57 protein-coding genes and 2 pseudogenes (2 of these 59 cut by a window edge) are annotated in these 55,929 nt (G+C 71.9%); 28 read left to right on the top strand and 31 right to left on the bottom strand.

The features are described 5' to 3' along the window. The 3 genes from OG494_RS31500 to sigE form a co-directional block, all read right to left on the bottom strand. Window positions 1–552: the beginning of a S1C family serine protease gene (locus OG494_RS31500; RefSeq protein ID WP_328444897.1), read on the bottom strand. The gene continues 966 nt to the left of window position 1, outside the view; only the first 552 of its 1,518 coding nucleotides appear in the window; its start codon is at window positions 550–552; its stop codon lies beyond the left edge, outside the window. Between the two features lie 238 nt (window positions 553–790). After that, window positions 791–1,459 (bottom strand): anti-sigma factor family protein, encoded by a 669-nt coding sequence (locus OG494_RS31505; RefSeq protein WP_328444899.1) that lies wholly within the window; start codon window positions 1,457–1,459, stop codon window positions 791–793. Continuing rightward, window positions 1,456–2,070 carry an RNA polymerase sigma factor SigE gene (gene sigE, locus OG494_RS31510; RefSeq protein ID WP_442874301.1) on the bottom strand — a complete coding sequence of 205 codons (615 nt, stop codon included), beginning with the start codon at window positions 2,068–2,070 and terminating at the stop codon, window positions 1,456–1,458. Before sigE ends, OG494_RS31505 begins: the two co-directional genes overlap by 4 nt. Before the next feature lie 190 nt (window positions 2,071–2,260). On the opposite strand from sigE, the gene OG494_RS31515 reads away from it, so the two are divergent. Further along, on the top strand, window positions 2,261–2,905 hold the full coding sequence (locus tag OG494_RS31515) for an O-methyltransferase (protein ID WP_328444901.1): 645 nt from the start codon (window positions 2,261–2,263) through the stop codon (window positions 2,903–2,905). Window positions 2,906–3,290: 385 nt separating this feature from the next. Here the strand turns inward: OG494_RS31515 and OG494_RS31520 are convergent, their stop codons facing one another. Beyond that, the gene (locus tag OG494_RS31520; protein WP_328444903.1) at window positions 3,291–4,472 is read right to left on the bottom strand and encodes an MFS transporter; all 1,182 of its coding nucleotides are present in this window, start codon (window positions 4,470–4,472) and stop codon (window positions 3,291–3,293) included. A gap of 62 nt (window positions 4,473–4,534) precedes the next feature. On the opposite strand from OG494_RS31520, the gene OG494_RS31525 reads away from it, so the two are divergent. Beyond that, window positions 4,535–5,440, top strand: a complete 906-nt coding sequence (locus OG494_RS31525; protein ID WP_328444905.1) for a LysR family transcriptional regulator — start codon at window positions 4,535–4,537, stop codon at window positions 5,438–5,440. 244 nt (window positions 5,441–5,684) lie between these two features. Here the strand turns inward: OG494_RS31525 and OG494_RS31530 are convergent, their stop codons facing one another. Both OG494_RS31530 and OG494_RS31535 read right to left on the bottom strand, forming a co-directional pair. Then, a complete protein-coding gene (locus tag OG494_RS31530) occupies window positions 5,685–7,148 on the bottom strand; it encodes a leucyl aminopeptidase family protein (protein WP_328444907.1) in 1,464 nt (487 codons plus the stop codon). 90 nt (window positions 7,149–7,238) lie between these two features. Beyond that, entirely contained in the window at window positions 7,239–7,406 is a 168-nt protein-coding gene (locus tag OG494_RS31535) for a DUF3117 domain-containing protein (protein ID WP_005155393.1), read from the bottom strand. 198 nt (window positions 7,407–7,604) lie between these two features. Between OG494_RS31535 and OG494_RS31540 the strand changes: the two genes are divergently transcribed. Continuing rightward, a complete protein-coding gene (locus tag OG494_RS31540) occupies window positions 7,605–8,399 on the top strand; it encodes an enoyl-CoA hydratase-related protein (RefSeq protein ID WP_328444909.1) in 795 nt (264 codons plus the stop codon). A gap of 87 nt (window positions 8,400–8,486) precedes the next feature. Here OG494_RS31540 and OG494_RS31545 read toward each other — a convergent pair whose 3' ends face one another. Genes OG494_RS31545 through OG494_RS31565 form a run of 5 tightly spaced genes read right to left on the bottom strand, consistent with a single transcriptional unit; the run spans window position 8,487 to window position 10,824 of the window. Then, window positions 8,487–9,050 carry a DNA-3-methyladenine glycosylase I gene (locus OG494_RS31545; protein WP_328444911.1) on the bottom strand — a complete coding sequence of 188 codons (564 nt, stop codon included), beginning with the start codon at window positions 9,048–9,050 and terminating at the stop codon, window positions 8,487–8,489. Continuing rightward, window positions 9,043–9,501: an SRPBCC family protein gene (locus OG494_RS31550; RefSeq protein WP_328444913.1), complete on the bottom strand. Its 459-nt coding sequence runs from the start codon at window positions 9,499–9,501 to the stop codon at window positions 9,043–9,045. Before OG494_RS31550 ends, OG494_RS31545 begins: the two co-directional genes overlap by 8 nt. Further along, window positions 9,498–9,845 carry a DivIVA domain-containing protein gene (locus OG494_RS31555; RefSeq protein WP_328444915.1) on the bottom strand — a complete coding sequence of 116 codons (348 nt, stop codon included), beginning with the start codon at window positions 9,843–9,845 and terminating at the stop codon, window positions 9,498–9,500. The genes OG494_RS31550 and OG494_RS31555 overlap by 4 nt, the downstream gene beginning before the upstream one ends. Continuing rightward, a complete protein-coding gene (locus tag OG494_RS31560; protein WP_328444917.1) occupies window positions 9,842–10,510 on the bottom strand; it encodes a permease prefix domain 1-containing protein in 669 nt (222 codons plus the stop codon). Before OG494_RS31560 ends, OG494_RS31555 begins: the two co-directional genes overlap by 4 nt. Then, complete coding sequence (locus OG494_RS31565) at window positions 10,507–10,824, bottom strand: helix-turn-helix transcriptional regulator (protein ID WP_328444918.1); 318 nt, start codon at window positions 10,822–10,824, stop codon at window positions 10,507–10,509. The genes OG494_RS31560 and OG494_RS31565 overlap by 4 nt, the downstream gene beginning before the upstream one ends. Window positions 10,825–10,884: 60 nt before the next feature. Here OG494_RS31565 and OG494_RS31570 point away from each other — a divergent pair, with 60 nt between their 5' ends. From OG494_RS31570 to cydC, 4 genes are all read left to right on the top strand, one after another. Beyond that, window positions 10,885–12,048, top strand: coding sequence for a cytochrome ubiquinol oxidase subunit I (locus tag OG494_RS31570; protein WP_328444920.1), 1,164 nt, complete (start codon window positions 10,885–10,887; stop codon window positions 12,046–12,048). Between the two features lie 3 nt (window positions 12,049–12,051). Further along, entirely contained in the window at window positions 12,052–13,041 is a 990-nt protein-coding gene (locus OG494_RS31575) for a cytochrome d ubiquinol oxidase subunit II (RefSeq protein ID WP_328444922.1), read from the top strand. A 9-nt stretch (window positions 13,042–13,050) separates the two neighbouring features. Beyond that, on the top strand, window positions 13,051–14,607 hold the full coding sequence (gene cydD, locus OG494_RS31580; RefSeq protein WP_328444924.1) for a thiol reductant ABC exporter subunit CydD: 1,557 nt from the start codon (window positions 13,051–13,053) through the stop codon (window positions 14,605–14,607). Between the two features lie 122 nt (window positions 14,608–14,729). Next, a complete protein-coding gene (cydC, locus tag OG494_RS31585; protein ID WP_328459081.1) occupies window positions 14,730–16,310 on the top strand; it encodes a thiol reductant ABC exporter subunit CydC in 1,581 nt (526 codons plus the stop codon). On the opposite strand, the gene OG494_RS31590 is transcribed toward cydC, so the two are convergent. Continuing rightward, complete coding sequence (locus OG494_RS31590; RefSeq protein ID WP_328444926.1) at window positions 16,246–17,148, bottom strand: glucosyl-3-phosphoglycerate synthase; 903 nt, start codon at window positions 17,146–17,148, stop codon at window positions 16,246–16,248. The two genes, cydC and OG494_RS31590, sit on opposite strands and share 65 nt — an antisense overlap. Window positions 17,149–17,199: 51 nt before the next feature. Between OG494_RS31590 and OG494_RS31595 the strand changes: the two genes are divergently transcribed. Further along, window positions 17,200–17,874: a lysophospholipid acyltransferase family protein gene (locus OG494_RS31595; protein WP_328444928.1), complete on the top strand. Its 675-nt coding sequence runs from the start codon at window positions 17,200–17,202 to the stop codon at window positions 17,872–17,874. A gap of 1 nt (window position 17,875) precedes the next feature. Here OG494_RS31595 and OG494_RS31600 read toward each other — a convergent pair whose 3' ends face one another. Then, window positions 17,876–18,592 (bottom strand): SDR family NAD(P)-dependent oxidoreductase, encoded by a 717-nt coding sequence (locus OG494_RS31600; protein ID WP_328444930.1) that lies wholly within the window; start codon window positions 18,590–18,592, stop codon window positions 17,876–17,878. 70 nt (window positions 18,593–18,662) lie between these two features. On the opposite strand from OG494_RS31600, the gene OG494_RS31605 reads away from it, so the two are divergent. Beyond that, the gene (locus tag OG494_RS31605; protein ID WP_328444932.1) at window positions 18,663–19,508 is read left to right on the top strand and encodes a LysR family transcriptional regulator; all 846 of its coding nucleotides are present in this window, start codon (window positions 18,663–18,665) and stop codon (window positions 19,506–19,508) included. On the opposite strand, the gene OG494_RS31610 is transcribed toward OG494_RS31605, so the two are convergent. The 5 genes and pseudogenes from OG494_RS31610 to OG494_RS31630 all read right to left on the bottom strand — a co-directional run bounded on the left by OG494_RS31610 (window position 19,505) and on the right by OG494_RS31630 (window position 22,287). After that, window positions 19,505–20,089, bottom strand: a complete 585-nt coding sequence (locus tag OG494_RS31610) for a TIGR00730 family Rossman fold protein (RefSeq protein ID WP_328444934.1) — start codon at window positions 20,087–20,089, stop codon at window positions 19,505–19,507. The two genes, OG494_RS31605 and OG494_RS31610, sit on opposite strands and share 4 nt — an antisense overlap. Beyond that, window positions 20,089–20,874, bottom strand: coding sequence for a TIGR00730 family Rossman fold protein (locus OG494_RS31615; RefSeq protein WP_328444936.1), 786 nt, complete (start codon window positions 20,872–20,874; stop codon window positions 20,089–20,091). Before OG494_RS31615 ends, OG494_RS31610 begins: the two co-directional genes overlap by 1 nt. 9 nt (window positions 20,875–20,883) lie before the next feature. Continuing rightward, a complete protein-coding gene (locus tag OG494_RS31620) occupies window positions 20,884–21,870 on the bottom strand; it encodes a glycoside hydrolase family 9 protein (protein ID WP_328459082.1) in 987 nt (328 codons plus the stop codon). After that, window positions 21,834–22,022 (bottom strand): annotated as a pseudogene (locus OG494_RS31625) (glycoside hydrolase family 9 protein); the annotation flags it as partial. The gene OG494_RS31620 and the pseudogene OG494_RS31625, both read right to left, overlap by 37 nt. Beyond that, a complete protein-coding gene (locus OG494_RS31630) occupies window positions 21,934–22,287 on the bottom strand; it encodes a cellulase N-terminal Ig-like domain-containing protein (RefSeq protein WP_328444938.1) in 354 nt (117 codons plus the stop codon). The pseudogene OG494_RS31625 and the gene OG494_RS31630, both read right to left, overlap by 89 nt. 45 nt (window positions 22,288–22,332) lie before the next feature. Here OG494_RS31630 and OG494_RS31635 point away from each other — a divergent pair, with 45 nt between their 5' ends. The 6 genes from OG494_RS31635 (at window position 22,333) to OG494_RS31660 (ending at window position 32,966) form a co-directional block, all read left to right on the top strand. Next, window positions 22,333–23,619 (top strand): helix-turn-helix domain-containing protein, encoded by a 1,287-nt coding sequence (locus tag OG494_RS31635; protein WP_328444940.1) that lies wholly within the window; start codon window positions 22,333–22,335, stop codon window positions 23,617–23,619. Between the two features lie 446 nt (window positions 23,620–24,065). Then, the gene (locus OG494_RS31640) at window positions 24,066–26,138 is read left to right on the top strand and encodes a M4 family metallopeptidase (protein WP_328444942.1); all 2,073 of its coding nucleotides are present in this window, start codon (window positions 24,066–24,068) and stop codon (window positions 26,136–26,138) included. Window positions 26,139–26,220: 82 nt separating this feature from the next. Next, entirely contained in the window at window positions 26,221–27,498 is a 1,278-nt protein-coding gene (locus OG494_RS31645; protein ID WP_328444944.1) for a helix-turn-helix domain-containing protein, read from the top strand. Between the two features lie 298 nt (window positions 27,499–27,796). After that, window positions 27,797–30,061, top strand: a complete 2,265-nt coding sequence (locus OG494_RS31650) for a M4 family metallopeptidase (protein ID WP_328444946.1) — start codon at window positions 27,797–27,799, stop codon at window positions 30,059–30,061. A gap of 93 nt (window positions 30,062–30,154) precedes the next feature. Further along, entirely contained in the window at window positions 30,155–31,762 is a 1,608-nt protein-coding gene (locus tag OG494_RS31655) for a M28 family peptidase (protein ID WP_328444948.1), read from the top strand. Window positions 31,763–31,913: 151 nt separating this feature from the next. Continuing rightward, complete coding sequence (locus OG494_RS31660) at window positions 31,914–32,966, top strand: chitinase (protein WP_328444950.1); 1,053 nt, start codon at window positions 31,914–31,916, stop codon at window positions 32,964–32,966. 60 nt (window positions 32,967–33,026) lie between these two features. Here the strand turns inward: OG494_RS31660 and OG494_RS31665 are convergent, their stop codons facing one another. Both OG494_RS31665 and dapE read right to left on the bottom strand, forming a co-directional pair. Continuing rightward, a complete protein-coding gene (locus OG494_RS31665; RefSeq protein WP_328444952.1) occupies window positions 33,027–33,839 on the bottom strand; it encodes a DUF3152 domain-containing protein in 813 nt (270 codons plus the stop codon). A 120-nt stretch (window positions 33,840–33,959) separates the two neighbouring features. Continuing rightward, a complete protein-coding gene (gene dapE / locus OG494_RS31670; protein WP_328444954.1) occupies window positions 33,960–35,030 on the bottom strand; it encodes a succinyl-diaminopimelate desuccinylase in 1,071 nt (356 codons plus the stop codon). A gap of 56 nt (window positions 35,031–35,086) precedes the next feature. Here dapE and OG494_RS31675 point away from each other — a divergent pair, with 56 nt between their 5' ends. From OG494_RS31675 to OG494_RS31685, 3 genes are all read left to right on the top strand, one after another. After that, window positions 35,087–35,494, top strand: coding sequence for a hypothetical protein (locus OG494_RS31675; RefSeq protein WP_328459083.1), 408 nt, complete (start codon window positions 35,087–35,089; stop codon window positions 35,492–35,494). Between the two features lie 28 nt (window positions 35,495–35,522). Continuing rightward, the gene (gene dapD, locus OG494_RS31680) at window positions 35,523–36,503 is read left to right on the top strand and encodes a 2,3,4,5-tetrahydropyridine-2,6-dicarboxylate N-succinyltransferase (RefSeq protein ID WP_328444956.1); all 981 of its coding nucleotides are present in this window, start codon (window positions 35,523–35,525) and stop codon (window positions 36,501–36,503) included. Between the two features lie 101 nt (window positions 36,504–36,604). Beyond that, window positions 36,605–37,537, top strand: a complete 933-nt coding sequence (locus OG494_RS31685; RefSeq protein WP_328444957.1) for a CHAD domain-containing protein — start codon at window positions 36,605–36,607, stop codon at window positions 37,535–37,537. Window positions 37,538–37,645: 108 nt separating this feature from the next. On the opposite strand, the gene OG494_RS31690 is transcribed toward OG494_RS31685, so the two are convergent. Beyond that, complete coding sequence (locus tag OG494_RS31690; protein ID WP_328444959.1) at window positions 37,646–39,052, bottom strand: FAD-dependent monooxygenase; 1,407 nt, start codon at window positions 39,050–39,052, stop codon at window positions 37,646–37,648. Between the two features lie 81 nt (window positions 39,053–39,133). Between OG494_RS31690 and OG494_RS31695 the strand changes: the two genes are divergently transcribed. After that, window positions 39,134–39,745, top strand: a complete 612-nt coding sequence (locus OG494_RS31695; protein ID WP_328444961.1) for a TetR/AcrR family transcriptional regulator — start codon at window positions 39,134–39,136, stop codon at window positions 39,743–39,745. Here the strand turns inward: OG494_RS31695 and OG494_RS31700 are convergent. The 4 genes and pseudogenes from OG494_RS31700 to OG494_RS31715 all read right to left on the bottom strand — a co-directional run bounded on the left by OG494_RS31700 (window position 39,742) and on the right by OG494_RS31715 (window position 43,539). Continuing rightward, window positions 39,742–40,651, bottom strand: a pseudogene (locus OG494_RS31700) (IS5 family transposase). The gene OG494_RS31695 and the pseudogene OG494_RS31700 overlap by 4 nt on opposite strands. Before the next feature lie 1,184 nt (window positions 40,652–41,835). Then, window positions 41,836–42,927 carry a succinyldiaminopimelate transaminase gene (gene dapC, locus OG494_RS31705; protein ID WP_328444963.1) on the bottom strand — a complete coding sequence of 364 codons (1,092 nt, stop codon included), beginning with the start codon at window positions 42,925–42,927 and terminating at the stop codon, window positions 41,836–41,838. Then, complete coding sequence (gene fdxA / locus OG494_RS31710) at window positions 42,924–43,250, bottom strand: ferredoxin (protein WP_328444964.1); 327 nt, start codon at window positions 43,248–43,250, stop codon at window positions 42,924–42,926. Before fdxA ends, dapC begins: the two co-directional genes overlap by 4 nt. A gap of 112 nt (window positions 43,251–43,362) precedes the next feature. Beyond that, window positions 43,363–43,539: a hypothetical protein gene (locus tag OG494_RS31715; RefSeq protein WP_328444965.1), complete on the bottom strand. Its 177-nt coding sequence runs from the start codon at window positions 43,537–43,539 to the stop codon at window positions 43,363–43,365. A 52-nt stretch (window positions 43,540–43,591) separates the two neighbouring features. Here OG494_RS31715 and OG494_RS31720 point away from each other — a divergent pair, with 52 nt between their 5' ends. Genes OG494_RS31720 through OG494_RS31750 form a run of 7 tightly spaced genes read left to right on the top strand, consistent with a single transcriptional unit; the run spans window position 43,592 to window position 48,464 of the window. Beyond that, window positions 43,592–44,386, top strand: a complete 795-nt coding sequence (locus OG494_RS31720) for a GNAT family N-acetyltransferase (protein WP_328444967.1) — start codon at window positions 43,592–43,594, stop codon at window positions 44,384–44,386. Next, window positions 44,383–45,372: a 2-phospho-L-lactate transferase gene (gene cofD, locus OG494_RS31725; protein ID WP_328444969.1), complete on the top strand. Its 990-nt coding sequence runs from the start codon at window positions 44,383–44,385 to the stop codon at window positions 45,370–45,372. Before OG494_RS31720 ends, cofD begins: the two co-directional genes overlap by 4 nt. Next, window positions 45,365–46,711, top strand: coding sequence for a coenzyme F420-0:L-glutamate ligase (locus tag OG494_RS31730; protein ID WP_328444971.1), 1,347 nt, complete (start codon window positions 45,365–45,367; stop codon window positions 46,709–46,711). The genes cofD and OG494_RS31730 overlap by 8 nt, the downstream gene beginning before the upstream one ends. Continuing rightward, window positions 46,708–47,253, top strand: a complete 546-nt coding sequence (locus tag OG494_RS31735) for an NUDIX hydrolase (RefSeq protein WP_328444973.1) — start codon at window positions 46,708–46,710, stop codon at window positions 47,251–47,253. Before OG494_RS31730 ends, OG494_RS31735 begins: the two co-directional genes overlap by 4 nt. 27 nt (window positions 47,254–47,280) lie before the next feature. After that, window positions 47,281–47,787 (top strand): hypothetical protein, encoded by a 507-nt coding sequence (locus OG494_RS31740; protein WP_328444975.1) that lies wholly within the window; start codon window positions 47,281–47,283, stop codon window positions 47,785–47,787. Continuing rightward, the gene (locus OG494_RS31745; RefSeq protein ID WP_328444977.1) at window positions 47,784–48,155 is read left to right on the top strand and encodes a GntR family transcriptional regulator; all 372 of its coding nucleotides are present in this window, start codon (window positions 47,784–47,786) and stop codon (window positions 48,153–48,155) included. Before OG494_RS31740 ends, OG494_RS31745 begins: the two co-directional genes overlap by 4 nt. Before the next feature lie 3 nt (window positions 48,156–48,158). Continuing rightward, window positions 48,159–48,464: a hypothetical protein gene (locus OG494_RS31750; protein ID WP_328444979.1), complete on the top strand. Its 306-nt coding sequence runs from the start codon at window positions 48,159–48,161 to the stop codon at window positions 48,462–48,464. 72 nt (window positions 48,465–48,536) lie between these two features. Here the strand turns inward: OG494_RS31750 and OG494_RS31755 are convergent, their stop codons facing one another. Both OG494_RS31755 and OG494_RS31760 read right to left on the bottom strand, forming a co-directional pair. Beyond that, window positions 48,537–49,433, bottom strand: a complete 897-nt coding sequence (locus tag OG494_RS31755) for a DNA-3-methyladenine glycosylase family protein (RefSeq protein WP_328444980.1) — start codon at window positions 49,431–49,433, stop codon at window positions 48,537–48,539. A gap of 3 nt (window positions 49,434–49,436) precedes the next feature. Then, complete coding sequence (locus OG494_RS31760; protein ID WP_328444982.1) at window positions 49,437–50,525, bottom strand: NDP-sugar synthase; 1,089 nt, start codon at window positions 50,523–50,525, stop codon at window positions 49,437–49,439. A gap of 142 nt (window positions 50,526–50,667) precedes the next feature. Here OG494_RS31760 and OG494_RS31765 point away from each other — a divergent pair, with 142 nt between their 5' ends. Next, window positions 50,668–51,159 (top strand): hypothetical protein, encoded by a 492-nt coding sequence (locus tag OG494_RS31765; protein WP_328444984.1) that lies wholly within the window; start codon window positions 50,668–50,670, stop codon window positions 51,157–51,159. On the opposite strand, the gene OG494_RS31770 is transcribed toward OG494_RS31765, so the two are convergent. The 4 genes from OG494_RS31770 to OG494_RS31785 all read right to left on the bottom strand — a co-directional run bounded on the left by OG494_RS31770 (window position 51,156) and on the right by OG494_RS31785 (window position 55,259). Beyond that, on the bottom strand, window positions 51,156–52,016 hold the full coding sequence (locus OG494_RS31770; protein ID WP_328444986.1) for a glycosyltransferase family 2 protein: 861 nt from the start codon (window positions 52,014–52,016) through the stop codon (window positions 51,156–51,158). The genes OG494_RS31765 and OG494_RS31770 overlap by 4 nt on opposite strands. A gap of 270 nt (window positions 52,017–52,286) precedes the next feature. Then, window positions 52,287–52,691 carry a hypothetical protein gene (locus OG494_RS31775; RefSeq protein WP_328444987.1) on the bottom strand — a complete coding sequence of 135 codons (405 nt, stop codon included), beginning with the start codon at window positions 52,689–52,691 and terminating at the stop codon, window positions 52,287–52,289. Window positions 52,692–52,980: 289 nt separating this feature from the next. After that, entirely contained in the window at window positions 52,981–54,129 is a 1,149-nt protein-coding gene (locus tag OG494_RS31780; protein WP_328444989.1) for a glycosyltransferase family 4 protein, read from the bottom strand. A gap of 53 nt (window positions 54,130–54,182) precedes the next feature. Continuing rightward, on the bottom strand, window positions 54,183–55,259 hold the full coding sequence (locus OG494_RS31785; protein WP_328444991.1) for a glycosyltransferase family 4 protein: 1,077 nt from the start codon (window positions 55,257–55,259) through the stop codon (window positions 54,183–54,185). Between the two features lie 9 nt (window positions 55,260–55,268). Here OG494_RS31785 and OG494_RS31790 point away from each other — a divergent pair, with 9 nt between their 5' ends. After that, window positions 55,269–55,929 carry the 5' portion of a glycosyltransferase family 2 protein gene (locus tag OG494_RS31790; protein WP_328444993.1) on the top strand. Its footprint extends 293 nt past the window's final position, so the window shows 661 of its 954 coding nt (coding positions 1–661); its start codon is at window positions 55,269–55,271; its stop codon lies off the right edge, out of view.

The raw sequence follows: 55,929 nt of genomic DNA on the forward strand, positions 1-55,929 counted from the left end.
CTCGGTGCCGGTGTCGGCGGCCCACCAGCCGACCAGCCCGCCGGCTGCGCCGATCAGCAGCGCGACGACCCCGAGCAGCACCAGCGCCTTGGGCTTCACCCGCCGGCCGAACAGCACCTCGGGCAGGCTCAGCAACGCACCCGGCGGACGCCGAGCGGGCTTTTCCTCGTCTTCGGCGGGCATCGCGGGCCCGGCGAGCACGGCGCCGGCGCCCGGATCACGCCACGGGTCACCCGTCCCGGTCCACAGCGGCGGCTCGGCCTGCGACGCGTCCCCAACGGCCTCCCGCGGCCGCTCCAGGAGAACGCCTTCGGCCCCGGGCGGCCGGCTGAACGCCTCGGCCAGCGACTCGGGAGCCGGCGGCGTCAGCTTGACGCCGTTGGTCTGCTGGGGGGTGTAGAGCTTGTCGAACGCCCCGTCGACCCCCTGCGGCCGGCCGAACACCGCGGCCTGCCCCGGATCGACGGCCGGCCGCGCCAGCGGGCGCGGCCCCAGCCGGTCGGCATCGTGCGCGCCGGGCTGCTCGGGATTCACGTTCGGCTCGGTCATCATTCCCCGGTGCTGAAGATCAGGTGGCTGGGCGTGACGATACCCAAGCCCAGTGCGCCGAGTCTGCCGGTACGGCGGTGAAATGGCTGTTTCTTGGCCGGCCCGCGAGTTGCCCACAGGCACTCGGCGATGTGGACAAACCGGCGTTGTGGGTCACCGGATCGCCGGTTCCGCGGGTGGGCGCCGATAAACTGGACCCGGGGCCGCCCCCCAGGGAGTGGCGGGGGCTGCTCGGATTCGGTCAGCGGACGCCGACCGGCACCGCGATCGGCGAGCTCACCGGTGTCGACGTCACCGACGGGGCCGGCTCCGGGCGAGGTGCCTGCGGCACCGCCATCTGGGCCGGGAGCAGGTTCGCGTTCTGCGGGACCTGGCCGCCCGTGTCCGGGGTGCCGTCACCGCCGTCTGCGGAGGTGCCCACCAGCGCCAGCGCGCTCAGCACCAAGCCCGACACGACCACGCCGGCACCCTGTGCCGCGCGGCGCTTGAAGCGGCCGCCGCCCAGGACGTTCGGGGACTGGCCGAGCGGGGCCGACGAGCCGAGCGGCGCCACGCCGCCCAGCACGCCTGAGTCGCGCAGGCCGGCGACCCGGTCGGGCCGCTGGACCGCGACGAGCTGGCCGTCGGCGGTGATCGCCAGGTTGTCGGGGCTGCTGGGCAGGTCCGTGTGCTCCGGGATGGACCGGAGGCTCGCCAGGAACCCGGCCGACATCGACGGCGCGCCCGCGCCGCGGATCGCGGCGCACGCCTGCCGCTGGGCCTGGACGTCGCCGGCGCAGGAGGCGCAGCGCGTGATGTGCGCCGCCGCGCGGTCACGCGCGCCGTGCGAAAGTTCGCCGTCCACGAACGCGACCACGGCGTCCGGCAGCAGGTGCGACTCGGGGAGTCCCCAGCCTCGCGGTGCGGTCATACCGACACCTTCGCAGACTCCGGGGCGTAACTGCGTCGGCGCTCCAGCGAAGCCCGCAGCGCCTGGCGACCGCGGTGGATCCGGCTGCGAACGGTGCCCAGCTTGACGTTGAGCGTCGCGCCGATCTCCTCGTACGAGAGACCTTCGACGTCGCACAGCACGACGGCGGCACGGAACTCCGGCGGCAGCTCGTCGAGCGCGGCCTGCAGGTCCGGGTCCAGGTGGGTGTCGGTGTAGACCTGCTCGGGGCTCGGGTCGTCGCCCACGATGCGGTCGGTGTCCTCCGGCAGGCCTTCCATCCGCACTCGCGAGCGGCGGCGGGCCATGTCGAGGAAGAGGTTGGTGGTGATCCGGTGCAGCCAGCCCTCGAACGTGCCGGGCTTGTAGGACGCCAGCGACCGGAAGACCCGGATGAAGGTCTCCTGGGTGAGGTCCTCGGCGTCGTGGGTGTTGCCGGTCAGGCGGTAGGCGAGCCGGTAGACCCGGTCACCGTGCTCGCGGACGACCTCGTCCCAGGACGGTGGCGTCCAGGCCGCCTCGTCCAGGGACACGGGCTGAGCCGCGTCGACGTCCGCATCGGCGTTCTGCATCGTGGGAGCAGGCACCTCCATCTGTGTTTCTCCTGTCTGCTCCACCCAACGCGGGTCGCGGGCACGGTGTTCCCGTGTGTCTGGATTCGAGTCTGTCGGGGTTCCTTATGGTTCTAGTGAGACTGGACTGAGAACAGGCTGAGAAGTTCTTCCTGAGTGCTTACCAGGGAGCCTGCGAGGATTTATCGACAACCAACGCTAACCTCCGTGCGTGAACACGCCCACCCCTGCGGCCGCACCGGCCGACTCCGGGTTCGTCGACGGGTACCTGCCCGACGACGAGGTGCTGTCTTCGGCGCGCGCACGGGCCGAGGACCTGGGCTGCAGCCCGCTGTCCGCGGGCGCCGGCGCGACCCTGCGGTTCCTGGCCGCCACGCTGCGGGCGAAGGCCGTCGTCGAGGTCGGCACGGGCGCCGGGGTGAGCGGGCTGAGCCTGCTGCGCGGGATGGCCCCGGAGGGCATCCTGACGTCGATCGACCTGGAGCCGGAGTACCAGCGGGCCGCGCGCGCGGCGTTCCGCGAAGCCGGTTACGCGCCGGGCCGGACCCGCTTGATCGTCGGACGGGCGCTGGACGTCCTGCAGCGGCTGACGCCGGGCGGCTACGACCTGGTGTTCGTCGACTCGGCGCACATCGAGTACCCGGGGTGCTACGAGCTGGGCGTGTCGCTGCTGCGCCGCGGCGGGATCATCGCGTTCCACAACGTCCTGGCGGGCGGCCGGGTGATCGACCCGTCCCGGCGCGACCCGGAGACGCTGGCCCTGCGCGAGGTCGCCCGAGCGTTCCGCGAAGACGAACGCCTGGTCCCGGCCCTCCTCCCGGTGGGCGGCGGCCTGCTGGTGGCCGCGGCGATCTGAGCCGCCTCGGTGGCCGGTGTGGTCGGCTTGGCCTTCGCGGCGATCTGACTCGGCTCCGCGGCGGCATGGTCGGCGTGCTCCTCGCAGCGATCTGACTCGCCTCCCGCGGCTGGCGTGGTCGGCTTGGCCCCTCGCAGCGATCCGACTCGCCTCCCGCGGCTGGCGTGGTCGGCTTGCTCCTCGCAGCGATCTGGCTCAACTCGAAGCTCGCCGGTCGGCACGATCCGCCTGGTCACGGCAGTGATCCGAGCACCTGTCCACAAGTCGGCCCGCCTGTGGACAAGTCGCCGATTTTGCCGGACTTGTCGGTGGTCGCCGGTAAACTGGAACGGGGACGCCCCCCAGGGTTGGGCGGGGGTGTGTTTGCGGGGCCGGACGGCTGGACTCAGCTCGGGACCAGTTCGCGCCGCTCGGTGCGCACCCGGGTTCCGGCGCCCACCGCGGCCGCCGCCAGCAAGAGCCAGACCGCTACCAGGGCGATCAGCCGGCCCCAGCCCGCGTGGCCGTAGACGTACGCGCCGGCCGCGCCGCCGATGCTGCTGCCCAGGTAGTACGTCGCCGTGTACATGCCGCCGACCTGGCCGCGGGCGTCCTCGGGGGCGTCGGCCGCCGCCCAGCCGTTGGCGACCGCGTGCGCGGCGAAGAACGCGCAGGTCAGCACCAGGAAACCGGCGATCACCAGCGGCAACGAGTCCGGCAGGGTCAGCGCCGCCCCGGCGGCCATCAGCAGCAGCGAGCCGATCACCGCGCGACGGCGGCCGACGCGCGCCACCAGCCGTCCGGCCGCGGCCGAGGAGACCGAGCCGGTCGCGTAGGCGAGGAACACCAGCGACGCGATCGCCGGCGACAGGTCCAGCGGGTCGCCGGTCAGCCGGAACCCGGCCGCGTTGTAGAGCGCGACGAACGAACCCATCGCGAGCAGCGCCACGGCGTACTGGGCCAGCAGCACCGGCCGCCGCACCGCCGTCACCAGCCCGGCGGCGACCGCCTTGAGCTGCACCTTCCCGCGGGCCGTGCCGGGCGGCAGCGTCACGACGGTGATCACGGCGCACACCGCGCCGATGCCCGCGACGACGTACAGCGCGCCGCGCCAGCCGAGCGGCCCGGCGGAGAAGCCGGCGGACAGCCGGCCGAGCATGCCGCCGACGGTGTTGCCCGCGATCATCGCGCCGACGGCGGCGGCGACGCCCGCGCGGCCGAGCCGTTCGGCCAGGTAGGCGGCCGCGACCCCGGGGAATCCGGCGATCGCGATGCCCTGCAAGGCGCGCAGCACGAGCAGCGCCGGGTACGTCGGCATCAACGGCAGCAGCAGCCCGAACACGACCGACGCGACCACCGACGTCACGATCACCGGCCGCCGCCCGACCACCTCGGACAGCGCGGCGATCGGCAGGACCGCGATGGCCAGCGCGCCGGTCGCGACGCTCACCGCGAGCGCCGCGCCGCCGGGGTCGAGGTGGTACTGCGCGGCGAGCTGCGGCAGCACCGGCTGCGGGGCGTAGAGCAGGGCGAAAGAGGAGATCCCGGCCGCGGCGACGGCGGTCTTGACTCGGCGGGTGGTGGTCACCCACTGAAAGTAAGCAGCGCTAATCAATACGTCTAATACACATGTGATCTATAATTCATGCGATGACGCATGACTCGCTGTCGGCGCAGCTCGCACCGCACCTGCGGCTCCTGGTCGCGCTGCGGAGTACGGGGAACGTCACACGCGCGGCCGAACTGCTGGGCGTCCCGCAGCCGACGGTGAGCCGCCGGATCGCGGCGCTGGCCGACGCGCTGGGCGCGCCCCTGACCGTCCCGGACGGCCGCGGCATCCGGCTCACCCGCGCGGCGGAGCTGCTGGCCGAGGCCGCCGAACGCGCGTTGGCGGCGGTCGACACCGGCGTCCGGCTGGCGCGCGAGGAGGTGGCGCCGGAGTCGGGACACGTGGTGCTCGGCTTCCTGCACCTGCTCGGGCGGTCGCTGGTGCCGTCGCTGCTGCGCGGCTACCGGGCGCGGTACCCGGGGGTGCGGTTCACGCTGGTCCAGGGCTCGCGGCAGGACATGCTCGACCGGCTGGCGGGCGGCGAGCTGGACCTGGCGCTGCTCGCGCCGTTGCCGTCGGACGCGCCTTCACTGGTCTCGGCGGGGCTGGCGGAGGAGGAGATCCTGCTGTCGGTCCCGACGGGCCACCGCCTCGCCGGCCGCGGTTCGGTGCGGGTGGCCGAGCTGGCCGAGGAGGAGTTCGTGCTGCTGGAGCCGGGTTACGGCGTCCGCACCCTGACGGACGAACTGTGCGCGGCGGCCGGTTTCGCGCCGCACATCGCGTTCGAGGGCCAGGAGTCGGACACGGTCCGCGGCCTGGTCGCGGCGGGCCTCGGCGTGGCACTGCTGCCGCGGTTCGGCCCGGGCACACCGGCAGGAGTAGCGGAAGTACCGCTGAACCCACCGGCGTCACGGACGATCGGCCTGGTCTGGCGCGCGGGCGAGCCGGCAACCCCCGCGGTGACGGCCTTCCGGGACCACGTGCTGGCAACGGCGGGGCGCAAATAATCCGGCCGCCGCCAGGAAACTCCCCCACCCTTCCCTGGGGGGCGTCCCCGAGTCCAGTCTATCGGTGGCCCCTGACGGAGCCCGGCGAAAACGGTCGTGAGCCGCGAGTTGCCCACAATCCAGCCAGGCTGTGGATAACTCCGACGGCGCGACGGCAGCGACAGTCCGGCAGCAGCGCGGACAGCACGGGACGGTCCGGCGGCGGCGCAGACAGCCCAGGCCGACGCCACCTGGCCGGCGGATCTCAGGCCAGTGAGGCGGCCAGCTCCACCAGGGTTCGGGCCGCGAAGCCCGTCGCGCCCGGGACCACGTCGTCGTAGGACTTCTCCGACCGGGCCGGGCCCGCGATGTCCAGGTGGGCCCACGGCAGGCCCTCCGTGAACTCGCGCAGGAACAGCGCCGCCGTGATGCTGCCCGGGCCGCCCGGGGTCTGGCGGACGTCGCCGAACTCGCCTCGGACGTTCTCCGCGTAGTCCTCCACCAGCGGCATGCGCCACCAGGCCTCGCCGACGCGCGAACCCGCCGCGACGACCGAAGCCGCCAGCGTGTCGTCCGTGGCGAACAGGCCGCCCGTGCGCAAACCGAGCGACACCTTCATCGCGCCCGTCAGGGTCGCCGCGTCGACGACGACGTCCGGGCCGTACTTCTTGATGCCGTACGCCAGCGCGTCGGCCAGGACCATGCGGCCCTCGGCGTCGGTGTTGCCGACCTCGGTCGTCTTGCCGCCGTAGTGGCGGACGATGTCGCCGGGCCGGTAGGCCGAACCGGACACGTGGTTTTCGGCCGCCGGGACCAGCGCGGTCACCCGCACCGGCAGCCCCAGCGCGGCGATCGCGCGGGTCGCGGCGATCACCGCCGCGCCGCCCGCCATGTCCGTGCGCATCAGGTGCATGCCGTCGGCCGGCTTGATCGACAGGCCGCCCGTGTCGAACGTGATGCCCTTGCCCACCAGCAGCAAGTGCTTGACCGCGCCGGAGGGCTTGTAGGACAGCTCGATCAGCCGCGGCGGCCGCGCCGAACCGCCGCCGACGGCCAGGACGCCACCGAAGCCCTGCGCCGCGAGCCACTGCTCGTCGCGGATCGTCGCTTCGACGCGGGGGCCGGCGACCTTCGCCGCGGTGTCCGCGAGCCAGGCCGGGGACTTGACGTTCGAGGGGGTGTTCGCGAGGTCGCGGGTCAGCGCCGTCGCCGCGGCCAGCGCCGTGGCGCGCTCGACGAGCTCGGTGTGGCTCGCCACCGCGCGATCGTGCGTCACCAGCCGCACCGTCCGCACCGCCGGCTTCGGGTCCTCAATGGACACCTTGAAGCGGTAGCCGCCGAGCAGCAGGCCCAGCGCCAGCTCCGTGACGTGCTCGCCGGACGCCTCCTCGGGCAGCACGAGCTGCACCGCGCGGAACGCCTTCGCGCCGTTCTCGACGTCGTCGGCCAGCGCCGCGTTCACCGCGCGGACCAGCGCCGCGCCGGTCTTCCGGTACTGCTTCGGCTTGCCGTCGCCGAGCCCCGCGACCCAGCGGGGGCCGTCACCCTGGACCGTCTGGACGTCGCCCGCTTTGCCGGTGATCCGGACACCGCCGATCTCGACCGGCTCGGCCTCGACGTCGTCGGCCGGCGCGGTCACGAGCCGGACCGTCGGGGTGCCGCGGCGAAGGTCGCCCGCGACCTCGATGTCGAGGAGACTAGTCGGAACGGGGGGTAGCGGATTACGCACAGTGAGCAACCTTCGGGCGCAGAGGAACCGCGACCCCGGCCTCCGAAGGGAGACCGGGGTGCGACGGAAGGACGGTTCTGGGGGGCCGGTTCAGCCGGTGACCTCCTGCAAAGCGGCGCCGAGGTCTTTCGCTTCCTCTGCGGAGAGTTCGACGACGAGTCGCCCGCCACCCTCGAGCGGTACGCGCATCACGAGGCCCCGCCCCTCCTTAGTCACTTCGAGGGGACCATCTCCGGTCCGGGGCTTCATGGCCGCCATAGCGTGCTCCCTCCGTCTCAACCGGCGCGCCCGGGTCGCGCTCGCGTGAAAGCCAGCCGGGTCTTACCGTCCATTGTCCCCTATCAGCGCCTCGGCGCATCAGCGGACCGATCTTTTGCTGCCGTATCGGTGCTGGTATGCGGCCCGCGAGGGGTGTGAGAGTCTCGGACGACCGATGTTTCAGCGCAAGGAGAAGACGTGACCACATCCGACGTCCTGCTGATCGCCGACGCCGACGGGGTGCGCACCCTCACCCTCAACCGGCCGCAGGCGTACAACTCGCTGACCGTCGAGCTGAAGGAAGCACTGCTCGCGGCCCTGCGCGGGGCAGCGGACGACGAGGCCGTCCGCGCGGTCGTGCTGACCGGTTCGGGCAAGGCGTTCTGCGCCGGCCAGGATCTGAAGGAGCACGTCGGGCTGCTGCAAGCGGGTGACCCCGCCCCGCTACACACGGTGAAGGAGCACTACAACCCGATCGTCCAGGCGATCGTGGCCATGGACAAGCCGGTCATCGCGGCGATCAACGGCACCGCCGCCGGGGCCGGCGCGGCCTTCGCCTACGCCAGCGACCTGCGGATCGCCGCCGAGTCGTCGTCGTTCCTGATGGCCTTCGCCAACGTCGGGCTGGGCCCGGACTCGGGCGCCTCCTGGACGTTGCAGCGGCTGGTCGGTTACGGCCGCGCCGCCGAGCTGATGCTGCTGGCCCGGACCGTCGACGCCGCCGAGGCGCAGCGGCTCGGCCTGGTCGGCGAGGTCGTGCCGGACGAGGAGCTCGCGGCGCGCGCCCAGAAGATCGCGGCGAAGCTCGCGGCCGGCCCGACCGTGGCCTACGCGAAGATCAAGAGCGTCCTCAACCTGGCCGCGCAGTCGACGTTCGAGGAGGCGCTGGCCGCCGAGGACGCCGCCCAGACCGCGCTGGGCGCGACCGCCGACCACGCCGAGGCCGTCGAAGCGTTCGTCGGCAAGCGCAAGCCGAACTTCCTGGGCAAGTAGTCGGTCTGCCGCGGCCTGTCGTGAGTGTTTAGGGCGGTTCTAACCGCCCTAAACACTCACGACAGCCACGGCAGACCCCGGAACCGGTCAGCCCGCGCGGAAGCAGCCCTTGACGTGGTCGTCGACCATGCCGGTGGCCTGCATCAGCGCGTAACACGTCGTCGGGCCGAGGAACGCGAAGCCGCGCTTCTTCAGCGCCTTCGCCATCGCCTTCGACTCGTCCGTGATGGCCGGGACGTCCGCCATCGCCGGTGGCCGCCGATGCGAAGAGGGCGCGAACGACCACAGCAGGTCGTCCAGCGGGACGTCCAGGTCCGCGATCACCCGGGCGTTGTTGATCGCCGCCAGGATCTTCGCCCGGTTCCGCACGATCGACGCGTCCCGCATCAGCCGCTCGACGTCGGCGTCACCGAACTTCGCCACCTTCGCCGCCTTGAACTGCTTGAACGCCTTCCGGAAGCTCTCGCGCTTGCGCAGGATCGTGATCCACGACAGCCCGGACTGGAACGCCTCGAGGCACAGGCGTTCGTACAGCTCGTCCTGCCCGTGGAGCGGCGTGCCCCACTCCTTGTCGTGGTAGTCGGCGTAGTCCGGGGTCGAGTTGCCCCAGGTGCACCGCGCGACGCCGTCGGCGCCGATCAGCTCAGACATCCCCGCCCACCGAATAGTCCTCCGCGAACCGCGCGAACCGCCGCAGCGACTGGCGCACCCCCAGCGCGAACGCCGGCCGCACGACCGGCCAGCCGAGCCGTCCCAGCGGCCCGAACGGCAGCCGCAGGTGCTCGGCCCAGACGAACGTCGAGCGCTGCGCGCCCTTCGGCACCACCTGGAACACGCCGGTGCCCTGCACGAAGCCGCCCTGGTGCCGGACCGCGCACCGCACCGGCGGCTCCCAGGTCGTGATCTCCATCTTGTCGGTGAAGCCGATCCCGGCGACCCCGGTGAACGCCGCCAGCCGCGAGCCGACGCTGCGGCCGTTGCCCTCGGTCACTTCGACGTCGGTGCCCAGCATCCACTCGCCCTGGCGCGTCCAGTCCGTGAGCGCGAGCCAGGTCGTCCCGGCCGGCGCGCGGACGTCGACCGACAGCACGAGGTCGGTCACTGGGCGCTCTCCGGCGCGGTCTCCCGCTCGGCTTCGCGCTCGGCTTCGCGCTCGGGCCGGCGCTGCTCCAGCTCGGCCACCCGGGTGCGCAGCTCGTCGATCTCGACGCCGAGGCGGCGCAGCACCCAGTCCACTTCGGACATCTTGTAGCCGCGCAGCACCAGCTGGAAGCGCACGTCCTGCAGGTCGTCGCCGGTGATGTCCTCGGCGGGCAGCCGCGTGGGCGAGCTGCCCGGCGGCAGCGGGGCCAGTTCCTCACCCCGGCCGAACACCACCGCGGCCAGGAGGAACACCACGGCGGCCACCAGCAGCATGACTACGAGGTAGATCAGCGCGGTCGTCACGCGACGATCGTGGCATACCCGCCCCAGGAACGTCTCGCGAGCACGACGAGCCGCAGGGAAAGAAGCACCCAGGCGACCATCAACACCGCACACGGGACGCTCAGGAACAACCGGGAGACGTCGACGATGCCGGTCGAGCCGATCAGCAGGCCGACCGAGCCGAGGTTGATGCCGACGGCCAGCGCGATGAGCACGCCGCAGAACCGGGCCAGCCGGACGGGTTCGAGCCGCCGGCTGAGCCAGCGCGTGCCGAGCAGCGCGAGCACGCCGATCACCGGCACGACGAACACCGCGCCGTGGGTGGTGTGCGCGACGACGCGGTACCACTCCGGCGTCGACGTCGGCAGCTGCGTCCAGGCGCCGTAGGTGAGGATCCGGGCGTAGTCCCAGGACGCCTGCATCAGCGGCACGCCGATGACGAGCTTCCACAGCGTGCGGACGCCGCTGAGCATGCCGAGCTCGGCCTGGTAGTCGCGGGCGACGAGGGCCGCGGGCCCGAAGTCGGCGACGGCGCGGCGCTCGGCGTCCTCGTCGCTCCGGCCGCCGGCGCGGTAGGCGTCGGCCGCGTCGTGCAGGCCGTCGCGCGCCTCGTCCAGGAGGTCGGCCTTGAACTTGCCGCAGCCGTGCAGCCGCTGGTCGAGATCGGCCAGGTAGTCGTCGATCATGCGCCCAGCACTCCCCCGATGACGGCCGTGAACTCCCGCCATTCCGTGCGTTCGGCGGCCAGTTCCTGCTGGCCGGAGCGGGTGAGGTGGTAGGTGCGCCGCTTGCGTCCGGACACGACGTCCCACTCGCTGGCCAGCCAGCCGGCCCGCTCGAGCCGGCGCAGCGCCGGGTAGACCGTGCCGGTCGGCAGGTCGAGCGCGCCGTCGGTGCGCAGCTGCAGGGCCTCGATGATCGCGTAGCCGTGCAGTTTCCGGCCGTCGAGGACCGCCAGCAGCAACGCGTCGAGGTGCCCGCGCAAGGAGTCCGCCTTCATGGGTACGCAGTCTACACGTCGACTGGCTACATGTAGCCAGACTATGTGTAGCCTGGCTACATGAACGCACTCCCGGTCGCGAGACTCCAGTTCGCGACGACGACCTCGTTCCACTTCCTGTTCGTGCTGCTCACCCTGGGGCTGGTCACGCTGGTGGCGGTGATGCAGACCCGCTCGGCGCTCGGCGGAAAGCCCGAACTGGAGCGGATGACGCGCTTCTGGGGCCGGCTGTACGTGATCAACTACGCGCTGGGGATCGTCACCGGCATCGTGATGGAATTCCAGTTCGGGCTGACCTGGACCGGCCTTTCCGCGTTCGCCGGTGACGTCTTCGGTGCCCCGCTGGCCATCGAGACGCTCGTCGCGTTCTTCCTCGAGTCGACGTTCCTCGGCCTGTGGATCTTCGGCTTCGGGCGGATGGACAAGTGGCTGCACCTGGCGCTGATCTGGCTCGTCACGCTGACTGCGTACGCGTCGGCGCTGTTCATCATGCTGGCCAACTCGTTCCTGCAGGACCCGGTCGGCAGCCACCTCGAGAACGGCACCCTGCACCTCGACGACTTCGGCGCGCTCTTCACGAACCCCGCGCTGGTCGCGTCGCTGCCGCACGTCGTCAGCGCCGCGATCCTGACCGGCGGATTCTTCGTGGCCGGGGTCAGCGCGTACCACTTCCTGAAGCGCACCACCGAGGTCGAGTTCTTCCGCCGCTCGATGCGGATCGGCGTCGTCGCGGCGCTGATCGGTGCGATCCTCGTGGTCAACCAGGGCTTCGCGCAGTTCGGGGAGCTCGCGATGTACCAGCCGGACAAGCTGAAGGACGGCGGTGTCGGGCTGCCACTGGGTTTGATGATCATGCTCGGGTTCGTCATGTTGCTGTGCGCGCTGCTCGGCTGCGCGCTGCTGTTCCGGAACTGGATCACCCAGGCCCGGTTCCTGCATTACCTGATGGTCGCGGCGATCCCGCTGCCGTTCGCCGCGGCGATCCTCGGCTGGCTGGTGCGCGAGATCGGCCGTCAGCCGTGGCTGGTCTGGGGCAGGCTCCGCACCGCCGACGCGATCGCGGACGTCCCGGCCGGCCAGATCCTGTTCTCCTTCATCGCTTTCTCACTGCTGTTCGCCGCGCTCGCTGCGGCCGACTGGGTGCTGCTGGCGCGGGTCGCCAAGCGCGGCCCGGAGCCGGTCGAGCGCGACGTCGCCGAACTGCCCGTCCTGAGCGGAGTCTGACCGATGGTGACCTTCTGGTGGGGCGTGCTGGGCCTGCTGACCTGCGGCTATTTCGCGCTCGCGGGGTACGACTACGGCGTCGGGATGCTGCTGCCCGCGTTCGACGCCGACGAGCGGCGACGGCGGCAGACCCTCGGCGCGCTCGGGCCGTTCTTCCTGGCCAACGAGGTGTGGCTGGTGGCCGCGGTCGGCGTGCTGTTCGGCGCCTTCCCGCACCTGGAGGGCAAGGTGTTCGCCGGGGCGTACGTCCTGGTCGTGACCCTGCTGCTCGGCCTGGTGACGTTCACGGCGTCGATGCAGCTGCGCAGCCGCCGCCCCGGGGCGCCGCGCGGCGCGTGGACCGCGGGCATCGTCGGCGGCGCGCTGGTGACGGCGGTGTCGTGGGGCCTGTTCCTCGGCAACCTGGTGGCCGGTCTGCCGCTGACCGCCGACGGCTCGCCGTCCGGTGCCGTGCTCGCGCTCTTCAACCCGTACGCCGTGGTGTGGGGGCTGGGGTTCGTCGCGCTGTTCTCCCTGCAGGGCGCGGTGTTCCTGGCCGTGCGGGCGCCGGCCGAGCTGACCGGGCGCGCGGTGCGGCTGGCGCGGGCGTTCCTGCCGCCCGTGGCGGGCTTCCTCGTCGTCGCCACCGGGTGGGGTTCCTTCGCGCTGCACGGCGTGAGGACGGTGGGCATCGGCGTGGTCGTGCTCGCGTTCCTCGCGCTGGGTTCGGTGTGGCTGGGACTCGCGCTCAAGCGCCACCGGGTGGCGCTGCTCGGGGCGATGGTGCTCGCGGCGAGTCCCGCGCTGCTGGTCGGCACGCTGCGGTTTCCCGCGATCCTGGTGGCGGACTCGGGTTACGCGCTCACGACGGACCAGGCGGCGACCGCGTCGAGCACGTTCGCGGTGCTGAACTGGTTCGCGCCGCCGGCGGTCCTGCTGCTGCTCGTCGTGCAGTGGCTGACCTGGCGCGCGCACCGCGCTCCCGTCGACCAGCGTTCGCTGCTGCACTTCTAGGGGGACGTCGTGCCCGCACTTCCCGGACTCCGGCGGTACCTGGTCCTGCTGAGCACGCTCGGCGTGCTTTCGGCGTCCGCCGTCCTGATCCAGGCCGAAGGTCTCGCCACGCTGCTCACCGGCGGCGGTCTCTCGTTCGCTCTGGTGCTCGCGATTGCCGGCCGGGTAATGCTTTCGATGGCTGTCGATGTCCTCAGTGGACGGTTTGCGTCCTCGGTCAAAGCCGGCCTGCGGCGCCGGCTGCTCGGCTCGGCGGCCGACCGGGCCGGCGTGGTCGCGACGCAGGTGACGCGCGGTGTCGACGCCACCGACAGCTACCTGACGGGGTACCTGCCGACGCTCGTCGTGTCGGTGGTGGTGCCGGTCGCGGTGATCGTCCGGCTGGTCACGACGGATCTGACGTCGGCGCTGGTCGTGACGGCGACACTGCCGCTGATCCCGGTGTTCGCGAGCCTGGTCGGCAAGCACACGTCGGCGCACACCCAGTGGGACCTGCTGAAGAAGCTGGGCGGGCACTTCCTCGACGTCGTCCGCGGGCTCGGCACGCTGAAGGTGTTCGGGCGGGCGCAGGCGCAGGCTCGGACGGTCCGCGCGATGGCGGACGCGCACACGGACGCGACGCTGAAGACGTTGCGGGTGGCGTTCCTGTCGGCGCTGGTGCTGGAACTGGTCGCGACGCTGTCGGTGGCCTTGGTCGCGGTCCCGATCGGCTTCCGCCTGCTGGCCGGCGGGCTGGACGCGCGGACGGCGCTCCTGATCCTGGTGCTGGCGCCGGAGGCGTACTTGCCGCTGCGGGCGGCGGGCGCGAAGTTCCACGCGGCGGCGGAGGGGTTGACGGCGTTGCGGGAGGCTCTCGCCGTACCGGTGGTTTCTTCACGTTCCGGGACGCTCACTCGCCGCCGAGGTGCGCCTTCGCTGGTCTTCGAGCGGGTGTCCGTCTCTTTCGGCGACGTCGTCGCTCTGTCCGATGTGGACCTTTGCGTGCCGGCCGGTGCACGGCTGGCGCTGGCCGGGCCGAGCGGATCCGGGAAGAGCACCCTCTTGGCGGTGCTGCTGGGGTTCGTGACGCCGACGTCGGGCCGGGTCCTGGCGGACGGGGTGGACGTGCGGTCGCTGGATCCGTCCGGCTGGCTGGCGGACATCGCGTGGGTCCCGCAGCGGCCGACGTTGTTCCGGGGTTCGCTGGCCTCGAACATCGGCCTGGGCCTCGCCACTCCGGACTTCGAGTCCGCGGCCCGCGCGGCGGCGCTGGACCAGGTGGTGGCGGGGCTGCCTGACGGCTACGCGTCCCAGGTGGGTGAGCTGGGCGAGGGGTTGTCGGCCGGGCAGCGGCAGCGAGTGGGGCTGGCCCGGGCGTTGGCGCGGACCTCGTCGGGGCTGGTGCTGCTGGACGAGCCGACAGCCCGGCTGGACGCCCGCACGGAGGCGACGGTGTTGTCCGCGACGCGCCTTCTGCTGCCGGGACGCACGGCGGTCCTGGTGGCCCACCGGCCGGCGATGGTCTCGCTGGCGGAGCGGGTGATCGAACTCCGCGGCGGCCGGGTGGCGGCGGAGGTGGCGGAGTGACTTTGTCAAGTTCGGTATCCACCGGCGAGCACTTGTCCACAGATTCTCGCGCGGCACGTTTTCGCAGGCCAGGGACGGTTCGCTGGGATCGAGGACGCCCCCCGGGAAGGGTGGGGGCTGTCTTGGGGCTGTGGGCCGTGTCCACCAAGGACGTTCTTCGGCTCGCCCGGGCGGCCCTGCTCGCCGCCGGTGCCGAGCTCGCCGGGCTTGCGCTCATGGCCACCGCCGCCTGGCTTCTGCTCCGGGCCGCCGAGCGGCCGCCGCTCGCCGCTCTCACCGTGGCCATCGTCGCCGTGCGGACTCTCGCCCTCCTGCGCGGTGGTCTCCGGTACGCCGAACGGCTCGCCGGGCACGAAGTCGTCCTCCGGTGGCTCGGTTCACTGCGCACCCGCGTCTACCAGGCCATCGCGCCCGGGTCGCGGTACTCCGGCGGGGACCTCGTCACGCGGCTGGTGTCCGATGTGGACGCTCTGCAGGACGCCGTCCTGCGGTGGCTGCTGCCCGCGGCCGTCGCCGGGCTGGTCGGGCTGACCGCCGTCGGGGTGGTCGCGACGGCGTCCGCGAGCGCCGCCGGGGCGCTGGCCGCCGGGCTCGTCGTCGCCGGGGCGGTGCTGCCGTGGCTGGCCGTCAGGAGCACCGCGCGGCGAGCGGCCGAAAACGCCCCGAAACGCGCGGAACTCGCCGAACGCGCCGTCGAACTCGTCACCGGGTATCGGGAGCTGGTCGCCGCCGGGGCACTCGGCGAAAAGCGCGCCGCCGCGGACGAAGTCGTCGAGCAGCTCCGGGAACCGGCCGCGAAACCCGCCTTGCCGAGCGCCGCCGGGGTCCTCGTGCAGCTCCTCACCACGATCGCCGTGGGCCTGCTCTGCGACGCCTCCGTCCCCTGGACCGCCGCCCTCACCCTGGCCTCCATGACGACGTTCGAGGTCGTCCTCCCCCTGATCACCGCCGCCCGCCGGGTGCCCGAGATCCGCGAGTCGGTCGCCCGCGTCAGGGCCGTTCTCGCCACGCCGCCGGAAACCCCGGGCACGCGCACCGCAGACAAAGGGCGCTTCCGGCTGGAAAGAGCCGGCCTCCGCTATCCGGGACGCGCCCCCGCGCTGCGGGACGTCGACCTCGACCTCCAGCCCGGCAAGCGCGTCGGGATCCTCGGGCCCAGCGGCGCCGGGAAGACGACCCTGCTGCGCCTGCTCCTCGGCCTGGAAACCCCGACGTCCGGCCGCGTCACCCTCGACGGCCATCCGCTCGCCGAGTACGCCGACCTGTCGGAAACCGTCTCCGGCGCGCTCTCGGACGCGCACGTCTTCCACACGACCGTCCGCGAGAACCTCCTGCTCGCCAAGCCGGACGCGACCGGCGCCGAGCTGTCGAAAGCCTGCGAGACCGCGGGATTCGACCTGGACCTCGACCGCGACACCGGCCCGGACGGCGACGCGCTCTCCGGCGGTCAGCGGCAACGGCTGATCCTGGCCCGCGCGGTCCTCGCGGCACCCAAGGTCCTGGTGCTCGACGAGCCGGTCGAAGGCCTCGACCCCGCCCACGGCGACGCCGTCCTCAAGCGCGTCCTGGAGCAGACGAAAGGCAGCGTCGTCCTCGTGACGCACCGCCCCGAGCACCTCGACGGCTTCGACGAGGTCGTCACCCTCGAGGACGGGCGAGCACTTCCCGCATCGGCGGCCGGTCGGCGACCAGGACGTCCGTGACGTCCGGCAGCCACTCCTCGTCGACCTGCACGAACTGCGTCAGCGGCGCGTCGGCGGCGTGGACGCCGCAGCGCGCGAGCGCCGTGCCGAGGATCTGCCGCGACATCACCCCCAGTTGCGGCAGCGAGCGGTTCCGGTGCTTGCGCACCCCGAGGTTGACCTGCGCGAGCCCGTCGAGGCCGTAGCGCGCCTCGGCGTCGAGCAGCAGCCCGATCTCGACGCCGTACCCGGCCGCGAACGGCACCGATTCGAGGAACTCGCGGGTGCCCGCGTATTCGCCGCCAAGGGGCTGGATCAGGGCGCCGAGCGCCGGGCGCAGCGCCGAGAGCACCGGCCGCGCGAGCAGTTCGGTGACGCGGCCGCCGCCGCTGCTCTCCAGCCGCAGCGGCCGGCGGTAGAAGCCCTTGACCAGGTGCACGCCCGGCGTCGTCAGCAGCGGGCCGAGCAGGGACGGCACGAACGCCGGGTCCGGGTCGACGAGATCGGAGTCGAGGAACACGACGAGGTCCCCGCTGGTCGCGGCGAGCGAGCGCCACAGCACCTCGCCCTTGCCGGGCACCGGCGGCAGGTCGGGCAGCACGTCCTCGCGGCGGACGACCCGCGCACCGGCGGCCGCGGCCGTTTGAACGGTGGTGTCCGTGGAACCCGAATCGAGCACGACCAGCTCGTCGACGACGCCGCCGAGCAGTGGCCGCACCGACGCGACGACGGCACCCACGGTCCGCTCTTCGTCCAGCGCCGGTAGCACTACGGAAACCGTCCGGTCACCCTTCGCGGTCAGGATGTCCCCGGGCGTCCAACCGGGGTCCTGCCACGTACGCCGCTCGAACCAACTCACGAGTAGCGATCGTGCCATGCTGGGGTCACCGCATCCGAGGAGGAGGACCACTTGATCGCGCAGCTTGTCCGCTTCGTGCTGGGCCCGCTGGCCAGGGCGCTCTACCGGCCGGAGGTGCGTGGCGTGGAGAACGTGCCCGCCACCGGCCCGGTGCTCCTGGCGGCCAACCACCGGGCCGCGCTCGACACCGGCGTGATCACCTTCGCGACACCGCGGCAGGTCAAGTTCCTCGGCAAGGCCGAGTACTTCGTCGGCAAGACGCTCAAGGGCCGGCTGATGGCCGGGTTCCTCGGCGGCCTCGGCTACGTCCCGGTCGAGCGCGGCAACGCCCAGGCCGGCCTGGCCGCGCTCGAGGCCGCGCGCAAGGTGCTCGACGCGGGCGGCGTCTTCGCGATCTACCCCGAGGGCACGCGCTCCCTGGACGGCCGGCTGCACCGCGGCCACACGGGCGTCGGCGCGCTGGCCCTCGCAACGGGCGCGAAGGTGGTGCCGGTCGCGCTGACCGGCACCGAAAACCTCCAGCCCGAGGGCGCGCGCATCCCCCGCCTGGCCAAGATCGGCATCACGTTCGGCAAGCCCCTCGACTTTTCGCGCTACGAAGGCCAGGACTACGCGCCGGCGATCCGCCGCTCGGTCACCGACGAGGTGATGTACGCGATCCTCGAGCTGTCCGGCCAGGAATACGTGGACACGTACCACAAGCGGCCCAGCGAAGGCGCCGCCTGAGTCACCAGGGCACCGGGCCTTCGTCGTCGACGAAGGTGCCCGTCGGGCCGTCCTTCGGGATCGTCGCCATCCGGACCGCCGACTCCGCACCCTGCGCGGCCGTCCGGGGGCCCGAGTGGCGGTTCAGGTCGGTCGCGCAATGGCCGGGGCAGACGGCGTTGACCAGGATCCCGTCGGCCCGCAGGTCCCTCGCGTACTGGAGCGTCAACGACGTCAAAGCGGTCTTCGACGGCGTGTACCCCGCCGAGATCGGGAGTTCGCTGGCCGGGTCGGCGTTGCGGGCCAGCGACGCGCCGCTGCTGGAGACGTTGACGATGCGCGGCGCCGCCGATCGGCGAAGCAGGGGCAGCAGGGCGTTCGTGACCGTGACGACGCCGAAGACGTTCGTCTCGAAGATCGTGCGGAGGACGTCGAGATCGGCCGTGCTCGGGCGCTGGCTCGCCAGGTCGGAGTCCGGCGGCAGGGCGATGGCCGCGTTGTTGACCAGGACGTCGAGCCGGCCGTAGCGGGCGTCGATCGCGGCCGCGGCCGCGGCGACCGAAGCCGGGTCGGTCACGTCGAGCACCACCGACGAGCCGCCGATCTCCGCGGCCGCTTTCTCGCCGGCGGAAGCGCTGCGGGCGCCGATCACGACCGTGTGCCCGAGGGCGGCGAGCCGGCCGGCGATCTCGCGGCCGATGCCCTTGTTCGCGCCGGTGACCAGAGTGATTTCGTTCATGACCCCAGCACACCAGCGCGCGGCCGCTTCGAGCCAACACCGAAGCCGCATCGGCCGATACCCTGCGGGTATGCAGCAACCGGAAACGCGGGAGCTCGCCTACTTCGTGGCCGTCGCCGAGGAACGGCACTTCGGCCGCGCGGCCCAGCGGCTCGGCATGGCGCAACCGCCCCTGTCGCGCGCCATCCAGCAGCTCGAACGGCGGCTGGGCGTGGCGCTGCTGGAACGCACCAGCCGCGGGGTGAACCTGACCGCCGCCGGCGCGGTTTTCCTTGCGGAGAGCCACAAAGCGCTCGACGCCGTCGCCGCCGCGGTGCGCCGGGCGCAGCGGGCCGGCGAGGACGTCCCGAAGCTGCTCGTGGCGACAAAACCCGACGGTGACGCCGGCCTGCTCGAGCGGATCCTGCCCCGGTACCGGCGGGACCCGGACGCCGTCGAGGTCGAGGTGGTCGTCTGCGGGATCGGCGAGCAGACGCCGATGCTGCGCGACGGGCGCGTCGACCTCGCGTTCGTGCACCCGGCGCACGACGACCTCGCCGGGTTCGACACCGAGCTGCTGCTGACCCAGGACCAGGTGGCGGTCCTGCACCGCGGCCACCGGCTGGCCGGGCGCAGCGCCCTGGTGCTCGCCGACCTCGACGGCGAGCCATTCCCCCGCTGGCCGGGGACGGACAAGACGACGAGCGGCCCCGAGGTGCGGGACTCCGGGCAGCTGATGCAGCTGATCGCACTGGGTCAGGCGGTCGCCGTGCTCCCGGCGTCGGTCCGGCGCCACGCCTGGGCGGACGTCGTGTGCGTGCCGGTGCTCGACGCGCCGCAGAGCTCGATCGTGCTGGCCTGGCCCGACCGGACGCGGTCGCGGGCGGTGGCCGCGTTCGTCCGGGCGAGCACCGAGGCCGCGACCGTGACGGCCTAGATGCCCGGCGGTCCCGCGGCCCACTTCGGCGGGGCCGGCGGTTCGTACGTCGCGAACTTGTCGAGCAGCACCGCCGGGTCGGCGTCCGTCAGCAGCAGCTGCCGGTAGTCCGCCTTGACGAACCCTTCCGTCACCATGTGGTCGGCGAAGGCCAGCAGCGGGGCGTAGTAGCCGTCGACGTCGACCAGGCCGATCGGCTTGGTGTGCAGGCCGAGCTGGGCCCACGTCCAGACCTCGAACAGCTCCTCCAGCGTCCCGGCGCCGCCGGGCAGGGCCAGGAAGCCGTCCGACAGGGCCGCCATCTTCGCCTTGCGCTCGTGCATGTCCTTCACGACGTGCAGTTCCGAGAGCCCCGCGTGCGAGATCTCGACCGAAGAGAGCGCCTCCGGGATCACGCCGATCACCTCGCCTCCCGCGGCGAGCGCCGCGTCGGCGACCACGCCCATGGTGCCGACGCTCGCGCCGCCGTAGACCAGCCCGATGCCGCGCTGGGCCAGCAGTTTGCCGAGCGCCGCCGCCTGCTCGGCGTAGCGCGGCGAGAAACCCATCGACGAGCCGCAGAAAACACAGATCCGGCTCATCAGTGGGTGTCCTCCCAGGCCTGGTACGAGTCCTGCACCACGCGGACGGCGTCGTCGATGTCGTCGGTGACGTGCAGCAGGTCCAGGTCGTGCGCGCTGACCTTGCCCTCGGCCTGCACGGTCTTGGCGATCCAGTCGTAGAGCCCGCCCCAGTACTCGCTGCCGAACAGCACGACCGGGAACTTCGTGACCTTCTTCGTCTGCACCAGGGTCAGCGCCTCGAACAGCTCGTCGAGCGTGCCGAAGCCGCCGGGCAGGCAGATGAAGGCCTGCGAATACTTGATGAACATCGTCTTGCGGGCGAAAAAGTAGCGGAAGTTGACGCCGAGATCGACCCACGGGTTCAGGCCCTGCTCGAACGGCAGCTCGATGCCGAGCCCGACCGAGAAGCCGCCGGCCTCGGCCGCACCGCGGTTGACCGCCTCCATCGCGCCCGGGCCCCCGCCGGTCATCACGGCGAACCCGGCGTTGGCCAGCGCCTCGCCGATCTTGCGGCCGAGCTCGTACTCCGGGTGATCGCGCTTGGTGCGCGCCGAGCCGAACACCGTGACCGCGCGCGGGACCTCGGCGAGCGCGCCGAAACCCTCGACGAACTCGGCCTGGATCCGCAGCACCCGCCACGGGTCGGTGTGCACCCAGTCGCTGGGCCCGCGCGAGTCGAGCAGCCGCTGGTCGGTCGTGCTGCCCTGGTCACGGCGGTCGCCACGCAGGACCACGGGGCCCTTCTGGCGCTCGACCGGACGCTCGGGGTACTGGCCGTCGGGGAATTCAGACTGTTCGCTCACTTCCCCATGCTACGACGTCCCCGCGAGCGAAAATGCGAGCAGCGCCGTGGAGGTGAAGTCGATGGCCGGCTCGTTACTGGGCCATGAACTCGGGTCGTCGGCGTAACGGGATCCCTGCCCGTTGAAGGATTCATCCGGACGGGTGCATTCCTTCGCGCCCGCGGGGAACGGCAGATCGGCGAAGTTGTCCGCGCCGTTGGGTCCATTCACGACCGCGCCGTACAGCACTTTCGAAGGTCCGGCGAGGTTCGCGGCCTGGTGGTGCGGGCACTGCGGGAACGTGGCGCCGACGCCGACCACGAGCGACACGCCCCAGGCGTTGGCCCCGAGGGTGAAGTCCCGTTGGCGTGCGCCGAACGCCGCGTAGCGGGGGTCGCCGGTGACGCGCTGGTAGAGCCGGGCGGTCGCGGCGAAGCCGAAGCTCTTGCTGGCGGCGTCGAAATCGGTGACGTCGACGGCCGTCCGGAATGGACTCTTCTCGGCCCGTTCCGCTCCGGTATCGAGCTGGCGGCGCAGGTCGGCGGCCAGTTCCCGGACGCCGAGCGCGGCGCCCGGGACACCTGTGCGCAGCAGCCCGGCGAGGTCGGCATGGGCGAGCGCGCTGGTGTCGTAGAGGTTCAGCGTGCTCTTGTCGTCGCCGGCGATGTAGGTCTTCGCCCACTTCGCGGCGTCGCGGGCCCAGCCGGTCGCGCGCGGATCGTCCAGCTCGCGGGCCGCGAGCGCGAGCTGCGTCGCGCCGAGTTCGAGGTCGCCCTCCCAGGACGACTCGGGGTAGTAGGCGTGCGGGAAGGCCGTGACGAGCTCGCCGACGTCCGACGTCCTGGCCTGCGCGCCGAGCGCGAACGCGGCGGCGACACGGCCGGCGAGGTTCGGGCTGAGCGGGGTGCCTCCTTCGCCAGCACTTGGTCCGGGTCGTCGCGCAGCACGAAACCCAGCTCGGCCAGGGAGTACGCCGTGTTGGAGGTGAACTTCACGAAGTCGCCGGCGTCGACCCAGCCGCCTTCGACGTCGACCCGGCCGCCCAGCGGCGTCAGCGGTTCGACGATTTCGTCGCCGCCCTCACCGGCGAACTTCGGCTCGGCGTAGACGGTGCCCCGGCGGTCGGCCAGGTGCGAGGGTTTGCGGTCCAGGCGTCGCGCGGTGTCGATCCGGAACGGCGGCGACGTCGCCCCCGCGGCCGTGACCCGGTAGGTCCACAGTGGACAGGTCGAGGTCGAAAACGGTTTTGTAGCGGTCATTCCACGCGCCGAGACTGGCCCCGATGCGGCCCTGGCGGACAGTGCGGCCGCAGTCGTCGACGACCGTGAAGGTCCCTTGCGCGCCACCGAGCAGGTATGCGTGCTTCGCCTCGCCGAGCGCGTAACCGACCTGGTCGACACGCACCTCCGCGGGGGTCGCGGCCGCGGGCGTCACTATGTCCGTTTCCGCGTTCCGGCGCCGATGACCTACCGTGGGACGATGACCAGGGCCCCCGCCGAACCGCTCGGCACGCGGATCCGGCGGCTGCGCGCCGACCGCGGCTGGACGCAGCGCGAGCTGGCCGAGCCGGGGTACGACCGGGGTTTCCTGGCGAAGGTCGAGACCGGCAGCCGGCCGCCGTCGGAGGAGATGCTGGCCTACCTCGCGCGGCGGCTCGGCCTGACCGTCGACGAGCTGCGGTTCGGGCGCCCGCCCGGCGTCGCCGCGGAACTGCGGGCCGCGCTGGACGAGGGCTACCGCGACCTGGAGCAGGGCCGGGGCGCGGCCGCGACGGAGCGGTTCGCGGCCGTGGCGAAGCAGGCCGCGGGCTACCACCTCGCCGACGTCGAGTGCTACGCGCGGTTCTGCCAGGCCGAGGTGAAGTGGCAGCTGTTCGACGTCGAGGGCGCGCAGGCGGCGCTGGAGCACGCCGGGGAACTGGCGGAGGCGGCGCCGCCGTGGCTGCGGGCGATGATCGTGCACCGCTGGTCCGGCTGCCGCTACCTGGCCGGCGACGCCGGCGCGGCGATCGCCCGCGTCGAGGAAGCCTTGGTCTCGCTGGCAGGCGATCCGGACGCCGAGTTGTGCCTGCTCAGCGCGTTGATCCACCCGCTGATGGAGATGGGCGGGCTGCACCGGGCGCGGCGGGCCGCGCTGGACGGACGCCGGCTGATCCGGGCGGCCACGCGACCGGACTTCGTCGCGCGCTTCCACCGGCAGGCGTCCCAGGTGTGGCAGGCGATCGGCGAGAGCGAACGGGCGGAGCAGGACCTGATCGAGGCGTCACGCCTGTTCGCGTCGGTCGGCTTCGACCGCGACGCGGCCCGCTGCCGCTGGGCCCGCGGCTACCTGCTGCGCCGCCTGGGCCGGCTGGCCGAGGCGCGCGCGGAGCTGACGGAGGCCCGGGACCAGCTCGCGGCGATCGGTTCGGAGGAGGGCGTCGCGGGCGCGACGATCGAGCTGGCCGAGGTCCGGCTGCGCCAGGGCGCGGCTTCGGACGCGGCTTCGCTGGTCGATTCGGTGCTGCCGCTGCTCACCCAGGACGTGGAAACGCTCGGCGAGGCGACGGGCCTGCTGGGCCAGATCGCCCGGGCCCAGGGCGACCTGCCCGCCGCGACCCGCCTCCTCCGCGAGGCGCTGGAAATCCAGACCCGCGCGTCCCTGCACGCGGCGGCGGTTTCGACGTCACTGCGGCTCGGAGACGTCCTACGACAACGTGGTCATCTCGACGAGGCCATCGCGGCTTACCGCCGCGGCCTCGACTCCGCCGAGGTCACCGACCCCTGAGCCGTCCCCGGACGGACGACACGCGTACGCGGCCGGACGACACGCGCACCTGGATGGACGACACGCGGCAGTCTCGGCCGAGCCGTCGTGTCGTCCGCCTGAGTACGCGTGTCGTCCGTCGGGGTACGCGTGTCGTCCGTCGGGGTACGGGCCGGTGGTGTGGACCACTTGGGGTGGCGGTCCGGGATCGGGGCCCCGTGGACCAAGTTCCTACGAAAGTTAGTGAATTGGTTCAGACCAGTCGCGGACACGGGCTGCTTCCTGGGGGTTTGTGCGGAACGGCGTGATCTTCGCGGCAAGACGCTGGGCCATTCGGCCCATTGACCGGCAGGCCGCCGGAACCTTTACTCGGATGCGTCCGGCGCTATAACACCAGTTATTCCGGCGGACACATCGCGACCCGGCCGGGCGCACGGTCTCCCCGAGTCCCACCGGAAAGGTTCCCCATGAGATCCCCACGAGGGCTGGCGGCGATCGCCGGCCTGACCCTGACCTTCGCGCTGCCGGCGATCCCGGCCGCCGCGTCGCCCGCACCGGCTCAAGCCCCGAACCCCGAGGCGCTCGCCGCCGTCGCCGCCGACCAGGCCGCGCTCAACGGCGTCGACCAGCTCGCCAAGGGCCCGAGCGAGGCGTTCGTCCGCACCGGCGTCACCCCCGGTGGCGGCGGCCTCTTCTACGCCTCCTACCAGCGGACTTACCACGGCCTGCCGGTCGTCGGCGGGGACGCGGTCGTCGTCGCCGACGGGGCCGGGCGCGTCCGCGGCACCGACGCCGCCAGGACCGCGCCGATCACCGTGCCCACGAAGGCCGCCCTGAGCGGCGAAAAGGCGAGCACCATCGCCAAGGCCGAGGTGTCCGCCGTCGACAAGGCGACCGCGCCCAAGCTGGTCGTCCTCGCCGGGGACGCGCCGAAGCTCGCCTACGAAGTCGTCGTCAGCGGTCACAACCGCGCCGTCCCGACCAACCTGCACGTCTTCGTCGACGCGGCCACCGGCGCGGTCCTCGACACCCGCGACGACGTCCGCACCCTCGCCGCGCCGGGCAAGACCACGGCAACGAGCACCGCCGCGGTCGCGGGCACCGGCAACTCCTACTACGCCGGCCAGGTCTCGATCGACACGTCCGGTTCCGGCAGCTCCTACTCGATGACCGACCCGGGCCGCCGCGGCATCGCCTGCGGCCGAGAGGGCGGCGCCATCTTCACCAAGAGCACCAACAGCTGGGGCAACGGCTCCGGCACCGACCTCGAGACCGGCTGCGTCGACACGCTCTACAGCGTCCAGTCCGAGTGGAAGATGCTGGGCGACTGGCTCGGCCGCAGCGGCATCGACGGCGCCGGCGGCGGCTTCCGCGCGAGCGTCGGCCTCAACGACGTCAACGCCTACTGGGACGGCTCCTCGACGCACTTCGGCCACTCCCAGGACAACCAGCGCCAGGCCACCCCGATGGACGTCGTCGGCCACGAGTTCGGCCACGCGATCTTCCAGACCACGCCGGGCGGCGCGGGCTCGGGCAACGAGAACGGTGGCATGAACGAGTCCACCGGCGACATCTTCGGCGCGCTCACGGAGGCCTACGCCAACAACCCGAAGGACACGCCGGACTTCACCGTCGGTGAGGGCGTGAACCTCGTCGGCCAGGGCCCGATCCGCTACATGTACAACCCGTCGCTGGTCGGCGACCCGAACTGCTACTCGTCGTCGATCCCCAGCACCGAGGTGCACGCCGCCGCGGGTCCGCAGAACCACTGGTTCTACCTGCTGTCCCAGGGCAGCAACGCTTCCCCGTCCAGCCCCACGTGCAACGGGAGCACCGTCACCGGCATCGGCATCCAGAAGGCCGGCAAGATCTTCTACAACGCGCTCCTGAAGAAGACGTCCTCCTGGAACCACAAGGCCGCCCGCAAGGCGACCCTCGAGGCCGCGATCGCGCTGTACCCGGGCAGCTGCACCGAGTTCAACGCCACCAAGGCCGCGTGGGACGCCGTCTCCGTCACCGCCGCCAGCGGTGAGCCGACCTGCACCGGCACCCCGCCGGCCGGCAACGACTACTCGCTGACGCTCTCCCCGACCTCCGCGTCCGTCCAACCCGGACAGTCCGCGACGACCACGGTGACCACCCGGGTCACCGCGGGCAGCGCGCAGACCGTGCGGCTGCTCGCCACCGGCCTCCCGGACGGCGCCAAGGCGACGTTCAGCCCGGCGAGCGTCCAGTCCGGCGGCACCGCGTCGCTGACCATCACCACCGCGGCGACCACCCCGAACGGCACCAGCCAGGTGACGATCACCGGGGACGGCACCGACGCCGACCACACCGCGCAGTTCTCGCTCACGGTCGGCACCGGCACCCCGCCGACCGGCTGCTCGGGTATCGCCGAGTGGGACTCCGCGAAGGCGTACGTGCCCAACGACGTCGTGGGCCACAACAGTCACAAGTGGACGTCCACGTGGTACTCGACCGGTGCCGAGCCGGGCGCGCCCGGCTCGTGGGCGGTCTGGAGCGACGCCGGCGCCTGCTGAGACCCGCCGCGCGGTGGCGGGTGACTCCCCCGCCACCGCGCGGCTTCCAGGCATACCCTGTACCCGTGGAAAGGCGAACCGCGTGAGCGTGAGCGGCGAGACCGTCGGCGAGCGCCTGCGTGAACTGCGCACCGAGCGCGGCCTCACCCAGCGCGAACTCGCCGGCCCGCAGTACTCCGCGGCGTACGTCTCGTCGGTCGAGACCGGCGCGCGGACGCCGTCGGGGGACGCGCTGCGGTTCTTCGCGCAGCAGCTCGGGATCGAGCCCGACGAGCTCCTCGGCGGCAGCTCCCCGCGTGAGCTGCTCGAGCTGGACATCGAGCTGATCGAGACGGCGGAACGGTTCCTGCTCGGCGACGCCCGCCGCGCCACCCCGCGGATGCAGCGCCTCCGGCGTCGCGCCGAACGCCTCGAGCGGCCCCGCCAGGAGGGCATCGCGCTGCTGTGGCTGGCCGGTTATTCCCGCGGCGAGGCGCGCACGAAGTACGTCGCGGAGGCCGAAACGGCGCTGGCGGGCGAACCGCCGCCGGTGCGGGCGATGGTGGCGCCGCTGCGCGCGGCCGTGCTGAGCGACTGGGGCGAGGCGCAGTATTCCTTGCACCTGCTGGAAACCTGCCACGCGGAACTGCTGCGCGACGGTTACCCGCAGCCGTCGATGCTGCTGACGTTGCGGGCGTGCCTGGCCGAGCGGCACCTGCGTCAAGGCGACCTGGAGCGGGCTTCGGAGTACGCCGACGCGGCGCTGCGGCTCACCCGCGGCGGGCCGGCGGTGCTGGCCGAGCTGACCCGCAGCCACGTCGAGGTGTGCCGCAGCCACCTGGCCGCGGACCGCTTCGCCGACGCGGCGGCGTCGATCGCCGCGGCCTACGACCTGATGCAGGAGCGGGCGCTGCACCCGGCGATGGCGCACTGCCTGCTGGCCAGGGCCCGCGTCCGCGGCCGCCGGGGAGACGTCGAGGGCGCGCTGGCCGACCTCGGCGCGGCCCGCGAAACGGCCTGGCCGGACGACGTCCCGGCGATCACGGTCGAGCTGGCCGGGGAGTACCTCGCGGCCGGCCGGCTGGAGACCGCGGGAGCGTTGCTCGACCAGATCCGCCCGGCGGTCGTGGCGGGGACGGCGCTGGCCGCGGAGCTGCGGCTGCAGCTGGGTTCCCTCGCGCGGGCGCGGGGTGACGGCCGGCGTGCCGCCGAGGACCTGCGGGCGGCGGTCGAGCTGGCCACCGGGCTCGGGGCGCGCGGGGTGCTCGTGCGGGCGCTGCGTCCGCTGAGCGAACTGCTCGGGGAGACCGGGCGGCCGGAAGAGGCGGCCGACGTGCTGCGGAACGGGCTCATCGCGCTCGGCGCGGAAAACGATTCCTGAGCGGTACTAACGATTCTCGGTGATCGAGACCGTCCGGCGTTCGGATGGTGTCGGGGACAATCCCTACGAAAGTCGTTCCGGCGCGGAATGCCCGAAGAATCCCCAGCACGGGCGGGGTTTGTACGAATTGACCGGCAAATCCGGAACGCGTCGTTGGTCCGTTCGGCCCATTGACGGCCCGATGCGCTGATCCTTTACTCGGATGCGTCCGGACGCATACCTGCTGTTAGCACCCCGGACACGTCTCTTTTCCCCGCACCGCACCCCATCGTCCTGCCTTCGTGGAAGGAAGACCTCGATGACCCATCGTGGGTTCAGAACGGGCTTGGCGGCCGCCGCCGGGCTCGCCATGACGCTCGCTTTGCCGGTGACCCCGGCGAACGCGGCTCAGCAAGCACAACCCGCCGCCCCCGAAGCGGCCGCCGCGCGGGCCGCCGACCAGGCCGCCGCGAGCGGGCTCGACGCCCTCAAGCGCGGGCCGGCCGAGGCGTTCCAGCGCGTCGGCCTGACCGCCGGTGGCGGTGGCCTCTTCTACGGCGCGTACCAGCGGACTTACCAGGGCCTGCGGGTCGTGGGCGGAGACGCGGTGGTCGTCGCCGACGGGGCCGGCCGCGTCCGCGGCACCAGCGCCGCCGAGACCGCGCCGATCTCCGTCGGGACGCAGGCCGGGCTCGACGCCGCCAAGGCCGCCGCCACCGCGCGCGCCCAACTGCCCACTGTGGACAGTGTGAGCACGCCGGAGAAGGTCGTGCTGGCCGGGGCGACGCCGAAGCTGGCCTACGAGGTCGTCGTCGCCGGGCGCACCGCGAGCGCGCCGAGCAACCTGCACGTGTTCGTCGACGCCGCCACCGGCGCGGTCCTCGACAAGCGGGACGACGTCAAGACGTTCTCCTCCGGCGCGAAGAGCCAGGCCCAGCCGAGCACGGTGAACGTCGCCGGCACCGGCAACAGCTACTACGTCGGCAACGTCTCCATCGACACCACGCAGTCCGGCAGCACCTACACGCTGCGCGACCCGGGCCGCACCGGCATCAGCTGCGGGCGCGAAGGCGGTTCCGTCTACAGCGGCACCGACAACGCGTGGGGCAACGGCACCGGCACGGACCTCGAAACCGGCTGCGTCGACGTCCTCTACAGCGTCCAGACCGAGTGGAAGATGCTGTCGGAGTGGCTGGGCCGCAACGGCATCAACGGCAGCGGCACCGGCTACCCGGCGTCCGTCGGGCTCGCCGACGTCAACGCGTACTGGAACGGTTCCTCGACCCACTTCGGGCACTCGCAGGACAACCAGCGCCAGGCGACCTCGATGGACGTCGTCGGCCACGAGTTCGGCCACGGCGTCTTCCAGTTCACCCCGGGCGGGGCCGGTTCCGGCAACGAGAACGGCGGGATGAACGAGTCCACGGGTGACATCTTCGGCGCGCTGACCGAGGCGTACGCCAACAACCCGAAGGACGTCCCGGACTACCAGGTCGGCGAGGGCGTCAACCTGGTCGGCCAGGGCCCGATCCGCTACATGTACCAGCCGTCGCTGGTCGGCGACCCGAACTGCTACTCGTCGTCGATCCCGAGCACCGAGGTGCACGCGGCGGCCGGCCCGCAGAACCACTGGTTCTACCTGCTCGCCGAGGGCTCCGCGCCCGGTGGCGGCAAGCCGAACAGCCCGACCTGCAACAGCTCGTCGGTCACCGGGCTCGGCATCCAGAAGGCCGGCAAGATCTTCTACAACGGCCTGCTGAAGAAGACGTCGTCGTGGAACCACAAGGCCGCCCGCAAGGCGACCCTCGAAGCCGCGATCGCGCTCTACCCGGGCAGCTGCACCGAGTACAACACCACCAAGGCCGCGTGGGACGCCGTCTCCGTCACCGCCGCGACCGGTGAGCCGGCCTCGTGCACCGGCGGCGGGCCGGACTTCTCCGTCGCGCTGAACCCGGCTTCGGGTTCCGTGCAGCCGGGCGGCTCGGCCACGACGACCGTCAGCACCGCGATCACCTCCGGTGCGGCGCAGTCGATCACGCTGTCCGCCTCGGGCCTCCCGGCCGGCGCGACCGCGACGTTCAGCCCGGCCACCGTCCAGTCCGGCGGTTCCTCGACGCTGACCATCGCGACGACGTCGTCGACCCCGACCGGCAGCTTCCCGATCACCATCACCGCGGACGGGGCCAGCACCGACCACACGGCTTCGTTCTCGCTCACCGTCGGTACCACCGGGTCGTGCGCGCCGGTGACCAACGGGACCCGGCTGAACATCCCGGACTACCCGGGTGCCGCGGTCAGCAGCACCAGCACCGTGGCCGGCTGCGCGCGCAACGCGTCGTCGACGACCAAGGTCGAGGTGCACATCACCCACACCTACAGCGGTGACCTGGTGCTGGACCTCATCGCGCCGGACGGCTCGTCGTACCGGCTGAAGAGCTCCAGCAGCAGCTCGACGCCGAACATCAACACGACCTACACCGTCAACGCCTCGTCGGAGGTCGCGAACGGTGCGTGGAAGCTCCAGATCCGCGACGTCGGCCCGGCCGACACCGGTTACCTGTCCTCCTGGACGTTGACCGTCTAGTCCCAAGTCCGTGAAGGACTCCTTACCGGCCTTAAGAGCCGGTAAGGAGTCCTTCACGGCTGTCCCCCTCCCTCACCGAAGGAACTCACCGCCATGAAGTGGAAGACGAAGCTCGGCGCCGGGGTCACCGCCCTGGCCGCTGTGTTAGGGGTCGTGACCGCGCCTGCGGCTACAGCCGCACCGGTCACGACGCTCGCGGCGCCGGACATCTCGCTGGCCAACATCAAGACCCACCTCAACCAGCTGCAGACCATCGCGAACAACAACGGCGGCACGCGTTCGCCGCGCGGCGCCGGTTACGCGGCTTCCGTGACCTACGTGGAAAACCTGCTCAAGAACGCCGGTTACACGACGACCCGGCAGACCTGCACCAGCTGCATCGGGCAGTCGCAGAACCTGATCGCGGAGTGGCCGCAGGGTGACGCGAGCCAGGTCATCATGCTGGGCGCGCACCTCGACAGCGTGAGCGCCGGGCCCGGCATCAACGACAACGGCTCCGGCAGCGCGTCGATCCTCGAGACCGCGCTGACGCTGGCCCGCACCAACCCGGCGATGGCCAAGCGCGTCCGCTTCGCCTGGTGGGCCGACGAAGAGTCCGGCCTGGTCGGCTCGAAGTACTACGTCAACAACCTGCCGAGCGCCGAGCGCACGAAGATCAAGACCTACCTCAACTTCGACATGATCGGGTCCAAGAACTGGGGCTACTTCGTCTACGACGACGTCGCTTCGGTCAAGGCGATCTTCGACGAGTACTTCTCCTCGATCGGCATCCAGACCGAGGGTGACAGCGAAGGTGACGGCCGGTCCGACCACGCGTCGTTCAAGAGCGCGGGCATCCCGGTCGGCGGCCTGGCCACCGGCGCCGGCGACATCAAGAGCTCGGCGCAGGCCCAGAAGTGGGGCGGCACCGCGGGTGCGGCGTTCGACAACTGCTACCACCGCGCGTGCGACACGACGGCGAACATCCCGGACACCCCGCTGGAGAAGAACTCCGACGCCATCGGGTACGCGCTGTGGAAGCTGGCCGTCGCCACCACACAGGGCAACGACTTCTCGGTGAACCTGAACCCGACCGCCGGGACCGTCCAACCCGGACAGTCGCTGCAGGTCGCCGTGAGCACCGCGACGACGTCCGGCAGCGCGCAGTCCATCTCGCTGTCGGCGTCGGGTCTGCCCGCCGGCGCGACGGCGTCGTTCAGCCCGGCGACCGTCCAGTCGGGCGGTTCCTCGACGCTGACCATCGCGACGACGGCCGGCACCCCGACCGGCACCTTCCCGATCACGGTGACCGCGGACGGCGCGAGCGTCGACCACACGGCGACGTTCTCGCTGGGCGTCGGCAGCACGTCGTCGTGCGCGCCGGTGACCAACGGGACCCGGCTGAACATCCCGGACTACCCGGGTGCCGCGGTGAGCAGCACCGCGACCGTCGGCGGCTGCGCGCGCAACGCGTCCGGCACCACCAAGGTCGAGGTGCACATCACCCACACCTACCGCGGTGACCTGGTCATCGACCTGATCGCCCCGGACGGGTCGTCCTACCGGCTGAAGAGCTCCAGCAGCGACTCGACGGCGAACCTCGACACCACCTACACCGTCAACGCCTCGTCGGAGGCCGCGAACGGCGCGTGGAAGCTGCAGCTGCGTGACGTCGGCCCGGCCGACACCGGTTACCTGTCCTCCTGGACGCTGACCGTCTGACCTTCCGGACGACCGGGGGCGGCACTTTCACGTGAAAGTGCCGCCCCCGGCAATTTGTCTAGACCACCCGATCGTAGGTAGTCAGCGGTTCCCGGCGGCACCTATCTTGAGCGGACACGCCGCGTTCGCTTCATCGAAGATGGGAGCCGGTATGTCCGGTCGGAGAACCCGCTTTTTCGGAACCCTTCTGGCGGCGGCGCTGGCTGTCCCGCTGCTCGTGCCGGCCCCCGCGCAGGGGGCGGTGCAGGCCGACACGTGCGCGGTGAAGTCCCGGCCCGCCGGCAAGGTCCTGCAAGGCTATTGGGAGAACTGGGACGGCGCCGCGAACGGCGTCCACCCCGGACTGGGCTGGGTGCCCATCACCGACAGCCGCATCGCGCAGCACGGGTACAACGTCATCAACGCCGCCTTCCCGGTGATCCGCTCCGACGGCACGGTGCTGTGGGAGAACGGGATGGACGCCGGCGTCAAGGTGTCGACGCCCGCCGAGATGTGCGCGGCCAAGGCCGCCGGCTCGACGCTCCTGATGTCCATCGGCGGCGCGGCCGCCGGGATCGACCTCTCGTCGTCCGCCGTGGCCGACAAGTTCGTCGCCACGATCGTGCCTCTGTTGAAGCAGTACAACTTCGACGGCATCGACATCGACATCGAGACCGGCCTCACCGGCAGCGGGAACATCAAGACGCTCTCCGCGTCACAGTCGAACCTGATCCGGATCATCGACGGCGTGCTGGCGCAGATGCCGTCGAACTTCGGGCTGACGATGGCGCCGGAAACCGCCTACGTGACCGGCGGCAGCATCACGTACGGCTCGATCTGGGGCGCGTACCTGCCGATCGTCAAGAAGTACGCGGACAACGGCCGCCTGTGGTGGCTGAACATGCAGTACTACAACGGTTCGATGTACGGCTGCGCCGGCGATTCGTACCAGGCCGGGACGGTGCAGGGCTTCACCGCGCAGACCAACTGCCTCAACCAGGGCCTGGTCGTCCAGGGCACGACGATTCGCGTTCCGTACGACAAGCAGGTCCCGGGCCTGCCCGCCCAGCCGGGCGCGGGCGGCGGCTACATGTCGACGAGCCTGGTTTCCCAGGCGTGGCGCGCGATCCCGAGCCTCAAAGGCTTGATGACGTGGTCGCTCAACTGGGACGGCTCGAAGTCCTGGACGTTCGGCAACAACGTCAAGTCCCTGCAGGGCCGCTAGTCCAAAGCCGTGAAGGACTCCTTACCGGCTCTTATGGCCGGTAAGGAGGCCTTCACGGCTTTACGAGGTGCCGTCGGGGATGGGGTCGTTGTACTCGCCGGACGGGCCGGCGTAGGAGCGGCCGTTCGGGAAGGGCCACGGGTTCGGGACGCAGCCGTGCAGGCCGAGCGTCTGCTGCTCCATCACCGGCGCCAGCTTTCCCGTGCCGGGGCACAGCTCGTGGCCCTGGCCGAGCCGGTGTCCGGTCTCGTGCGTGACCATGTACTGGCGGTACAACGCGAGCGGCGCGCCGTAGTTCGGGACGGCGTTGGCCCAGCGGGCGACATTCAGCACGACGTTGCTGCCGTTGCGGCACGACGTGTAGCCGTCCGGGGTGCCGCCGCAGAGCTTGTCACGGCTGGCCGGAGTCGCCAGGTAGATCGTGAAATCGGCGCTGTCGTCCGGGCCGACCTGCTGCAGCCGCCACTCGCCGCCGCCGGTCCAGCCGCGCGGGTCGCCGAGGATGGTCCGGATGTCCTTGGCGAACTCGGCGGGCCCGACGCCGTCGATGTCGGTCTCCAGCGCGATCCGGTACCGCATCAGCCGGCCTTGCGTGCCGGCCACCTGGTCGCTGCCCGGGGTGAACATCCACTGCCCCGACCCGGTCTGCGGGAAGGTGATCAGGACGGTCTGCGCATGGGTCTGCGGCTGCTGCGCCTGGACCGGCTGTTCGGCGGGCGGGGGCGGCACGGACGTCGCGTCCCCGATGGCCATGACCACGGGCCCGGCCGCGGGTGCCGCGACGGGCTGGCCTTCACAGGCGGTCAGGGCACCGGCCACCGCCACAGCGAGCACGGCGACGGCCGCGGCTCGTCTCGCGGCGGTTTTCGGCATGGGTCCTCCCCAACGGGTGGTGTCACCAGTGGATACGGCTCGCACCGGGGAAAGGTTGCAAGCTCGCGCGACTGTAGAGCTTCACCGCAGTTCAGGACCTTCGGGTGTGACGCCCGACACTCAGCCCAGGAACTTGCGGAGCACGTCTGTCACCTGGCGGATCTCCGCCGTGCGGACGTTCTCCTCCTGGGTGTGCGCCAGGGTCGGGTTGCCCGGGCCGAAGTTCACCGCCGGCATCCCCAGCGCCGCGAAGCGCGCCACGTCCGTCCAGCCCAGCTTCGCCGCCGCCTGGCCGCCCGCCGCCGCCACCAGCTCCGCCGCCGCGGGGGCCGACAGGCCCGGCAAGGCGCCCGGCGAAAGGTCCACAACGGACAGTTCGAAGCCCGCGAAGACCTCGCGCAGGTGCTTCTCCGCCGCCGCCGGGTCGCGGTCCGGGGCGAAGCGGTGGTTCACCGTCAGGACCGCCGCGTCCGGGACGACGTTGCCGGCCACCCCGCCGCCGACCGACGTCGCCTGCAGGCCCTCGCGGTAGGTCAGGCCGTCGATGTCGACGATCCGCGGCTCGTACTCCGCCAGCCGCCGCAGCGGCTCGGCGAGCGCGTGGATCGCGTTCTCCCCCATCCACGCCCGCGCCGTGTGCGCGCGCTTGCCCGAAAACCGCAGCTCGACGCGCATCGTGCCCTGGCAGCCGGCCTCGATGACGCCGTTCGACGGCTCGCCGACGATCGCCAGGTCACCGGCCAGCCATTCCGGCAGCTCGCGCTCGATCCGGCCGAGGCCGTTCTTGACCGCTTCGATCTCTTCGTTGTCGTAGAAGACGAACGTGATGTCGTGCTTCGGCTCCCGGAGCGTCGCGGCGAGGTGCAGGAACACCGCGTCGCCGCTCTTCATGTCGACCGTGCCGAGGCCGTGCAGGGTCTCGTCGTCACCCGTGCCCTCGCGCCGCGACGGCCGGTTGCCGTTCTCCGGCACGGTGTCCAGGTGCCCGGCGAGCACGACCCGCGACCCGCGGCCCAGGTCGGTCCGCGCCAGGACGGCGTCACCGTTGCGGACGACCTCGAGGTGCGGCGCCTGCTTCAGCAGCGCTTCCTGCACCAACGTCGCGAGCTCCGCTTCGCTGCCGGAGACGCTGAAGACGTCCACCAGCGCGGCGGTGAGGTCGACGGGGTCGGCGTGCAGGTCGAGGCTCATGACCGGCACGCTACCGGCAGGGCTACCGTGGGTGCGTGGTTAGGTTCCCGGTCGCCGTGGGCGGCGCGTTGCTGGTCCTGCTCCTGTCCGGCTGTGGCCGCGAGGCCGGCCCGACGCCGAAACAGGGTGGCGAACCCGGGCCGGACGCGCTCCCGACGAAGCTGGCCGCGCTGACCGCCGACCAGTGCTACGCCAGCCCGCGGACCCAGCTGCCGAAGGGCTGCGAGAAGTACGTCACGGAGCTCGGCAGCGTCCCCGGCTCGGCCCGCAAGCGCGCCGGCGACAAGGACCCGCAGCTGGTCACCGAGGCGGCCGGGCTCGAACGGGCCGTCGGCGCGTTCCGGACCACCGGCTGCACCACGGTCGCCGACCCGGGCGGGCCCTGCACGCAGGCGCTGGTCGACATCGCCGCCGCCCTTTCGGGGCTGAAGAAGCAGGTCGACGCCCGGCCCACAGAGGGTTGACCCAGGTCACTCCACTACGGTTGGGGCCGTGAGCGAGCAGACCCCGAACCCCGAAACGACCGGCGCCACCGGCGTCGGGCTGGCCACCGTCGCTACCGACGGGACGGTCCTCGACACCTGGTACCCGCAGCCCAAGCTGGTGGACGCGGGCACGTCCGGCACCGAAGTCCTGAGCGCGGAAGAGACCACCGAGCTGCTCGGCGCGGCCGCCGCGGCGCTGCTGGGCCCGGACACCGACCGCGGGGTCGAGGTCGTCGCCGTCCGCACGACGATCGGCAAGCTGGCCGACGCGCCGGCCGGCACGCACGACGTCTACCTGCGGCTGCACCTGCTCTCGCACCGGCTGGTCCGGCCGCACGGCCAGAGCCTCGACGGCCTGTTCGGCCTGCTGGCGAACGTCGTGTGGACCAACCACGGACCGTGCCCGGTCGAGGGCTTCGAGGCGACCCGGCTGCGGCTGCGGGCGCGCGGCGCGGTGACCGTCTACAGCGTCGACAAGTTCCCGCGGATGGTCGACTACGTCATGCCCGCCGGCGTCCGGATCGGCGACGCGGACCGCGTCCGCCTCGGCGCCCACCTGGCGAGCGGCACGACCGTGATGCACGAGGGCTTCGTCAACTTCAACGCCGGCACGCTCGGCGCGTCCATGGTCGAAGGCCGGATCTCGGCCGGTGTGGTGGTCGGCGACGGCTCCGACGTCGGCGGCGGCGCGTCGATCATGGGGACGCTCTCGGGCGGCGGCAAGGAGACGATCTCGCTGGGCGAGCGCTGCCTGATCGGCGCGAACGGCGGCATCGGCATCTCCCTGGGCGACGACACGGTCGTCGAGGCCGGGCTGTACGTCACGGCGGGCACGAAGGTCGTCGTGGACGGCAAGGTCGTCAAGGCCCGCGAGCTCAACGGCGTCTCGAACGCGGTCTTCCGGCGCAACTCCGGCACCGGCGCGGTCGAGGTCGTCGCGCGCGCGGGCTCCGGCGTCGAGCTGAACGCGATGCTGCACGCCAACTGAGGCAAAAAGCCGTGAAGGCCCCCTTACCGGCGATTACAGCCGGTAAGGGGGCCTTCACGGCTTTTTGGGTGACGTCGGGTTGTTCACCTACCATTCATCCGGTGACCACCGAATCGTTGCCCCACACCCCGGCCGAGCTGGGGCTGCCCGACGTCCCGGTCGAGGCCCGGCCGGCGGATCCGGCGGTCCACCACGTGCGCGCCAAGCTCGACCGGGAGATCCGCGCGTTGCTCGCGCACGAGCCCGGCACGCGCTCCGGCGCCGATCCCGAGGACCTGCACCAGATGCGCGTCGCCCTGCGGCGGATGCGCAGCGTGCTGAAGCTCTCGGGTGAGCTGGTCGGCGACGGCGCCGAGCCGGTGCGGGCCGAGCTGGGCTGGCTCGGCCAGTCGCTCGGCGAGGTGCGCGACCACGACGTCCTGATCGAGCACCTGCGCGAGGTCATCGCCGACTTCGAGGTCCGCGACCAGCTCGCCGGCCGGCAACTGGTCTCCCGGTTCGTCTCCGAGCGCGCGACGGCGAAGGGGCGGCTCACCCGGGCCCTGTCCAGCGCCCGGTACTCGACGCTGCTGCACGAGGTCAGCCTGCTGACGCGGGCGACGCCGTCCACTGTGGACGTTCCGCAGCGCGACCTGATCGCCGCACTGGCCAAGCCGCACCGCAAGCTCACCAAGGCGGTGGGCGCGCTGCCCGCCGACCCGCCGGACGACGACCTGCACGCCCTGCGCATCCACGGCAAGAAGCTGCGGTACGCCGCCGAGCTGGCCCAGACGTCGGCGAAAAAGAAGCAAGCGGCGCGGATCAAGGACCTGCTCAAGGCCACAAAAGACTTCCAGACGGTGCTGGGTGACCACCAGGACGCGGTGCTCGCGGCCGAGCGGATGCGCACGGTCCTGGACACCGGCGACAGCGCGATCGGCTTCGTGGCCGGCCGCATCGCGGAGCGCGAACTGACCCGCCGGGCCGAGGCCCGCGCGACGTGGCGAGCTGCCTGGGAAGCCGTCGACGCCGCCGCCAAGGCCCTCCACGCCTGACCCGTCACTTTCCCTAGGAAAGATGCGGCTTCGGGCCCCCGAGACGCATCTTTCCTAGGGAAAGTGACGTCTTCGGGGCGGGCGAACGGTCGAAAAGGGGCGGTTTCGTCAGGAGATCGACCAGACGTAGTTGTCCGGGCGGATCAGCACCGTGCGGCCGCCCTCGGCCTCGTAGGCCGCGTACGCGTGGCCGCCGTCGTCGACCAGGTCCGTGCCCGTTGCCACGCTTCCGGCGGGCAGGATGCGGTAGCCGTCCGAAGGGGCGTCGCCGAAGGTCAGTTCTGTCGCGTGCGGGCCCCTGAACAGCTCGAACAGGCGGACGCGCTTGCCGTTGGCGTCCGTGAGCGGGGCATCCGGCGCGCGGTCGCCCGGCCGCAGCGCGCCCGTGCCGGCCGGGGACAGCGGGCCGCCGCGGTAGGTGATGTCCAGCTGCTGGGTGTCCTCGCCGCGCTTGTGCGCGTCCTCGTCGCCGTCCTTGTACTTCTGCAGCAGCCCCGTCGAGACGCCCAGCACCCGGGCCGCGACGGTCCGGCGCTCCTCCTCGTAGCTGTCGAGCAGCTCGGGTGCGCCGTCGGCGAGCTTCCAGCCCAGGTTGTAACCGTCCTGGACGCCGGTGTTGAGCCCCTGGCCGCCGGTCGGCGGGTGGACGTGCGCCGCGTCGCCGGCCAGGAAGACCCGGCCGTCGCGGAAGCGCGCCGCCAGCCGGATGTTCGGCCGCCAGACCGTCGACCACGCCAGGTCGGACAGCACGACGCCGCCGCCGCTCAGCGCGTCGAGCCGGGCCTGGACCGCGGGCAGCGCGGTTTCGACGTCCACGTCGCCGTCACCCAGCGGCGAGCCGAACTGGAAGTGCGGGGTGCCCGGCAGCGGGCTGAACATCATGCCGCTCATCGGGTTCTCCGGCGTCGCGAACCAGTGGCCGTAGCCGCGATCGAGACCCTCCGCCCGGACGTCGCCGAGCAGCATCCGGATCGACTCGTCGGTAGTGCCCTCGAAGGCGATCCCCAGCGCCTTGCGCACGAGGCTCTTGCCGCCGTCGGCTCCGACCAGGTAGGCCGCGCGGACCGTCTCGCCCGTGCTCAGCGTGGCCGTGACGCCGTCGGCGTCCTGCTCGAAACCGGTCAGCGCGGTGGCCGGTTCGACGCGGACGCCGAACTCGGCGAGCCGGTCGCGCAGGATGCCCTCGGTCTGGGACTGGCCGAGGAACCAGCCGGTCGGGTACGGCTTCGCCGGCGTCGGCTCGACCGGGTCGAACATCAGCCGCTCGCCGACGACCTCGCCGCCGAGGTGGATCTTCATCGGCACCGGCGCGGCGCCCTGCGCGAGCACCGCGTCGAGCACGCCGAGGTCTTCGAAGACCTCCAGGGTGCGCGGCTGCAGGCCGTCGCCGCGTGAGCCGACGAAGAACGTCTCGGCCTTGTCGATGATCCGCACGGCGACGTCGCGCCGCGCCAGCTCGATGCCCAGCGTCAGCCCGGTCGGGCCCGCCCCCGCGATCAGCACCGTCGTATCCATGTCATCCTCCCAGTGAATTAAAATTCAGTGAATCTGGATTCAGAATGGCACTGCTAGCGTCCCGCGTCAAGGGAGGTGGCGGTGAACCGCAAGGAGAAGGCCGCGGAGACCGAGGCCGCGCTGAAGGCGGCGGCCCGGCGCGTGTTCGCGCACAAGGGCTACCTGAACACCAAGATCACCGACATCACGGCGGAGGCCGGGCGCGCGGCGGGGTCGTTCTACAACCACTTCGCCAGTAAGGAAGAGCTGCTCGAAGCGCTCTTGGCCGACATCGCGACCTCAAGCGACGAGAGCGCGCTGACCGAGGGCCACCTCTCGGACTTCAGCGACCCGGCGGCCGTGCGCTGGCACGTGGCGCAGTACTGGGAGTTCTACAAGGAGCACGCGTCGACGATGCGCGCCCTCGGCCAGGCGGCGCTGGTGAACGACGCGTTCGCCCGCACCCTCGCCGGCTTCGGCGCCACCCAGGCGGCGGACCTCAACGGACACCTCGAGCACATCACGGCCGCGGGCATGCGGCTGCCGGCGCGGCTGGACCTGAGCATCGTGATGATGTACCGGCTGGTCGACAGTTTCGCGCAGATGTGGCTGCTCGACCCGGCCCCCACCGGCTGGACCCCGCCGACCGACGAAGAGGCGGTCGAGGCCCTCACCCGGTTCGTCTACCGGGGTTTCACCGGCCGGGACTACTAGGGCGTGTCTGACAATGCCTTGGTCCAGGTGACCACGGCGTGGAGAACTACCGCGGAGCGATAGACGATGGCGAGTTTGTCGTAGCGGGTGGCCAAGGCTCGCCATTGCTTGAGCAGGTTGAAGCGGCGTTCGACGACGTTGCGGCCGCGGTAATCGACCGAGTCGAAGGCGGGTGGGCGCCCGCCGCGGGAACCGCGGCGTTTGCGGTGCCCGGCCTGATCAGCTGGCTCGGGGATCACCGCAGTGATGCCGCGGTCGCGCAAATGGCCGCGGATCGCCCTTGAGGAGTAGGCCTTGTCCCCGCGGACACGGTCGGGTCGCGTGCGAGCTCGACCGCGTCCGCGGCGAGCGACATGCAGATGCCGCATCAGGTGCGGAAACATCGGCGCGTCCCCAGCCTGGCCGGGACCGATCAACGTCACCAGTGGCCGGCCGTTCCCGTCGACGAGGTGGTGGACTTTGGTGCTCCAGCCGCCGCGGGAGCGACCGATCGCGTGATCAGGCGGCTCGGCGTGAAGATCCGTGTAGTTCGACCCAGCCCCCTGTGGGGCGGGTGATGTTCGTGGCGTGCTGATGCGCACGGGCGATGCTGGAATCCACCGACACCGACCAATCGATCAGGCCGGCCGCGTCTGCGGTGGCGAGCAGGCGTTGCAGCACGGTGTCCCAGGTGCCGTCGCCGGCCATCCGGCGGTGCCAGGTCCAGATCGTCTGCCACGGACCGAACACCGCCGGCACATCCCGCCACGCGATCCCGCAGCGGTATCGGTAGATGATCCCCTCGACCATCGCCCTGGCGTCGGAGAACGGTCGGCCTTGCTTGCCGGTGCGGACCGGGAGTAGGTCCTCGATCAACGACCACTGATCATCTGAGAGCAACTGAAACCGCGACACACCGGGCAGCATCTCAGCCAACAGCCGGCACCTTTGTCAGACACGCCCTAGGCGCTCAAGCCCGACCAGCAGGTCAGCAGTAGCCCCACCATGTCACCTGCTCCGCGCACCTCATTGCAGTCGACCAGGCCCCATGGTGCCATTAGGCATGACAGCAGCGATCAGATCTCGGCACGATAACAACGACTACTGCAATCAGGGTATTGGTGGTTGAAATCTGGACTGATGGCCCGAGCGGTGCTTACGATTACCCTGCGTTGCACGGCGAGCTAAAATCGACGCCCGCACCCCGAACTCCGCCCGAGCTGGATAGCTAGCGGGCGTGGAGTGTTGTATTCTTCCGTCAGCATTCGAGTCTTAGTGATCGTTTCCTCATTGCCCGGGTTGCCCCTGCGCATGATCGGATCCGGCGCGGGGTCGACAGCCCTGCACCGCAGGGCCACACCCACACCGGGTAAGGAGATGACCATGAACGGCGCGGGTGCCAATGAGGGCCGCCGTCACACTTGGACGCGATTGGCGGGACTGCTCGACAGTCTCGCTCTGCTCTTGGAGGTCGCCGCTTCGGCGGACTGCCTCCAAGACAGCAACGGCCTGGCAGCCAAAGCTGCCAGGCTCGCTGCGATCGGGCTCCGGATGGCCGCGAAGTTGGTTAGCCGGTAACCCTCATTGAACAGCCGTGCGCAGCGGTCGGTGTCTTGACCACCGGCCGCTGCCTCGGTCCGCCTGTCACGATGTTACCCATACAGCGGCCCGAGGGAAAGTTAGTCTGAAAGTTCAACAACCTCAGACTCTCCTACATTCGAATACAACATACCGCTTGACCGTCACGCTTCACCGCGAGAATGTCTCATCTTCCCAGGTCGAGAGCGTCAAGCATGATCAACCAACGAGCGATAGCTATAGTAACTTGGAAAGCCAAGAGATCACATATACTAACCAATAGTGCGCGTCATCATAACCTAAAGAATCAGCACTTTACGTTTGCAAACCGCGCCAAGAATACAGGCGCTCGCTACCCCTCAGACCGACGAACCTGACTGTGAACGCAAATCGCAGGCGAAGCTGCAGGCGGTCAGCTCGGATAGACCTCTCCAGAGGAGCATATTTCGACCTCCACAGCCGACAGTGCGCACAAGCAGCCCGCCAACTAAGGGCGCGGGCTGCAAGGCAACACCCTGTCAAAGCGCCTACTACTAGGCGCTCAAGCGCTCCACAGCCGCGTCGACCCGCTCATCGGTCGCCGTCAGCGCGACGCGGACGTGCCGGCGGCCGGTCGGGCCGTAGAACGTGCCCGGCGCCACCAGGATGCCGCGGTCGGCGAGCCACGCCACCGTCGCGTGCGCGTCCTCGTCGCGGGTGGCCCAGAGGTACAGGCCGGCTTCGGAGAAGTCGATGCGGAACCCGTTGTCCTGCAACGCCTTCCGCAGTGCCAGCCGACGGCGGGCGTAGCGCTCGCGTTGCGCGGCCAGGGCCTCGTCGTCGGTCAGGGCGGCGACCATCGCCTCCTGGACCGGGCGCGGCACGATCATGCCCGCGTGCTTGCGGATCTCCAGCAGCTGCGCGATCAGCCGCGGGTCACCGGTCAGGAACCCGGCGCGGTAGCTGGCCAGGTTCGCCGACTTCGACAGCGAGTGCACCGCGATCAGGCCCTCGGTACTGCCGCCCGAGACGTCCGGGTGCAGCACCGACAGCGGGTCGGTCTCCCAGCCCAGCGCCAGGTAGCACTCGTCGGACACCACGACGACGTCACGCTCGCGCGCCCACTCGACGACCTTGCGCAGGTGCTCAACGGGCAGCACCTTGCCGGTCGGGTTGGACGGCGAGTTCAACCAGATCATCGCCGGGCGCTGCGGGCCCAGCGCCGTCAAGCCGTCGGAGCGCAGGATCGACGCGCCCGCGAGCAGCGCCCCGACCTCGTAGGTCGGGTAGGCCAGCTCCGGGATGACGACGACGTCGCCCTCGCCGAAGCCGAGCAGCCGCGGCAGCCAGGCGACGGCCTCCTTGGACCCGATCGTCGGCAGCACGGCGCCGGCCTCGATGCCGGTGACCCCGTGGCGGCGGCCGAGCGCGGCGATGGCCGCCGCGCGCAGCGCCGGGATGCCGTGGGTCGTCGGGTACCCGGGGATCTCCGAGACCGACGCCAGGGCGTCACGGATGCCGGCCGGGACCGGGTCGACGGGCGTGCCGATCGAAAGGTCGACGACCCCGCCGGGATGCGCCTGCGCCGTGGCCTTGACCTCGGCGAGCGAATCCCAGGGGAAGTCGGGCAGCGCGACGCGGCTCATTCGCCCTGAGGCTGAGGGGGCAGCGCCTTGACGAAGGCGGGGTCGTGGGCGGTCTTGCCGACCTTCGACGCGCCGCCCGGCGAGCCCAGCTCGTCGAAGAAGTCGACGTTGGCCTTGGTGTAGTCCGACCAGTTGTCCGGGACGTCGTCCTCGTAGTAGATCGCCTCGACCGGGCAGACCGGTTCGCAGGCGCCGCAGTCGACGCACTCGTCCGGGTGGATGTACAGCATGCGTTCGCCCTCGTAGATGCAATCCACGGGGCACTCGTCGATACACGCCTTGTCGAGCAAGTCGACGCAGGGCTCGGCGATCACGTAGGTCACTGCGCACTCCTGCTTTTCTCTGCCAACAGCCAGTCGCCGCCGACATTACGCGGGACGGGCACCGGTCGGGATGGTGAGGCAACCCTTAGCCATACTCGGGGTATGGCGAGGATCAACGGTCGCGGCGGCGCTTGGGCGGCGTGGCGCGGGCGTCGCCGGTGATCACGAACTTGGGCTGGGCCGGCGCACCGTCTTCGTCCTGCTTCGCCCCGACAGCACGGTTGAAGCCTTCGGAGATGTCGTCGACCAGCTCTTCCTTGTGCCGTTCGTCCTTGCGCTGGACGCCCATCGCACCCGGCCTCCTTCGGAAATCGGTTCGCCGCCTCAGGGACAATCTAGCCGTGAACGGTCCCGAAATGCTTGAGATCCGCTGCAGCCGGGCCTGGCCCCCGCTCACCGAGCAGTCCCTCGGCGACTGGGTGCTGCGCTGGGCCGGCGGCTTCACCGGCCGTGCGAACAGTGTGCTGGCCGTCGGGGACGCCGGACGACCGGTCCGCGAGGCCCTGGACGCGGTGTGTGACTTCGCCCACGATCGGGGGATCCCGCCGATGGCGCAGGTGGTCCGCGACAGCCCGAACGAGCACGCGATCGCCGCCGGGGGCTGGGTCGAGGCGAAGGGCCACCGCCGCGGCCACGAGGTCGTCGTGCTCACCGCGCCGCTGACGCCAGAGCGGCACTTTCACGTGAAAGTGGCGCCCCCAGGTGGTCACTTTCACGTGAAAGTGCCGGATGAGCCCACCCCCGGCTGGTGGGAGCTGACGCTCGGGCCCGGCGAGGACTCCCCCGCCGCGCGGCGGGTCCTGACCGGCGGGAAGGTCGGCTACGGCGTCGCGACGCTCGACGGCGTCACCGCCGGTGTCGTCCGCGGGGCGCTGGTCGACGGCTGGCTGCACGTCGGGCGGCTCGAGGTCGCCCCGGCCTTCCGGCGCCGCGGGCTCGCGTCCGCGCTGATGGGGGCGCTGGGCGCCTGGGGCGTGGAACACGGAGCCGGCCACGCGGTGTTGCAGGTCGCGGAAGGCAACGAGGGCGCGCTCGCGCTCTACTCGGGGCTCGGGTACGCCCCGCACCACCGCTACCGCTACTGGGTGCCCGCACCCGGCTCGCGCATCGAGGGAGAGGAAGATCCGACGTCGTGAAGATCGTGGTGATGGTCGGCGGAGTGGGCGGGGCCCGGTTCCTGCTGGGTGTGAAGGCGGCGCTGGGCATGGCGCCGGAGGGTGCGAGCGAGTCGCCGCACGAGGTGACGGCGCTGGTCAACACCGGCGACGACGTCTGGATGCACGGCCTGCGGATCTGCCCGGACCTGGACACCTGCATGTACACCCTGGGCGGCGGGATCGACAAGGAGCGCGGCTGGGGGCACTCGGGCGAGACCTGGGTGGTCAAGGAGGAGCTGGCGGCCTACGGCGCCGACCCGGACTGGTTCGGGCTCGGTGACAAGGACATCGCCACCCACCTGATCCGGTCCCGGATGCTGCGCGCGGGCTACCCGCTGTCCGCGGTGACCGAGGCCCTGTGCGACCGCTGGCAGCCCGGCGTCCGGCTGCTGCCGATGTCGGACGACCGCGTCGAGACGCACGTCGTGATCGACGACCCGGAGCAGGACGGCCAGCAGAAGGCCATCCACTTCCAGGAGTGGTGGGTGCGCTACCGCGCCGAGCCGAAGGCGCACTCGATCGTCGCCGTCGGCTCCGACGAGGCCAAGCCCGCGCCCGGCGTGCTCGAGGCCATCGCCGGCGCCGACGCCGTGCTGCTCGCGCCGTCGAACCCGGTGGTGTCGGTCGGCACGACGTTGGGTGTGCCGGGGATCCGGGACGCGCTGCGCAAGACGTCCGCCGGTGTGGTCGGGGTGTCCCCGATCATCGGCGGCAAGGCGTTGCGCGGGATGGCCGACGCCTGCCTGACCGCGATCGGCGTCGAGACGTCGGCCGAGGCCGTGGGCCGGCACTACGGCTCGCGCAAGGACGACGGCGTGCTCGACGGCTGGCTGATCGCCGAAGGCGAGACGGCCGACGTGCCGGGCGTGACCGTCCGCGACGTGCCGCTGCTGATGTCCGATGTGGACGCGACCGCGGCGATGGCCCGCGCCGCTCTCGAACTCGCTGGAGCCCCTGTTGAGTAACACCGCCGACCACGCTTCCGCGAAGCTGGAGGTCCTGCCCGTCACCGGGCTGCCCGAGTTCCGCCCGGGCGACGACCTGACCGGCGCGATCGTCACCGCCGCGCCCTGGCTGCGCTCGGGTGACGTCGTGGTCGTGACCAGCAAGATCGTCTCGAAGGCCGAGGGCAGGCTCGTCCGCGTGCCGACGGATCCCGAGGCCCGCGACGCCGCCCGCCGCAAGCTCGTCGAGCAGGAAGCCGTGCGGATCGTCGCGCGGATCGCCCGCACGGTGATCACCGAGAACCCGCTGGGCATCGTGCAGGCGGCGTCCGGCATCGACGCGTCCAATGTGGCCGGTGACGAGGTCGCGCTGCTGCCGGCCGACCCCGACGCGTCGGCGCTGGCGCTGCGCAACGGGCTGCGCGAACGGCTCGGCGTCGAGGTCGCCGTGGTCGTCACCGACACCATGGGCCGCGCCTGGCGGATCGGGCAGACCGACAACGCGATCGGCTCGTCCGGGCTGCGCGTGCTGCACGCCTACCGGGGCACGATCGACGGCCAGGGCAACGAACTCGCCGTCACCGAGGTCGCGATCGCCGACGAGCTGGCCTCGGCGGCCGACCTGGTCAAGGGCAAGCTGGGCGGGACGCCGGTCGCCGTCGTCCGCGGCTTCGACATCTTCGACGACGGGTCGACCGCGCGGACACTCATCCGCCCCCTCGAAGAAGACCTGTTCCGGCTGGGCGCCAACGAAGCCATCGCGCAGGGCCGCCGGGAAGCCGTACCGGCCCGGCGCTCGGTGCGGCAGTTCAGCGACGAACCGGTGAGCCCGACGTCGATCCGGCGGGCCGTCGGCTCCGCGCTGACCGCGCCCGCGCCGCACCACACGCACCCGGTGCGGTTCGTCTGGCTGCGCGACGGCGCGAAGCGCAAGGAACTGCTCGACGCGATGCGCGAATCGTGGCAGGCCGACCTGAACGGCGACGAATTCACCCCGGAGCAGGTCGAGAAGCGGCTCAGCCGCGGCGACATCCTTTACCGGGCCCCGGAAATCGTCATCCCGTTCCTGGTGCCGGACGGCGCGCACACCTACCCCGACGCCCGCCGCAACGACTGCGAGAAGACGATGTTCACCGTCGCCGGTGGCGCCGCGGTGCAGGGCCTGCTGGTCGCGCTCGCCGCCGAAGGCCTCGGCTCGTGCTGGATCGGGTCGACGATCTTCGCCGCCGACGTCGTCCGCGACGTCCTCGGCCTGGACGAGCGCTGGCAGCCGCTCGGCTCGGTCGCGATCGGCATCCCGCTGGCCGAGCCGGACCCGCGCGGCCCGGCCGCGGCCGGCGAAGGGCTGCTGGAGCTGTGAGCTTGCACGCCGACGCCGTCGCGACGCTGGTTTCCTGGCGGCCGGCCGAGCCTTCCCAGGAGTCGCTGCGCCAGGCGTTCCTCGGGTTCCTCGCGGCGCGGGAGGACACCTGCAGCCGCTCGTGCGAGGCCGGGCACCTGACGGCGTCCGCGGTGCTGCTGGACCACACCGGCACGCGGGTGCTGCTCACGCTGCACCCGCGCGTCGGGCGGTGGCTGCAGCTCGGCGGGCACTGCGAACCTTCCGACGTGTCCGTGGCCGACGCGGCGCTGCGGGAGGCGACCGAGGAGTCCGGCATCGCCGGCCTGCGGATCGGGGCCGCGCCGGTGCACCTGGACGTCCACCCGATCACCTGCTCGCTGGGGGTGCCCACGCGGCACTTCGACGTCCGCTACGCCGTGCACGCGCCGCCGGGCGCGGAGCCGGTGCGCAGCGACGAGTCCGACGACCTGCGGTGGTGGCCGGTGGACGCGCTCCCGGCCGGCTCCGAAGATCTCGCCGATCTGGTGAAAGCGGCCGTTTCCGTCGGTGCCGGGCACTAGCCTGGACCCGGGAGAGGGAGGAACCAGATGGCTACGCAGTTCCCCGAGCGGGTGCACATCCACTCCGGCGGCGGCAGCGGCAGCGGGGTGTTCGGCTACATCGTCGTCGGCCTGCTGATCCTGGCGATCATCGTGTTCGTGATCGTCGTCGCGGTGCGGGTGTCGAAGATGCGCCGCGCGGAGGCGATGAAGAACGGCGGGTCGTTCCCCACCGCGAACTTCCCGCCGCAGCAGGGGTTCGCGCCGCCGTCGCAGAACTTCCCGCAGCCGGGTGGGTTCGCGCCGGCGCCGCAGGGGCCGCCGCCGTCACAAAGTTTTCCGCAGCAGCAGGCCGGCTTCACCCCGCCGCAGCCGGGTTTCCCGCCGCCGTCACAAGGGTTTCCGCAGCCGCAAGCCGGCTTCGCCCCGCCGCAGCCGGGATTCCCGCAGCAGCAGCCGGGCTTCGCGCCGGTGCCGCAGGGCACGCCGCCGCAGGGGTACTACCCGCCGCAGCAGCCGCCGCCCGGTCCGGGAGCGGGGCCGCAGAGCTGGTGAGCCCGATCGTCCCCTTCGACAGCGCGTCCCCGGTGCCGCCGTTCGAGCAGGTGCGCGCCGGGCTCGCGGCGCGGATCAACGACCGCTCGCTGGCCGTCGGCACGAAGCTGCCCACCGTGCGGCAGCTGGCCGTCGACCTCGGCATCGCGCCGAACACGGTCGCGCGGGCCTACCGGGAGCTGGAAGAAGCCGGGCTGATCGAAACCCGCGGCCGCGCGGGGAGCTTCGTCGGCGCGTCCGGCGACCAGACGCGCCGCCGCGCCCAGCAGGCCGCGGCCGAGTACGCGGCGGTCACCCGTAGGCTCGGCCTGGACGCAACCGAGGCGCTGTCGATCGTCCGCGCCGCGCTCGACGAAGGGAACGGCTGACCCGTGACCGCGCTGATGCTGTTGATCCTGCTGGTGGTGCTCGGGGGCATCGCGGCGGTCGTGATCGTCGTGATCAACGTCTCGAAGCCGAAGCAGCCGCCGTACCCGCCGCAGCAGTTCCCGGGCTACCCCCCGCAGCAGCCGGGTTACCCGCCCCAGCAGGCCTACCCCGGCCAGCAGCCGGGCTATCCCCCGCAGCAACCGGGCTACCCGCCCCAGCAGCCGGACTACCCGCCGCAGCAGGGCTACCCCGGCCAGCAGCCGCCGCCGTACCCGCCCCAGCAGGGCGGCTACCCCCCGCAGCAGTAGCCGAATGTCCTGAAGGGCACCCTCATGGCTTTTACGTCCCTGAGGGTGCCCTTCAGGACATTCCGGGGGTCCTCACATGGCGCGGTATTCGCGTAGTTCGATGCGGGGGCCGAAGCGGGGACGGCGGTGGCCGGCCGCCTCGAGGTAGCGGACGGCCCGTTGGCGTTGTGGCGCGTACGGGACCAGCAGTTCCGCCATCCCTTCGTCGTCGAGCTTTTCGCCCAGCAGCGCGTGGCCCACCATCGACGGGATGTTGTAGTCGCCGAAGCTCACCGCGTCCGGGTCGCCCCACGCGCGCTGCGCGATCTCGGCGGCCGTCCAGACGCCGATGCCCGGCACGTGCCGCAGCAGCAGCCGGCCTTCGCGGCCGCGCAGCTCCACCGCCCGTTCCAGGTGGTGCGCGACGCGGGCGGCGTTGAGCAGCGCCGTCCGGCGCTTGATGTCGACCCCCGCGCGGTGCCAGTGCCAGTCGTGCAACGACCGCAGCGCCACCGGCGTCGGCGGCACGCGCAGCCGGTCCGGGCTCGGCCCGGGCGCCCGCTCGCCGAACCGGCGGCACAGCTCCGCCCACGACCGGATCGCCTCCTTGCCGGTCACCTTCTGCTCCAGCACGGCGAGCACCAGCCAGTCCCACACGAACCCGGTCGCGCCGAGCCGCAGGCCGGGGTTCTCCCGGCGGGCCCGCGCGACGACGTCGTGGTGCGCGACGAACCCGCTGTCGTCGTCGTCCGCGCCGAGCAGCGCCGGGACGCCGCTGAGCAGCCGGTCCGCGCCGTCGCCCCAGGCCGCGGCCTCGATCCGGCCGTCGGTGAGCTTGCGCAGGGCGAGCGTGCCGGGGCCGTCCGGCGTGTTCGACGCGAGCCAGGTGATGCCGCGCTCGTCGGTGAGGATGTTGAGCGATCCGCGCCCGCGCTTCAGCGGACCCAGGACCCGGCCCAGGTCGACTTCGAACGCGGGACGCCAGAACATCGGCTACGCGTCGCTCGAGAAGCGGACGGAACCGTCGGGCAGCACGGTGTCGGGCCAGATCCGGGCGCCGTCGAGCAGTTCGCAGCCGGCGCCGACGGACACGCCGTCGCCCAGCACCACGCCGCGCAGCACCGCGCCGGCGCCGACCCGCGCGCCGTGCCCGAGCACCGAGTTCTCGACGATCGCGCCTTCGGAGACGGCCGCGCCGTCGAACAGGACCGAGCCGTCGATCTTCGCGCCCGAGCCGACGACGGCGGCGACGCCGATGGTCGAACCACCGGACAGCTCGGCGTCCTCGGCCACCGAAGCGCCGTCGAGGACCAGGAACTCGCCGGTCCGGCCGGGCAGCGCCGACGTCGGCGCGATGCCCCGCACCAGGTCGGCCGAGCCGCGGACGAACGCTTCGGGCGTGCCGACGTCCAGCCAGTAGGACGCGTCGACGAACCCGTGGATGTGCGCGCCCTGCTCCAGCAAGCCGGGGAACGTCTCGCGCTCCACCGAGACGCGGCGCCCGGTCGGGATCGACTCGATCACCGGGCGGCGGAAGACGTAACAACCGGCGTTGATCTGGTCGGTCGGCGGGTTCGGCGTCTTCTCGAGGAAGGCCTGCACCCGGCCGGTTTCGTCGGTCGGCACCGACCCGAACCGGCTCGGGTCCGGGACACGCTGCAGGTGCAGCGTGACGTCGGCGCCGGTGTCGTGGTGCACGCGCAGCTGCTCGCCGAGGTCCGAGCCGGAGATGATGTCGCCGTTGAAGACGATCACGTGGTCGGCACGCAGCTTGTCGTAGACGTTGCGGATCGCGCCCGCGGTGTCGAGCGGCTCCTCCTCGACGACGTACTCCAGCTCCAGCCCGATCGCCTTGCCGTCGCCGAAGTACTCCTCGAACACCTCCGCGCGGTAGCTCGTCCCCAGCACGACGTGCCGGATCCCGGCCTCGCGGATGCGGGAGAACAGGTGGCTCAGGTAGGGCGTCCCGGCGGTCGGGAGCATCGGCTTGGGCGCCGACAGGGTGAGCGGCCGCAGCCGGGTGCCTTTGCCCCCGACCAGCACGACGGCGTCGACGGCATCGGTTCGGACCTCGGACGTCACGGAAATCTCCTCCTGTATCACGCACCGCTGAGCGACAAGCCGCGGGAAACCCTGACGGAGGTCGCCCGGAGGGCCTACCCTAGACAGGAAACAGGCGGGCCTTTCCCCAGAGGGCCCCCGGGTCAGTCGGGAGGCCGAGGGGATGGACCCCCGCGATCGGGCGGACGCCCTGCTCGCACGAGCCCAGGCACGTGGTGTGTTCGTGGTGACACCGGACAGCGCCATTTCGCCCATGGACGCCTCGAACACGCAGCAGATACCGCGGGCCGCCATCGACGGTCTCGACAGAAGCCAGGACCCGGACACGACCACGCAGCTGCCGGCGTCGCTGATCGAGGAGAACGACCACCCGCTGGCCGGCAAGTCGCCGACCCGGCGGCTGGAGGTCTCCGGCGCCTCGGGCGTCACCAGCGCTTCGGGCGCGCGGCGCCAGCAGGTGACCACGCCGCTGAGCACGCCGTCCCCGACGACGCCGTTGAAGACCCCGGTCACGACGCCGCTCGCCCGCCGGCCCCAGGCCGAGCCGATCACGAGCCCGCTGAAGGAGCCCGATCCGGAGGACACCGGCCTGGTACCGACGGTGACGCAGAACAACGGCAAGTCCGACCTGTCGCGCCGGCTCGACGGGATCTAGCGGGTCTCGAGCTTCAGCCGGAGCTTGAGGCCGAGCTTCACGGCGGCCAGGACCGGCTTCCAGGCGAGGCCCTGGTGGCGGTCGGCGAGGTAGCGGTAGGCGCTGTCGTGGTGCGCCTTCAGCATCTTCTCCGACGCCTGCGACGTCGAGTGCCCGCCTTCGTGCATCACGCTGGACGACGGCACGTAGACGTTCTGCCAGCCGGCCTTGGCCACGCGGTCGCCGAGGTCGACGTCCTCGAAGTACATGAAGTAGCGCGTGTCGAAGCCGCTGACGGAGTCGAACGCCTCCCGGCGGAACAGCTGGCACGAGCCGGACAGCCAGCCCGCGACGCGCTCGACGGGCGTGCCCGTCTCCTGCCGGTACTGCCTGGTCCAGGGGTTGCCGGGCCAGACCTTGGCGAACGCGGCGTGGCCGATGCCCCGGCCGAACGACGGCAGCAGCCGCGCCGACGGGTAGACGGTGCCGTCGAGATCGTGGATCAGCGGCCCGAACGCACCCCCGCGCGGCCACCGCTCGGCGGCGTCGAGCAGCGCGTCGAGCGAGCCGGGCTCCCATTCGAGGTCCGGGTTGACGACGACGATCCAGCCGTACCGGTCGTCGAGCTCGGCGACCCCGCGGTTCGCGGCGGTCCCGTACCCGACGTTCTCCCCGATGGTGAGCAGCCGCACGTTCGCCCGCGGCCGCGTGATCTCCTCGAGGGCACCCTCGACGGAAGCGTTGTCCGCGACGACCACCTCGACCTCGCGCTCGGTGGCCTTCTCGAGGGTCTCGAGGAACCGCTCGAGGGTGTCCTCGGAGAAGTAGGTCACGGTCACGACGCCGACATCATCGCCATAGCGGGAGTCCTCAGTCACCCGGCCATTGTCCACGCGTCACCGAGCGTGAATCGGGTGCCCCGGGCCAGGAGCAAGGTGGAAGAAGCCAGCGGGTCGGCTCACGTACCTGAGCAGTCGGCTCGCGTGCCCAGAGGGTCGGTTCACCAGCCGACCGTCTGAGTACGCGAGCCGACTGTCCGGGTACGCGAGCCGACGGTCCGGGTACGCGAGGTCAGCGGGTGCGGAGGTGGCGGGACCAGGCCTTGGCGTACGCCTCCCGGTGCCGCTCCGCAGCGGGTCCTTAATTAGTCACCTGAAGTAGCCGCCCGATCGCGGAACGCATGACCGACGCGCCATGATGATCCGATGACGGTGCACGCCTTCGTCGACGAATCCGCACGCGGTGGCAGTTATCTGTTGTGTGCGACCGTTGTGGAGCCCGCCCACCTGACGGCGACCCGGCGCGCGTTGGCCCCGCTTTTGCTTCGCGGCGCGCGTGAGCTGCACTTCAAGAAGGAGAAGGAACCTCGCCGCCGGATGCTCATCGACCGGATCGCGGCGTTGCCGGTCTCCGCTCGGCTCTACCTCGCCGAGTGCGCGCCCAAGACCGAAGAAGCCGCTCGGCAGCGGTGCATCGAACGCCTGGCGGAGGATCTGCTCGGGCTGCGAGCACACCGGCTGGTCCTGGACTCCCGCGACCACCGCGACGGTCACGACCGCCGGACCTTGCAGCTGGCGCTGGGAGTCCGGCCGTCGAAGACGGAACTCACCTACGAGCACGTCGACTCGACAGCCGAACCGTTGCTGTGGATCTCCGACGCGGTGGCGTGGTGCTTCGGCGCGGCTGGTGACTGGCGGCGCCGGGCGAGCCCGCTGATCACCGAGGTCCTCACTGTCCGAGGGCAGCGAAAAGCCCGTGAGACGACCGTCCGGACGCGTCACGGGCTTTCATACTCGGCCCCACGGGGACCTCGCACCGTCAGATTACCACCGCCGAAGGCGGTCAGCGGGTGCGGAGGTGGCGGGACCAGGCCTTGGCGTACGCCTCCCGGTGCCGCTCCGCGGTCGTCGCCCACGAGAACTCCTTGGCCCGCTGCTGCGCCGCCGTCGCCAGTTCCGACCGGCGGCCCGGGTCGGCCAGCAGCTCCGCGATCGCCGCCGCGACGTCGCCCGCTCCCACTCCGCAGTACGCCACCGCGTCGCCGCCCACCTCCGGCAGTGACAGCCGGCGCGTCGTCAGGACGCAGGCCCCGCACGCCATCGCCTCCAGGACCGGCAAGCCGAAACCCTCGCCCAGCGACGGGTAGGCCACCAGCGAAGCCCCGCCCAGGAAGCCCGCCAGCGTCCCGAACGGGAGATAGCCCGCGCGGATCACGCGCAGGCGGTGCGGGACGGCGTCCAGCGCGCGCTCCACCTGGGTGTCCCAGCCCGGCTGGCCCGCCAGGACCAGCGCCGGGGCATCAGCCCTCCCGGCGACCGCGCGGGCGAAGCCGCGGATCAGCGCCGGGACGTTCTTGCGCGGCTCCAGCGCCCCGAGGAACGCCACGTACGGCGTCCGGCCCAGGCCGACGGCCGCGCGCGCGGCCGCGACCTCCGCCGGGGACGGCGGGTGGAACCGCTCCGTGTCGACGCCGTGGTGGATGACCTCCACCGACGCGTGCCGCACCGGGCTGACGCGAGCCAGCTCCGCCGCCGTCGCCGCCGACGGGACCACGCACAGCGTCGCGCGGCGCAGCGCCGTCGCCGTCCACGCGCGGAAGAAGCGGGCCTTCACCGACGAGTGCAGGACGGCGTCGGTGAAGAACGTCGCGTCGTGCAGCGTGACGACCGAAGCGGCCGACGTCGCCAGCGGCATCGTGTAGTGGGGCGAGTGGACGACGTCCGCGCCGAGGCGGCGGACCAGCCGCGGCAGGGTCGCCTGCTCCCAGGTCAGCCGCGCGGTGCGGGTGGTCGTCGACGGCGAAGCGGGCACGATGCGTGACCCCGGCGCCAGCCGATCGTAAAGCTGCAGGTCCCGCGGCTGGCAGACAACGGTGACGCGGGCACCGTCCGCGTCCAGCGCGGCGACGAGCGAATCCACGTACCGGCCCACCCCGCCGCGGTCCGCGGGCACCGCGGTCGCGTCGATCAGGACCCGGGGATCATCGCTCACCCCCGTAGGGTACGGCGGCGACGCTGCGTCATGGTGGGGAACTGGCAAACCGGCTAGTCCCGTGGCCGGCGGTGGATGGCCCAGACGGCTTCCGCGGCGCGACGCCACGTGAACGCCTTCGCGCGCTCGCGCCCCGAACGGGTGAGCTCGGCCGCCCGCTCGGGTGACCCGAGCACCTCGCGCAGTGCTTTCGCCAGGGCCCTCGCGTCGCCGCGCGGGACCGTGATGCCCGCGCCACCGGCCACCTCGACCAGGGCCGGGACGTCGGTGTGCACCACCGGCACGCCGGCCGCCATCGCCTCCAGCAGGCCCAGCCCGAAGCCCTCGGCGAGGCTCGGCACGGCCAGCACGCTCGCCCGCCGCAGCACCGTCGCCAGCTCGGCGTCGGTCACCTTCCCCAGCACCCGCAGCCGCTCCGGCGGCAGGCCGCGCTCGGCGGCCAGCGCGGCCGGGTCGACACCGCCCCAGCCCGGCTGCCCGGCGAGCACGAGCACCGTGCCGTCGAGCGCGGCGACGGCGTCGACCAGCACGTCGATGCCCTTGCGCGGCTCGATCGTGCCGACGGCCAGCACGTACCGCCCGGGCAGTTCCAGCTCGGCCGAGGCCCGGGACACGCGCACGCCGTGCGGCACCACGCGCACCGGGACGTCGACGTCGACCAGCACGGCCAGCTCGTCGGCGACCGCCCGCGTCGGCACGACCAGCCCGGACGCGCGGCGCGCGGCCCGCGCGATCATCGACCGGTGCCAGCTGACGCCGCGGGCGGTGAGCGTCTCGGGGTGGGTCCAGGGCACGGTGTCGTGCACGGTCACGCTCAGCGTCCGCCCGGCCGGCACGCGCGGCGGCGCGAACGGCGTCGGCGCGTGCACCGCGTCGCCGCCCGGCCACCAGGGGATCCCCAGCTGCCAGAGGCCGATCAGCGCGCGCGGCGGGAGCCGCAGCACGCGCGGGCCCTCGACGCCCTCGGCCTCGGCCACACTCACGTCGGCGTGCCGCGCGACGACGCTGGACACCGTCCAGCCCGGCGGCGCGGTTTTCGCGAGCGCGGGGAGCAGCTCGGCCGTGTAGCGCCCGGTGCCACCGGGCACGGGCGCGAGGAGCTGCTCGGCGAGCACGACCAGTTCGGGCACGCGGCTATTGTGCGGGACGTGACGCCGAATCCCGCCACCACGGTGGTAGTCGTGACCTGGCGGGGCGCCGGGCACGTCACCGCCTGCCTCGACGCGCTCGCCGCGCAGACGCGTCCACATCGGACGCTCGTGGTGGACAACGCCTCCGACGACGGGACGGCCGCGCTGCTCGCGGCCCACCCGAGCAAGCCGCGGGTCGTGCGGCTCCCCCGCAACAGCGGCTACGCGGGCGCGCTCGCCGTCGCCGTCGAGGCGCTCGGAACGCCGCTGATGGCGTGGCTCAACGACGACGCCGAACCCGAGCCCGGTTGGCTGGAAACCCTGGAAGACACGCTCGGGAAGTCGCCGCTGGCCGCCGCCGCGACGGCCCTGCTCGTGCTGCCCGGCGGCGCCGTGCAGTCCGCCGGGGTGCGGCTGACCGCCGACGGCCACGGCGCCGACCTCACCGAACCCGCGGGCGAGGTCTTCGGCTTCTGCGGCGGCGCGGCGCTCCTGCGCGTCGACGCCCTGCGCGCGGTGGGCGGCGTCCCGGCGGAGTTCTTCTGCTACTACGAGGACACCGACACGGCGTGGCGGCTGCGGCTGGCCGGGTGGGACGTCGTCGCGGCGCCGGACGCCCGGGTCCGGCACGCCCACGGCGTCAGCAGCAAGCCCGGTTCGGTGCCGTTCC

This window comes from Amycolatopsis sp. NBC_00438 (genome assembly GCF_036026695.1).
GTDB lineage: Bacteria > Actinomycetota > Actinomycetes > Mycobacteriales > Pseudonocardiaceae > Amycolatopsis.

What these genes read in the sequence shown, in the direction of transcription:
- OG494_RS31740 (WP_328444975.1), top strand. Translation starts at nt 47,281, where the DNA reads ATGGCTACGCAGTTCCCCGAGCGGGTGCACATCCACTCCGGCGGCGGC.
- OG494_RS31665 (WP_328444952.1), bottom strand. Translation starts at nt 33,839, where the DNA reads ATGCCGAAAACCGCCGCGAGACGAGCCGCGGCCGTCGCCGTGCTCGCT.
- OG494_RS31655 (WP_328444948.1), top strand. Translation starts at nt 30,155, where the DNA reads ATGAAGTGGAAGACGAAGCTCGGCGCCGGGGTCACCGCCCTGGCCGCT.
- OG494_RS31525 (WP_328444905.1), top strand. Translation starts at nt 4,535, where the DNA reads ATGACGCATGACTCGCTGTCGGCGCAGCTCGCACCGCACCTGCGGCTC.
- OG494_RS31545 (WP_328444911.1), bottom strand. Translation starts at nt 9,050, where the DNA reads ATGTCTGAGCTGATCGGCGCCGACGGCGTCGCGCGGTGCACCTGGGGC.
- OG494_RS31535 (WP_005155393.1), bottom strand. Translation starts at nt 7,406, where the DNA reads ATGGCGGCCATGAAGCCCCGGACCGGAGATGGTCCCCTCGAAGTGACT.
- OG494_RS31610 (WP_328444934.1), bottom strand. Translation starts at nt 20,089, where the DNA reads ATGAGCCGGATCTGTGTTTTCTGCGGCTCGTCGATGGGTTTCTCGCCG.
- OG494_RS31715 (WP_328444965.1), bottom strand. Translation starts at nt 43,539, where the DNA reads ATGGGCGTCCAGCGCAAGGACGAACGGCACAAGGAAGAGCTGGTCGAC.
- OG494_RS31505 (WP_328444899.1), bottom strand. Translation starts at nt 1,459, where the DNA reads ATGACCGCACCGCGAGGCTGGGGACTCCCCGAGTCGCACCTGCTGCCG.
- OG494_RS31575 (WP_328444922.1), top strand. Translation starts at nt 12,052, where the DNA reads ATGGTGACCTTCTGGTGGGGCGTGCTGGGCCTGCTGACCTGCGGCTAT.
- OG494_RS31560 (WP_328444917.1), bottom strand. Translation starts at nt 10,510, where the DNA reads ATGATCGACGACTACCTGGCCGATCTCGACCAGCGGCTGCACGGCTGC.
- OG494_RS31605 (WP_328444932.1), top strand. Translation starts at nt 18,663, where the DNA reads ATGCAGCAACCGGAAACGCGGGAGCTCGCCTACTTCGTGGCCGTCGCC.
- OG494_RS31660 (WP_328444950.1), top strand. Translation starts at nt 31,914, where the DNA reads ATGTCCGGTCGGAGAACCCGCTTTTTCGGAACCCTTCTGGCGGCGGCG.
- OG494_RS31765 (WP_328444984.1), top strand. Translation starts at nt 50,668, where the DNA reads ATGGACCCCCGCGATCGGGCGGACGCCCTGCTCGCACGAGCCCAGGCA.
- OG494_RS31690 (WP_328444959.1), bottom strand. Translation starts at nt 39,052, where the DNA reads ATGGATACGACGGTGCTGATCGCGGGGGCGGGCCCGACCGGGCTGACG.
- OG494_RS31570 (WP_328444920.1), top strand. Translation starts at nt 10,885, where the DNA reads ATGAACGCACTCCCGGTCGCGAGACTCCAGTTCGCGACGACGACCTCG.
- OG494_RS31565 (WP_328444918.1), bottom strand. Translation starts at nt 10,824, where the DNA reads ATGAAGGCGGACTCCTTGCGCGGGCACCTCGACGCGTTGCTGCTGGCG.
- OG494_RS31640 (WP_328444942.1), top strand. Translation starts at nt 24,066, where the DNA reads ATGAGATCCCCACGAGGGCTGGCGGCGATCGCCGGCCTGACCCTGACC.
- sigE (WP_442874301.1), bottom strand. Translation starts at nt 2,070, where the DNA reads ATGGAGGTGCCTGCTCCCACGATGCAGAACGCCGATGCGGACGTCGAC.
- OG494_RS31755 (WP_328444980.1), bottom strand. Translation starts at nt 49,433, where the DNA reads ATGTTCTGGCGTCCCGCGTTCGAAGTCGACCTGGGCCGGGTCCTGGGT.
- dapE (WP_328444954.1), bottom strand. Translation starts at nt 35,030, where the DNA reads ATGAGCCTCGACCTGCACGCCGACCCCGTCGACCTCACCGCCGCGCTG.
- OG494_RS31650 (WP_328444946.1), top strand. Translation starts at nt 27,797, where the DNA reads ATGACCCATCGTGGGTTCAGAACGGGCTTGGCGGCCGCCGCCGGGCTC.
- OG494_RS31635 (WP_328444940.1), top strand. Translation starts at nt 22,333, where the DNA reads ATGACCAGGGCCCCCGCCGAACCGCTCGGCACGCGGATCCGGCGGCTG.
- dapC (WP_328444963.1), bottom strand. Translation starts at nt 42,927, where the DNA reads ATGAGCCGCGTCGCGCTGCCCGACTTCCCCTGGGATTCGCTCGCCGAG.
- OG494_RS31600 (WP_328444930.1), bottom strand. Translation starts at nt 18,592, where the DNA reads ATGAACGAAATCACTCTGGTCACCGGCGCGAACAAGGGCATCGGCCGC.